Origin of the sequence: uncultured Jatrophihabitans sp. (assembly GCF_964244045.1) — a bacterium.
Taxonomy (GTDB): domain Bacteria; phylum Actinomycetota; class Actinomycetes; order Mycobacteriales; family Jatrophihabitantaceae; genus Jatrophihabitans.
This window is the reverse complement of record NZ_CAXTHK010000006.1, coordinates 111,711-164,880: the sequence shown is the minus strand read 5'-3', so window position 1 is coordinate 164,880 and position 53,170 is coordinate 111,711. Positions and strand designations below refer to the sequence as shown.

At 69.3% G+C, this 53,170-nt stretch carries 54 protein-coding genes, 1 pseudogene and 1 riboswitch (1 of these 56 running past the window's edge); of the genes and pseudogenes, 25 read left to right on the top strand and 30 right to left on the bottom strand.

Translation table 11 applies throughout. From position 1 onward, the window contains the following. Positions 1–287 precede the first annotated feature (287 nt). The 8 genes and pseudogenes from ACFFC4_RS07555 to ACFFC4_RS07520 all read right to left on the bottom strand — a co-directional run bounded on the left by ACFFC4_RS07555 (position 288) and on the right by ACFFC4_RS07520 (position 5,869). Positions 288–1,127, bottom strand: coding sequence for a hypothetical protein (locus tag ACFFC4_RS07555; protein WP_375499368.1), 840 nt, complete (start codon positions 1,125–1,127; stop codon positions 288–290). 674 nt (positions 1,128–1,801) lie between these two features. Then, positions 1,802–2,479, bottom strand: coding sequence for a hypothetical protein (locus ACFFC4_RS07550; protein ID WP_375499366.1), 678 nt, complete (start codon positions 2,477–2,479; stop codon positions 1,802–1,804). Then, a complete protein-coding gene (locus tag ACFFC4_RS07545) occupies positions 2,476–2,967 on the bottom strand; it encodes a SigE family RNA polymerase sigma factor (RefSeq protein ID WP_375499364.1) in 492 nt (163 codons plus the stop codon). The genes ACFFC4_RS07550 and ACFFC4_RS07545 overlap by 4 nt, the downstream gene beginning before the upstream one ends. Positions 2,968–3,590: 623 nt before the next feature. Further along, positions 3,591–3,860: a helix-turn-helix domain-containing protein gene (locus ACFFC4_RS07540; RefSeq protein ID WP_375499362.1), complete on the bottom strand. Its 270-nt coding sequence runs from the start codon at positions 3,858–3,860 to the stop codon at positions 3,591–3,593. Continuing rightward, complete coding sequence (locus tag ACFFC4_RS07535; protein WP_375499360.1) at positions 3,860–4,348, bottom strand: DUF2975 domain-containing protein; 489 nt, start codon at positions 4,346–4,348, stop codon at positions 3,860–3,862. The genes ACFFC4_RS07540 and ACFFC4_RS07535 overlap by 1 nt, the downstream gene beginning before the upstream one ends. Before the next feature lie 269 nt (positions 4,349–4,617). Further along, positions 4,618–4,893 carry a hypothetical protein gene (locus tag ACFFC4_RS07530; RefSeq protein ID WP_375499358.1) on the bottom strand — a complete coding sequence of 92 codons (276 nt, stop codon included), beginning with the start codon at positions 4,891–4,893 and terminating at the stop codon, positions 4,618–4,620. After that, positions 4,886–4,984 (bottom strand): annotated as a pseudogene (locus ACFFC4_RS07525) (hypothetical protein); the annotation flags it as partial. The gene ACFFC4_RS07530 and the pseudogene ACFFC4_RS07525, both read right to left, overlap by 8 nt. Before the next feature lie 273 nt (positions 4,985–5,257). Further along, complete coding sequence (locus ACFFC4_RS07520) at positions 5,258–5,869, bottom strand: tyrosine-type recombinase/integrase (protein WP_375499356.1); 612 nt, start codon at positions 5,867–5,869, stop codon at positions 5,258–5,260. 23 nt (positions 5,870–5,892) lie between these two features. Here ACFFC4_RS07520 and ACFFC4_RS07515 point away from each other — a divergent pair, with 23 nt between their 5' ends. Next, positions 5,893–6,063, top strand: a complete 171-nt coding sequence (locus tag ACFFC4_RS07515) for a hypothetical protein (RefSeq protein WP_375499354.1) — start codon at positions 5,893–5,895, stop codon at positions 6,061–6,063. A gap of 268 nt (positions 6,064–6,331) precedes the next feature. Here ACFFC4_RS07515 and ACFFC4_RS07510 read toward each other — a convergent pair whose 3' ends face one another. Both ACFFC4_RS07510 and ACFFC4_RS07505 read right to left on the bottom strand, forming a co-directional pair. Beyond that, positions 6,332–6,733: a hypothetical protein gene (locus tag ACFFC4_RS07510; protein WP_375499352.1), complete on the bottom strand. Its 402-nt coding sequence runs from the start codon at positions 6,731–6,733 to the stop codon at positions 6,332–6,334. A 24-nt stretch (positions 6,734–6,757) separates the two neighbouring features. Then, positions 6,758–7,525, bottom strand: coding sequence for a dihydrofolate reductase family protein (locus ACFFC4_RS07505; protein WP_375499350.1), 768 nt, complete (start codon positions 7,523–7,525; stop codon positions 6,758–6,760). Between the two features lie 64 nt (positions 7,526–7,589). On the opposite strand from ACFFC4_RS07505, the gene ACFFC4_RS07500 reads away from it, so the two are divergent. The 3 genes from ACFFC4_RS07500 (at position 7,590) to ACFFC4_RS07490 (ending at position 10,395) form a co-directional block, all read left to right on the top strand. Further along, complete coding sequence (locus ACFFC4_RS07500; protein WP_375499348.1) at positions 7,590–8,300, top strand: hypothetical protein; 711 nt, start codon at positions 7,590–7,592, stop codon at positions 8,298–8,300. A gap of 34 nt (positions 8,301–8,334) precedes the next feature. Beyond that, on the top strand, positions 8,335–8,538 hold the full coding sequence (locus ACFFC4_RS07495; protein ID WP_375499346.1) for a hypothetical protein: 204 nt from the start codon (positions 8,335–8,337) through the stop codon (positions 8,536–8,538). A 162-nt stretch (positions 8,539–8,700) separates the two neighbouring features. Continuing rightward, positions 8,701–10,395, top strand: coding sequence for a serine/threonine-protein kinase (locus ACFFC4_RS07490; protein ID WP_375499344.1), 1,695 nt, complete (start codon positions 8,701–8,703; stop codon positions 10,393–10,395). Between the two features lie 36 nt (positions 10,396–10,431). Here ACFFC4_RS07490 and treZ read toward each other — a convergent pair whose 3' ends face one another. Continuing rightward, positions 10,432–12,144, bottom strand: coding sequence for a malto-oligosyltrehalose trehalohydrolase (gene treZ / locus ACFFC4_RS07485; RefSeq protein ID WP_375499342.1), 1,713 nt, complete (start codon positions 12,142–12,144; stop codon positions 10,432–10,434). Between the two features lie 202 nt (positions 12,145–12,346). Between treZ and ACFFC4_RS07480 the strand changes: the two genes are divergently transcribed. From ACFFC4_RS07480 to ACFFC4_RS07470, 3 genes are read left to right on the top strand one after another with little or no spacing between them, the layout of a single operon-like run. Further along, positions 12,347–12,733 (top strand): SRPBCC family protein, encoded by a 387-nt coding sequence (locus ACFFC4_RS07480; RefSeq protein WP_375499340.1) that lies wholly within the window; start codon positions 12,347–12,349, stop codon positions 12,731–12,733. A gap of 9 nt (positions 12,734–12,742) precedes the next feature. Further along, complete coding sequence (locus ACFFC4_RS07475; RefSeq protein ID WP_375499338.1) at positions 12,743–13,585, top strand: PPK2 family polyphosphate kinase; 843 nt, start codon at positions 12,743–12,745, stop codon at positions 13,583–13,585. Positions 13,586–13,608: 23 nt separating this feature from the next. Then, positions 13,609–14,133 (top strand): hypothetical protein, encoded by a 525-nt coding sequence (locus ACFFC4_RS07470; RefSeq protein ID WP_375499336.1) that lies wholly within the window; start codon positions 13,609–13,611, stop codon positions 14,131–14,133. Here ACFFC4_RS07470 and ACFFC4_RS07465 read toward each other — a convergent pair. Genes ACFFC4_RS07465 through glgX form a run of 3 tightly spaced genes read right to left on the bottom strand, consistent with a single transcriptional unit; the run spans position 14,097 to position 18,734 of the window. Next, positions 14,097–14,375: a hypothetical protein gene (locus tag ACFFC4_RS07465; RefSeq protein ID WP_375499334.1), complete on the bottom strand. Its 279-nt coding sequence runs from the start codon at positions 14,373–14,375 to the stop codon at positions 14,097–14,099. The genes ACFFC4_RS07470 and ACFFC4_RS07465 overlap by 37 nt on opposite strands. A 1-nt stretch (position 14,376) precedes the next feature. Next, positions 14,377–16,632 (bottom strand): malto-oligosyltrehalose synthase, encoded by a 2,256-nt coding sequence (treY, locus tag ACFFC4_RS07460; protein ID WP_375499332.1) that lies wholly within the window; start codon positions 16,630–16,632, stop codon positions 14,377–14,379. Further along, a complete protein-coding gene (glgX, locus tag ACFFC4_RS07455) occupies positions 16,632–18,734 on the bottom strand; it encodes a glycogen debranching protein GlgX (RefSeq protein ID WP_375499330.1) in 2,103 nt (700 codons plus the stop codon). Before glgX ends, treY begins: the two co-directional genes overlap by 1 nt. 198 nt (positions 18,735–18,932) lie before the next feature. Here glgX and ACFFC4_RS07450 point away from each other — a divergent pair, with 198 nt between their 5' ends. Continuing rightward, positions 18,933–21,416 (top strand): LuxR C-terminal-related transcriptional regulator, encoded by a 2,484-nt coding sequence (locus tag ACFFC4_RS07450; RefSeq protein WP_375499328.1) that lies wholly within the window; start codon positions 18,933–18,935, stop codon positions 21,414–21,416. On the opposite strand, the gene ACFFC4_RS07445 is transcribed toward ACFFC4_RS07450, so the two are convergent. The 3 genes from ACFFC4_RS07445 to ACFFC4_RS07435 form a co-directional block, all read right to left on the bottom strand. Then, positions 21,403–22,053, bottom strand: a complete 651-nt coding sequence (locus tag ACFFC4_RS07445) for a helix-turn-helix transcriptional regulator (RefSeq protein WP_375499326.1) — start codon at positions 22,051–22,053, stop codon at positions 21,403–21,405. The two genes, ACFFC4_RS07450 and ACFFC4_RS07445, sit on opposite strands and share 14 nt — an antisense overlap. Positions 22,054–22,059: 6 nt before the next feature. Further along, positions 22,060–22,557: a hypothetical protein gene (locus ACFFC4_RS07440; RefSeq protein WP_375499324.1), complete on the bottom strand. Its 498-nt coding sequence runs from the start codon at positions 22,555–22,557 to the stop codon at positions 22,060–22,062. Between the two features lie 129 nt (positions 22,558–22,686). After that, positions 22,687–23,397, bottom strand: a complete 711-nt coding sequence (locus tag ACFFC4_RS07435) for a hypothetical protein (protein WP_375499322.1) — start codon at positions 23,395–23,397, stop codon at positions 22,687–22,689. A gap of 95 nt (positions 23,398–23,492) precedes the next feature. Between ACFFC4_RS07435 and uvrB the strand changes: the two genes are divergently transcribed. From uvrB to ACFFC4_RS07420, 3 genes are all read left to right on the top strand, one after another. Then, a complete protein-coding gene (gene uvrB, locus ACFFC4_RS07430) occupies positions 23,493–25,667 on the top strand; it encodes an excinuclease ABC subunit UvrB (protein WP_375499320.1) in 2,175 nt (724 codons plus the stop codon). Positions 25,668–25,785: 118 nt separating this feature from the next. Beyond that, positions 25,786–28,185: a putative bifunctional diguanylate cyclase/phosphodiesterase gene (locus ACFFC4_RS07425; RefSeq protein WP_375499318.1), complete on the top strand. Its 2,400-nt coding sequence runs from the start codon at positions 25,786–25,788 to the stop codon at positions 28,183–28,185. Positions 28,186–28,224: 39 nt separating this feature from the next. Continuing rightward, positions 28,225–29,058 carry an SDR family oxidoreductase gene (locus tag ACFFC4_RS07420; RefSeq protein WP_375499316.1) on the top strand — a complete coding sequence of 278 codons (834 nt, stop codon included), beginning with the start codon at positions 28,225–28,227 and terminating at the stop codon, positions 29,056–29,058. Position 29,059: 1 nt separating this feature from the next. Here ACFFC4_RS07420 and ACFFC4_RS07415 read toward each other — a convergent pair whose 3' ends face one another. Further along, a complete protein-coding gene (locus tag ACFFC4_RS07415; RefSeq protein WP_375499314.1) occupies positions 29,060–29,833 on the bottom strand; it encodes an IclR family transcriptional regulator in 774 nt (257 codons plus the stop codon). Positions 29,834–29,941: 108 nt separating this feature from the next. Here ACFFC4_RS07415 and hutU point away from each other — a divergent pair, with 108 nt between their 5' ends. From hutU to ACFFC4_RS07385, 6 genes are all read left to right on the top strand, one after another. After that, positions 29,942–31,600 (top strand): urocanate hydratase, encoded by a 1,659-nt coding sequence (gene hutU / locus ACFFC4_RS07410; protein WP_375499312.1) that lies wholly within the window; start codon positions 29,942–29,944, stop codon positions 31,598–31,600. 11 nt (positions 31,601–31,611) lie between these two features. Beyond that, positions 31,612–32,784, top strand: a complete 1,173-nt coding sequence (locus ACFFC4_RS07405; RefSeq protein ID WP_375499384.1) for an allantoate amidohydrolase — start codon at positions 31,612–31,614, stop codon at positions 32,782–32,784. A 25-nt stretch (positions 32,785–32,809) separates the two neighbouring features. Beyond that, complete coding sequence (locus ACFFC4_RS07400; RefSeq protein WP_375499310.1) at positions 32,810–34,126, top strand: formimidoylglutamate deiminase; 1,317 nt, start codon at positions 32,810–32,812, stop codon at positions 34,124–34,126. Then, positions 34,111–35,280 (top strand): imidazolonepropionase, encoded by a 1,170-nt coding sequence (gene hutI / locus ACFFC4_RS07395; protein WP_375499308.1) that lies wholly within the window; start codon positions 34,111–34,113, stop codon positions 35,278–35,280. The genes ACFFC4_RS07400 and hutI overlap by 16 nt, the downstream gene beginning before the upstream one ends. A gap of 19 nt (positions 35,281–35,299) precedes the next feature. After that, positions 35,300–35,944, top strand: coding sequence for a lysophospholipid acyltransferase family protein (locus tag ACFFC4_RS07390; protein ID WP_375499306.1), 645 nt, complete (start codon positions 35,300–35,302; stop codon positions 35,942–35,944). A gap of 533 nt (positions 35,945–36,477) precedes the next feature. Then, entirely contained in the window at positions 36,478–37,212 is a 735-nt protein-coding gene (locus tag ACFFC4_RS07385) for a DUF2993 domain-containing protein (protein WP_375499304.1), read from the top strand. A 29-nt stretch (positions 37,213–37,241) separates the two neighbouring features. Here the strand turns inward: ACFFC4_RS07385 and ACFFC4_RS07380 are convergent, their stop codons facing one another. Further along, on the bottom strand, positions 37,242–38,024 hold the full coding sequence (locus tag ACFFC4_RS07380) for an enoyl-CoA hydratase/isomerase family protein (RefSeq protein ID WP_375499302.1): 783 nt from the start codon (positions 38,022–38,024) through the stop codon (positions 37,242–37,244). Between the two features lie 165 nt (positions 38,025–38,189). Here ACFFC4_RS07380 and ACFFC4_RS07375 point away from each other — a divergent pair, with 165 nt between their 5' ends. The 3 genes from ACFFC4_RS07375 to ACFFC4_RS07365 are packed head-to-tail and all read left to right on the top strand — an operon-like array spanning position 38,190 to position 40,614. After that, entirely contained in the window at positions 38,190–39,881 is a 1,692-nt protein-coding gene (locus ACFFC4_RS07375) for a PP2C family protein-serine/threonine phosphatase (protein ID WP_375499300.1), read from the top strand. Further along, positions 39,878–40,222 (top strand): STAS domain-containing protein, encoded by a 345-nt coding sequence (locus ACFFC4_RS07370; RefSeq protein ID WP_375499298.1) that lies wholly within the window; start codon positions 39,878–39,880, stop codon positions 40,220–40,222. The genes ACFFC4_RS07375 and ACFFC4_RS07370 overlap by 4 nt, the downstream gene beginning before the upstream one ends. Next, positions 40,219–40,614, top strand: a complete 396-nt coding sequence (locus tag ACFFC4_RS07365; protein WP_375499296.1) for an ATP-binding protein — start codon at positions 40,219–40,221, stop codon at positions 40,612–40,614. Before ACFFC4_RS07370 ends, ACFFC4_RS07365 begins: the two co-directional genes overlap by 4 nt. On the opposite strand, the gene ACFFC4_RS07360 is transcribed toward ACFFC4_RS07365, so the two are convergent. Genes ACFFC4_RS07360 through thiO form a run of 6 tightly spaced genes read right to left on the bottom strand, consistent with a single transcriptional unit; the run spans position 40,580 to position 45,912 of the window. Next, positions 40,580–41,530 carry a carbohydrate kinase family protein gene (locus ACFFC4_RS07360; RefSeq protein WP_375499294.1) on the bottom strand — a complete coding sequence of 317 codons (951 nt, stop codon included), beginning with the start codon at positions 41,528–41,530 and terminating at the stop codon, positions 40,580–40,582. The two genes, ACFFC4_RS07365 and ACFFC4_RS07360, sit on opposite strands and share 35 nt — an antisense overlap. After that, positions 41,527–42,426, bottom strand: a complete 900-nt coding sequence (locus tag ACFFC4_RS07355; RefSeq protein ID WP_375499292.1) for a pseudouridine-5'-phosphate glycosidase — start codon at positions 42,424–42,426, stop codon at positions 41,527–41,529. Before ACFFC4_RS07355 ends, ACFFC4_RS07360 begins: the two co-directional genes overlap by 4 nt. Then, the gene (locus ACFFC4_RS07350; RefSeq protein WP_375499290.1) at positions 42,401–43,750 is read right to left on the bottom strand and encodes a purine-cytosine permease family protein; all 1,350 of its coding nucleotides are present in this window, start codon (positions 43,748–43,750) and stop codon (positions 42,401–42,403) included. The genes ACFFC4_RS07355 and ACFFC4_RS07350 overlap by 26 nt, the downstream gene beginning before the upstream one ends. Beyond that, positions 43,747–44,544: a thiazole synthase gene (locus ACFFC4_RS07345; RefSeq protein WP_375499288.1), complete on the bottom strand. Its 798-nt coding sequence runs from the start codon at positions 44,542–44,544 to the stop codon at positions 43,747–43,749. The genes ACFFC4_RS07350 and ACFFC4_RS07345 overlap by 4 nt, the downstream gene beginning before the upstream one ends. Positions 44,545–44,551: 7 nt before the next feature. Continuing rightward, a complete protein-coding gene (gene thiS / locus ACFFC4_RS07340; RefSeq protein ID WP_375499286.1) occupies positions 44,552–44,752 on the bottom strand; it encodes a sulfur carrier protein ThiS in 201 nt (66 codons plus the stop codon). Continuing rightward, complete coding sequence (gene thiO, locus ACFFC4_RS07335) at positions 44,749–45,912, bottom strand: glycine oxidase ThiO (protein ID WP_375499284.1); 1,164 nt, start codon at positions 45,910–45,912, stop codon at positions 44,749–44,751. The genes thiS and thiO overlap by 4 nt, the downstream gene beginning before the upstream one ends. A 6-nt stretch (positions 45,913–45,918) precedes the next feature. Beyond that, a riboswitch (TPP riboswitch) is annotated at positions 45,919–46,025 on the bottom strand. Between the two features lie 17 nt (positions 46,026–46,042). On the opposite strand from thiO, the gene thiE reads away from it, so the two are divergent. Further along, complete coding sequence (thiE, locus tag ACFFC4_RS07330; protein WP_375499282.1) at positions 46,043–46,684, top strand: thiamine phosphate synthase; 642 nt, start codon at positions 46,043–46,045, stop codon at positions 46,682–46,684. A gap of 66 nt (positions 46,685–46,750) precedes the next feature. Here the strand turns inward: thiE and thiD are convergent, their stop codons facing one another. After that, positions 46,751–47,584: a bifunctional hydroxymethylpyrimidine kinase/phosphomethylpyrimidine kinase gene (gene thiD / locus ACFFC4_RS07325; RefSeq protein WP_375499280.1), complete on the bottom strand. Its 834-nt coding sequence runs from the start codon at positions 47,582–47,584 to the stop codon at positions 46,751–46,753. Between the two features lie 54 nt (positions 47,585–47,638). Here thiD and tenA point away from each other — a divergent pair, with 54 nt between their 5' ends. Then, positions 47,639–48,307: a thiaminase II gene (gene tenA, locus ACFFC4_RS07320; RefSeq protein WP_375499278.1), complete on the top strand. Its 669-nt coding sequence runs from the start codon at positions 47,639–47,641 to the stop codon at positions 48,305–48,307. A 27-nt stretch (positions 48,308–48,334) separates the two neighbouring features. Next, positions 48,335–48,724, top strand: a complete 390-nt coding sequence (locus tag ACFFC4_RS07315; protein WP_375499276.1) for a VOC family protein — start codon at positions 48,335–48,337, stop codon at positions 48,722–48,724. 4 nt (positions 48,725–48,728) lie between these two features. On the opposite strand, the gene ACFFC4_RS07310 is transcribed toward ACFFC4_RS07315, so the two are convergent. Together ACFFC4_RS07310 and ACFFC4_RS07305 are read right to left on the bottom strand one after the other, a co-directional pair. Further along, the gene (locus tag ACFFC4_RS07310) at positions 48,729–49,181 is read right to left on the bottom strand and encodes an SRPBCC family protein (RefSeq protein WP_375499274.1); all 453 of its coding nucleotides are present in this window, start codon (positions 49,179–49,181) and stop codon (positions 48,729–48,731) included. After that, positions 49,178–49,483, bottom strand: a complete 306-nt coding sequence (locus tag ACFFC4_RS07305; protein ID WP_375499272.1) for an antibiotic biosynthesis monooxygenase family protein — start codon at positions 49,481–49,483, stop codon at positions 49,178–49,180. Before ACFFC4_RS07305 ends, ACFFC4_RS07310 begins: the two co-directional genes overlap by 4 nt. A gap of 92 nt (positions 49,484–49,575) precedes the next feature. Here ACFFC4_RS07305 and ACFFC4_RS07300 point away from each other — a divergent pair, with 92 nt between their 5' ends. Further along, positions 49,576–50,604 (top strand): L,D-transpeptidase family protein, encoded by a 1,029-nt coding sequence (locus tag ACFFC4_RS07300; RefSeq protein WP_375499270.1) that lies wholly within the window; start codon positions 49,576–49,578, stop codon positions 50,602–50,604. A gap of 6 nt (positions 50,605–50,610) precedes the next feature. Here ACFFC4_RS07300 and ACFFC4_RS07295 read toward each other — a convergent pair whose 3' ends face one another. Continuing rightward, positions 50,611–52,251: an ABC-F family ATP-binding cassette domain-containing protein gene (locus tag ACFFC4_RS07295; RefSeq protein WP_375499268.1), complete on the bottom strand. Its 1,641-nt coding sequence runs from the start codon at positions 52,249–52,251 to the stop codon at positions 50,611–50,613. 21 nt (positions 52,252–52,272) lie between these two features. Further along, the gene (locus tag ACFFC4_RS07290) at positions 52,273–52,923 is read right to left on the bottom strand and encodes a GPP34 family phosphoprotein (protein WP_375499266.1); all 651 of its coding nucleotides are present in this window, start codon (positions 52,921–52,923) and stop codon (positions 52,273–52,275) included. Positions 52,924–52,949: 26 nt separating this feature from the next. Between ACFFC4_RS07290 and ACFFC4_RS07285 the strand changes: the two genes are divergently transcribed. After that, on the top strand, positions 52,950–53,170 hold the beginning of the coding sequence (locus ACFFC4_RS07285) for a L,D-transpeptidase (RefSeq protein WP_375499264.1). The gene runs 574 nt beyond the window's last position; 221 of the gene's 795 nt are visible here — the first part of the coding sequence; it begins with the start codon at positions 52,950–52,952; its stop codon lies beyond the right edge, outside the window.

The window sequence follows — 53,170 nt, the reverse complement described above, 5'->3', positions numbered from 1 at the left end:
TTCCCGAGACGATCATCGCCTCAGAACAGGTGTCCGGGAAAGCGGGTCAGGCTCCAATGGACCAATCCAGCACACGAATCGGTGTGGATGGCCGATGGGCGTGCACTTCTCGAGATGGTCCGAAGCGAACTCGGACCGGACTACGACGTCCAATACTTCGACTTAGCGAGTCGGCGTCGTTCTCAGTGATCGATCCGATCGCACTGCAGTTCCGTTGCGCGATCCTGCAGCGTCAACAGTCTGTAATCAACCATTTGAGGACCGTTCAGCCGCGAGCCAGGTCGAAGTCAGCCCACATCGACGCCGGGTAGGTGAAGTTTGAGGAAGGCCAAGTCGTCTGCTGTGAGAGGTACGTCTTGAACGCCCAGTCGCTCCAACAGGGGCAGTTCGGCGGTAAACGCGAAGGCCGCGGCGGTCAGGGTCTCCTCTTCCAGGTAGAGGCTGCGCAGTTGTGTGAGCGCGGCCAGCTGCTGGACTCCGACGTCCGTGAACCGGTTGCCGAATGTTTGGAGCCAGGTCAGCTCGCGAAGCGCTGCGATGTCGGCGAGCACCTCATCGCCCAGCCCTGACCATGTCAGATAGAGCTTGCGTAGGCCAGGCGCAAGGTGACGTAGCGCGCTGAAGGAGGACGCGTCCACGTGGCCAAGGGAAATGGAACCAATGATGTTGGGTGCCAGGTAATTGAGGAATCCCAAGTCGACCGCGGGATCTCCCGGCTCCGTGATGATCTGCCAGCCGTCGCCGGCGGGTTCTGTCCGCGAGACCGCGCTGACCTTCAGCTGTACCTCGCCGTCGTCGGGAACCCGCACGACCCCAGTCGCGAGGACGGGCCCGGTCTGGGTGTCCCAGGAACCGTTCCAGTCCAGTACTCCAACGATTCGGTCGGTCGGGAACGACAAATCCACGTAACCGACGTCAACATCGTGCTGCTCTCGTCGCTGACTTCGTCTGAGCTGATGGACCTCAGCCGGAGACAAGACGGTGCCGTCAGCCAGCGTGATCGTGAGGCTGCTCTGGTAAGCACCGCGTCCGACGAGCTCGTTCATCGGCACGTAATTGCCGTGGTCGCCGCCCGCGTCTTCGCCATCCGGCCCTTCACCCTGTTCCGCCTCGCCCAGTGCGTTCACGTCCTTAGCATGACAGCGCATCCAACCGAGAACAGTTCAACCTCTCCCCCTCTGAGCACCGGCTCCACACCACGCCCCGCAAGCAGGCCCGCTCGCGGCAAGCTCCGTGGGAAGCGCGTCGTCAGCTCGCGGCGAGGATCCTCGGTCTAAACAGCGACGAGGATCCTCGGACTAAGCAGTCCCGCAAAAGGATGGCGAGTTCAATCGGGATGCGTTGGGGCTGGCGGCATCATCATCGAAGGCACCGAACGCCGGGCCGGTGCGCCTTCGAGTGCGACACGTTCGCGGTCCTCCGGCAGCGCCGCCCATCAGTCTCGCTGATCTGACCAAAGACATCGGCACGCGGTCACCGGCGTTTGCTGTAGCGCGGGTTGCACCACCGGAAGCCGGCCGTTATCACCCGGCGTCTAGTGAGGCCCCTGATTGTGGGGCGCCGGGGGCGGGGGCGTCAGCGACTGTCCGGCGTGTTCGACGGATCGGGGCGGCTGGCGGCATAAGTATGTCGGGACGACCCCTAACGCCTTGGCGAAGAGCGAATGTCCACTCCACGAGACGTTGCGGCGGGCAGCGACTCGACGGACGGGTCAGAGCCTCGAGCTGTACAACTCGCGCCGCGGCCATAAGAGCTCGGTCTTCGGCGTCAGGAGCAGATCCCGGTTCGGGTCGGTGACCGGTCAGCGGTTGGCGGCGCGCCAGTCGCCTGCCGCGCTCTGGCTGTAGTACAGCGTGAAGCCGCCGCAGCCGACCCACGCGACCGGGTACGCGAGTGGGTCTGCGCCGCCCGATCGGGCCATGCCGGAAACCAGCAGGCGAGTGCCGGCGCTGTACTCGGAGGGAGAGCCATCGCCCTCCAGTGAGCTCTTCCCAGACTCGGGCATGTCTACCGTGAACGTATTGGCGTCCCCGCCCTTGAACCACTCGTTGACCTGGAAGGTCACCCCGACGTAGTCCCATGGCTCCGGATCGCCGGGTCGCTGGCTCACGGGAGAACCGATCGCGACGACAGTCCCGTCCAGCGCGAAGTCCAGCCGCCTCGCGACCACAGTCGGGGAGTACTCGAAGCGGCACGACCCCTGCTGGTCCGCGGGGTCTGCAAGCGGCTGCCCAGCCAACCCGGCCGGGACGGTGCCCATCGCGACCGGGCCAGTATGCGTTGGTGTTGGGCCACCGATGCTGAGGGCAGCAGCGAGGAGGACGGCAGCACCCAGCACCGCGGCTCCACTCTCGGCGGCGACGATGCGGCGGCGCCGCGCGCGCACCTTGCGCATGGCGCCGTCGAGCAGGAAGTCCGGTGCGGGCGCCTGCCGCGCCTGGTCGTCGAACAGGTCCCCGAGTTGCTGTTCGGTGGTCATCGCGCGTCCTCCAGATCTGCGGTTCCGTCGGACCGGAGAGCGGCCAGCGCGCGGGCTGCTGTGGCGCGTACGGTGCTCGGGGTGGTCCCCATCGCATCTGCGATGGCGTGGTCGTCGAGGTCCGCCCAGAACCGCAGCACCAGCACTGTCCGCGAGCGGAGCGGCAACTCGGCCACCCGCGCCCGGAGCGTCTCCCGCAGCGCGACGCCGGCCGCCGGGTCGGTGACCGGCGGGAGGTGATGGTCCTGCACTTCCACGGGACGCTCGCTGGTCCAGCGGCGTCGCCGGCCAGACACGAACGCGTTCACCAGCACGCGACGCGCGTACGCCTGTGGCGACCGGGCCGCCGAGACCCGGCGCCAGTGCCGGTACATGTCGGCCAGCGCAGTCTGGGTCAGGTCCTCGGCAGCGTGGTGATCACCGGTCAGGACGAACGCCAGCCGCAGCAGGGCTGCGCCCTGCTGCTCGACGAACGCCTCAAACGTCACTCGCGTCTCCTTCGGTCCTGCCTATATAGAGACGCATCGAACCAGCCGATGCGCTGCATCCATCCGCAGAACCTGCCGGGCAATTCTCGTGCGGCAGTCAGCCCAACGCCCGCGAGGGCGGGATCCCGGGCGTCGGGCGGTACAGAGCGAGACGCTGGTCGCCTCCGGCCGCTGGTCCCGACGTGCTTCATATGTGGGCGACCTTCATGAACATTCCGGCGGGGCGGCGCGTCCGAGCCGGCTTTCTTGACCCAGAGAACCGGAGCCGCGGCTGACCGCGGTTCCGACCCTCTTGGTCAAGTCCCGCGGGTCGAGCGATTTGCGGCCACGTCGAACGACCTCATCTGCGCGCCTCAAGTTCTGTCGCATTGCGTCGGATGGAGGGTAGGCCATCGAGGAGCCCACGTGCCCGTCAAATCCGCCGCGAGCGGTGACGCGGACCAAGGCGTCGTTCCGCAAGCGGACCCGCTCGCGGACGGTTCCAAGGTCGACGGCGGGCACGCCGCCAACGGTCGAGCAAGCGATCCAACTGCCCTCAAGCGGATCGTTCAGTGAGACGGCGACGAGGAAAATACAGGGTTTGAAACGCCGCTGCGGGGCGACGGCCTGCAACACGTTCTCGGCTAATTTGTGGCGACTGTGTCGACACACAGCGTATCGACGCTCGACGCGCCGTCACTTTCCGGTCGTGCGGGATGCCAGCTCAGCAAGTCCCCGGGTTGGCAATCGAGCACTGAACACAGTGCTTCCAAGGTCGTGAACCGTACGGCCTTGGCCCGGCCGTTCTTCAACACAGCCAGGTTCGCCGCCGTGATGCCGACCCGGTCGGCAAGAACACCGGCGGTCATTTTCCGGCGAGCCATCATGGCGTCGATGTCGACAACGATCGGCATTAGATCACCGCGTCGAGCTCGGCCTGCAAACGCGCAGTGCTGGCCTCGTTGTCCGCCGCCTGAACAAGGGCCCTGCCGGCAACGATGGCCAGTAAGCCGATGCCGGCAGCGATTACAGCTCCACCTACGAACATGATGACGAAGGTCGATTCAACGCGCCCCGGCCAGGTTGCGATAACGATGACAAGCCACACCGCGACAGCGCACGCCGCGGCCGCCGCCGTCGCGATGACGCGCATCCAACGTTGAGCAGCCGGCCCCGCGCTGCGCCTGTGCTGCGACAGGGCCACCACTCGCCACAGGGCAATGCAGATGGCCTCGACGGCAACTGCTCCGAACAGCAACCCGAGCCCCCACTGCGAGCGGCGGGAGCCGAAAGCCGCATCGAGGTGTTCACGGGTGAACCACAGCAGCGTCGCAGCCTGCGCCACGACGCAGATCGCGAGCACCGCAGCAAGAGCGCAGTACATCGGGATCGCCAGCTTCATACCTATCGGGCTTCTCGCTCGCATCATATGAGCAACCTATCGTTTATCGATAGCTACGGCACCGTGACACTCCGAATGACCTGTCCATCAAAGAGACCTCCTGCGCCGACGCGGGTCAAGCACCTGCATGTCGCGCCCACGCGGTCGTGCTCGTTCCGCAAGGGGACCCGCCTGCGGGACTACATGGCGCGCTGCAACGGGCCGCCGAAACCGGGCTTCGCGGGGTTGTCCCGCTAGCCCCGCCCGGTGATCATTCCCGCTCGGGCCCGTCATGCGGCACGCCGTCCCACCGTGTTGCTCGGTTCCAGCGAACCTGTGGAACTGGCACCCGCGCCCCAGCCGCTGCTCGCCGGCGACGTGGCTCCGGTGACCGCCGACGTCCAACAGGTGCCGTCACCGAAGTCAAGAGCGGCGGCCGGCGATGTCGTTCTCAAATACTTTGCACGAGCGTTCTCAAACACCCGTTCGGAACGCCTCTTATTCTCATTTTGGCTGCCGTCCAGCATGAAGGCCAGCGGCTTGACAAGTTCAGTGAAGAAATCCATCCCATTTCGGCTCGTAGGACGCCCCGGGCGGGATGGTTGGCACCGACTTGGCCAGCATGGGCGCGACGGGCGGCATCACGGGCAGCTTCATCGGCTCATTGTCCCCGTGTCGTCGACGAAGGCGTTGTCGCCGGCTTGAAGCCGCCGCCGGGCTTCGCGCGCCGCACGCGCAGGTGCTTGAGACTCTCCTCGAGTGCGGCGACCTCGCCCAGCCAGGCCTTCTGCTTCGCCTCGTCGAGTCGCTGCTCGGCGCTTGCCGGTCACCTCCTCGATCCGGCCGAGCTGGGCCGGGTCGACGCACAGGAACCGGCAGCGGGTGCAGGCGTGCTCGTGGACGCATGGGGTTCCGTAGGGCCGGTGACACTCACCGAGCGCCACGCGGCGTAGCAGGAGAGTGCTCTTGGAACTCTGCCCACTCGTCCGGCTCGGCGACGCGGTCCTCGCCGGTGGGCTGCAGCTCGCGGCGGCGCTCGATGAACGCCTGATGCGCGGTGACGATGTGCTGGGGGAACACCGCCGTGTATCCGCGGGTGGTGTCCAGGTTCACGTGCCCGAGCAGTGCAGCCGCGATGTGCAGCGGCAGCCCGTTGTTGACGGCGTCGGTAGCGAACAGCCGGCGGAAGTCGTGGGGCGTGAACCGGATGGGCTGACCGGCGTCAGTCAGCCCGGCAACGGACGCCAGATGGCCCAGCACGCAGGCCACATAGTTGGTCGACAGCACTTCCTGCCGCGTCCCGACCGGTCGGGCGAACAGGTGTGGGAACGGCTCGCCGTGCAGCTTCTCGTGCGGGTCGTAACCGATCGACAGCGGCACTCGTTCCGCGCCGGCTTTTGCGCGACGCAGCACGGCAAGCAGCACCTGCACCAGCTCGGGCGCCATCGGGATCAGCCGCTCGCAGTCGGTCTTGCTCGGCACAATGTGCAGCAGCGGCACGACTGTGCCGGTGGTGGGCGCGGTGTAATGACGCAGCGACACCTGCGGGCTCGAGCAACTCCTCGATGCGCACGCCGGTGTGGCGCAGCGCCTCGATGATCGCCCAGGTCCAGAACCCGTCCTGTTCGACGCTCATAGCGTCGATGCGGGTGCCGCGGTTGCGGATCCAGGTCGGTCGCGGCTGGGAGTCGTCGATACGCACCCAGACCCGGCAACGTTCCAGCCGCGCGTACTGAACCGGCGGCGAGTCCCGGACGAACACCGACTGGTCGAACTCGAACGACTCGCCATGCTCGCAGGCCCCGGCCAGCTCGAGGAATCGGGCGCTGCGGATCTTCTGATCAACGGCCGCCGTCAGCAGGCCCGGCAGCAGCGGAGTGAGCATCCGCGTCCGCTGCTGAATCCTGCTCTTACCTTGCCGACCAGGTCCTCCAGCCGCGGCTGGGTGTAGATCTGGGTCGTGGTGATATGCGTGCCGCAGGATCGTCTGAACGTCGACCAGCGTTAACGCCGGATCAGCGAGCAGCCGCGCCGCCGCCGTGTGCCGAAAGTCGCGCAGCGACCAGTTCGACCCCAGGCCGTGTTCGCGCGGTTCAGCACGGCCCGCATCGCGTGGTAGTTCAGCGGCGCCGGGTTCGACCTGCGGGTCCACCACACCGGTCCGCCCGGACTCATTCGCGGCTGCTCAGCGAGGTAGAGCGCGAGCCAGACGAACGCGTCGACCGACGCCGACACTTTCTCTCGCGCTCTGCTGCCCTTGCTATTCACCGTGATCGTGTTCTGTCCGGCATCGAGGTCGCCGTGGCGCAGGCCGAGCAGCTCGGACGCGCGAACGCCGGACGAGAGGCACGTCGATCTGCTCTCGACGGGCGCATACACCACGACATACTCTTCGGTACGGTTCAATGGCTTCGAACCGTAGCGTGCGCACTACCTGCCGGTGCCCGACTGAGTGCGATCATCCGACACGGTGCGGTAGCGGCAGAACAGCGAGCCGTTCTCCTCCAGCAGCCCGAGCAGCGTCAAGGGCAGCGGGGACGGCCATTCCTTGCCCGCACTGATCCGCCCGGGACCCGGCCCGCCGAGCATCGGCGTGATCGACAGGCACAGCTCGTCGACGACCCCCTCTCGAGCGAGGTCGGCGAAGACGCTCGGGCCCCCCTCGGACAGGATGCGGGTAAAGCCGCGTTCCTCGAGCGCCTGTCGCACCAGCACAGCGTCGACCGTCTCGTCGCCACAGTCGACGACGTCGGCAACGGACTTCAGCAGCCGACGCTGCTCGGGATCGGCCGCCGCACAGGTCAGTATCACCGTCCGTGCCCCAGGGAGAGCCTCGGTGAACAGCTCGGCGTCCGGGTCGAGCTGCAGGGACCGGCTCTGCACGGCGACGGGCAGGACGTCCCGCAGCCCGTACGAGCGCCGGATCGCCTTGCGCTGCGCGCTCGGCGTGACCGGCCCGTACCCCTCGGCGATCGCCGTACCCGAGCCCACGTGCACGACGTCGGCGAGGTTGCGCAGCGCAGCGAAGACGGCATTGTCGCCGGCCGTCTGCAGGCCACGGGACAGCCCGCCCGCGTGGACTGCGCCATCGGCGGCGGATACGAAGTTCACTCGCAGGCCGCCACGGTCGAGCCACCCGGCGGCGTAGTACGCGTGGATGTCGACGTTGTCGACCGGCCCGGGCAGCAGTGCGCGCATCAGTACATCCAAGCATCGAGGAAATGTGGGTACGTCTCTCGCACGACGTCCACCGGAGGTTTCCATGGCCAAGCGGCGCTTCCTGCCGCACATCCCGCTGCCGTCGCGGGTCGAGCACACGCTCGACTCCGCGCTGGACAAGGCGCTCGCGGTACAGCGTCCAGCGGTGCTCACCTACCTCAACCGGGCGCGCGAGAACAACCCGCGGATGACGCCGGCGGAACTCGAGAAGCAACTCGAGCGGCACTATCGCCGAGCGGTGATGGGGATCGGCGGTGCATCCGGCGCTGCAGCAGCCCTGCCGGGCGCGGGCACGGCTGCCTCGCTGGCCTCCGGTGCGGCCGAGATCACCGCGTTCATCTCCGCCTCGGCCATGTACGTGCTGGCCCTGGCCGAGCTGCACGAAGTGCCCGTCAGCGACCCGCACATCCGTCGTGCCCTCGTGCTGTCGGTGCTCGTCGGCGAGGGCGGCGCCGCCATCGTCGCGGGGACGACCAGCGGCGAGGTCCACTGGGCCAAGGTGCTCGGCAAATCGACGTCGAAGGAGAAGATCGCCGGCATCAACGGCCGGCTCGGGCGGATGCTGCTCACCCGCTTCGGCACCCGGCAGGGGGCGCTCCTGTTCGGCCGGGCGCTGCCCCTCGGGGTCGGTGCCGGTGTGGGCGCGTTCGGCAACGCCGCCCTCGCCAGGGGCATCACCAAGAACGCTGGCAAGGCGTTCGGGCCGCCGCCCAACCGGTTCCCAGCGCGGGTGGTCGACGTCGAACCCGTATAGGTTTCCCGCAGATGCCGCATTCGGGAGGTAACGCGTGTTCGTGGTCGTGCTGACGGACGAAGGACAGCAGTTGATCGGGCCGCGGGCCGTCGGGCCCTTCGACAACTGGGACGACGCGCAGCAGTTCGCGCTCACCTTGGTCGAGCAGTGGAAGGTCGAGGACGGCCAGGCGCCGGCGGCGACCGTCACCCGCATCGAGGCTCCGCTGCCGGGTGTGGTGGTCGGCGAGATCCAGTAGCCGACGTGCTTCGGCAGCGCTACGGCGGCGCTGCGGCGTCCGCCGGTTAGCGAAACAAAACCGCCTCGGGCGGCACTTGTTGTGCACGGGGCCTGCCGTGGCAGGCCATTCCCTGGTTATGGTGAGCCGCCCTTCCGCGGTTGATCACGAGCAGGTGTCGTCATGCAGAACCCCCTTCTGGGCGGTCGCTACCGTCGCGAACGACTCATCGGTAGCGGGGCCATGGGCGAGGTCTGGCTCGCACACGATGTGCTGCTCGACCGGCCCGTAGCCGTCAAGACGATCAGCTCCGGTGCCGCCCTGACCAGCTTGACCACGCCGGTTCGCGACGAGCAGTTGCAGCGCATCATGCGCGAGGCCCGGCTCGCCGCCCGAATGAACCATCCGAATGCCGTGTGCGTCTACGACCTCGTCATGGTTGACGGGCAGCCCAACGTCGTCATGGAGTACGTGCCCGGCCGGACGTTCGCGGACGAGATCCGGGCGTCTGGCGCGCTCAACCCGACACGGGTGGCCGAGGTCGGCGCGGCGGTGGCAACCGCTCTCGCCGAGGCCCACGAACTAGGCATCACGCATCGCGATGTCAAGCCCGCCAACATCCTCATCACCCCGCGCGGCACGGCCAAGCTTGCCGATTTCGGCGTGGCAAAGATCAACGGCGACGCCAATGTAACCACCACCGGCATCATGCTCGGGACCCCGGCGTTCGTCGCTCCCGAGGTCGCACGCGGGTCCGCGGCGGACGCCGCTAGCGACGTCTGGTCGCTCGGCGCCACGCTCTACGCCGGACTGCGTGGCCGCTCGCCGTTCCAGGAGACCGGCGGCGAGGACGTGATCGTCGTGCTGGGCCGGCTCATCAGCCAGCCGGTGCCGCCCCTGGGGTCCGGGCCTGTCCCCGACGTCGTCATGCAGATGCTCCACATGGACCCGCGACGCCGGCCCAACGCGGCAGCGGTTGCCGGGCTGCTGCGCGATGCCGGCCGGACGTCGTCGGACGTCGAGCGCACCTACGTCCCACCGCTGCGGGACGCCACCCACGCTGTGCTCGGTCCGACTGGGGATGCGTCCGGACGCTGGTCGGAACCGACCCAGCTACGCGAGTTGCTGAGCACGCCGAGTGGCGGGGCGGCGACTGGTTCGCGCCGGGGCGGTCGCCCTGTTGCGCTGGTGTCGGCTGCGGCCGTGCTGGTGGCCGCTGTGGTCGTCGCTGTGGTCCTGCTGGCCGGCGGCCACGCGCAACACCCTGCTGCCGGCTCGAGTCGGTCATCGACGCAGAGCACTACTTCGCCGGTCGTGGTCACCGTGACTGCGACCAACTCGGCCGCGGCCGCCCCGGACCAACCGACGACGGCGACCGACCCGGTCTCGACAGACTCGATGCCTACGGACGCGCCGACCCCGACCCGCACCGACACGTACACCGCTCCTGACGGAATCAGCGTGACCGGACCGGCCGGCTGGACTGAGGATGACTTCTTCCATGTAGCGAGCACTCGGGAGTACGTGGACGGCGACGATCACTACACCGCTCCCTACCTGCACATCGGAGTCGGAAACAGCACACCGAATCCGGACTTCGCGACCGAGGTCGAGAGTTCGCGCCGCTTCCTGCGCACCACAAAGAAGTACGCCGACGTCGTCGTCTCGCCGGCGGTCTACGACGGCTACCGCGGCACGACCGCCGCGGACATCGAGTTCACCGAGACCAACGAGCAAGGGATCCGTCGACACGCCAAGGAACGGATTTGGGAGGAGGACGGCGTGGTCTACATCATCCAGCTCAACACTCCGCTCGAGCAGTGGAGCAAGTACGAGTCGACGTTCGACGCCATGACGTCCAGTTGTTCGATCGACTGACCATCGCGCTCTGAACTGTGCCCCGATGGCGCGGGGTCAGTGCACCCGCACGATCGCCGACGCGTCAGCGCCGAGCACGATCGCGTCGGCATCGACCGTCGCGGGACCGGTCGAGAGCACGACGTCACCGCTGATTGCGAACCGGTGTTCGCCCGACCCGAGGTTGACCAGCACCCGGAATGCGCCGCGGTGCACGACAAGCCACTTCTCGTCCTCGTCGAACACGACCGACACCCGGGACAGGTCGTCGTCGCGCAGGTCCGACTCGGTCATTCGCAGGGCGATCAGCTGCCGGTAGAGGGTAAGCATGTCGAGGTGCCTGCCGGACGCCGGCTCGGACCAGTCGAGGATCGCGGTGCGGTAGGCGTCCGGGTCCTGCGGGTCGATCATCTGCGAGACGTCCCAGCCGTGCGTCGAGAACTCTTCGACGCGACCCTTCCCGGTGGCCTCGGCGAGCTCGGGCTCCGGGTGCGAGGTGAAGAACGGCCAGCGGGTGGAGGCGGCCCACTCCTCGCCCATCCAGAGCATCGGGGTGAACGGCGAGGTCAGTAGCAGCACCGCGCCAATCTGCAGCCGGCCGACGGAGGTGATCTCCGGCATCCGGTCGCCAACGGCGCGGTTGCCGACCTGATCGTGGTTTTGCAGGCAGATCACGAACTGCGAGCCGCGCTGCTTCGCTGGGTCGATCGGCGCGCCGTGGTTGCGCTCGCGGAACGTCGAGTACGTCCCATCGTGGAAGAACGCCTTGGTGAACGTCTTCGCCAGCACGGCGATCGGTCCGAAGTCGCAGTAATAACCCTGCGTCTCGCCGGTGAGCATCGCGTGCAGCGCATGGTGAACGTCGTCATCCCACTGCGCGTCCATTCCACGGCCGCCCTTGGCCACAGGCGTGATCATCACCGGGTCGTTGAGGTCGGACTCCGCGATAAGCGTCAGCGGGCGCCCGACCTGCTGCTCGAGCTCGGCCACCTCCTGCGAGAGCTGAGCGAGGATGTGCACCGGTGAGTCGTCGACGAGGGCGTGCACGGCGTCCAGGCGCAGCGCGTCGACGTGGAAGTCGCGCAACCACATCAGCGCGTTGTCGATGATGAAGCGACGCACGGCCGGTTCCTCGACGTTGACGAGGTCACCCCACGTGTTGCGGCCAGGCTTCAGGTACGGCCCGAAGCGGGGCAGGTAGTTGCCCGACGGGCCGAGGTGGTTGTAGACGGCGTCGAGCACGACGGCCAGGCCCACATAGTGCGCGGCGTCGACGAAACGCTTGAAGGCGTCGGGCCCGCCCAGCGGCTCGTGCACCGCGTACCAGTCGACGCCGTCATATCCCCAGTTCCAGATGCCGTTGACGGCGTTGACGGGCAGTACCTCGACGTGCGTGATACCCAGTTCGACGAGGTGGCCCAAGCGCTCGATCGCGCTGTCGAAGGTGGCGCCGGGGGTGAACGTCGCGACGTGCAGTTCGTAGATCACCGCGGCGGTGAGGTCGCGACCGGTCCACGCGCTGTCGTTCCAGGCGTAGGCAGCCTGGTCGTAGACCCGGCTGCGCCCGTGAACGCCGTCGGGCTGCCATCTCGACGCCGGGTCGGGCACCGGCTCGGTCGAGTCGTCGAGCAGGAACGCGTAGTCGACGCCGGGGGACAGCTCCGGCCCGGACCACCAGCCGTCGCCCGCGGGCTCGAGCGAGGTGTCGCTACCGCCAGCTCGTACGCGGATGGTGCTGACGTCGGGTGCCCACACTCGCAACTCGCTCATGTCGGGCAACGTCCCCGGGGTCGGTGGGTGGCAAACCGTACATGGGGTAGGACATAGCCCATGACCGTCCTCCGCTTCGCTCCGGCCGCCGAAGGCCATGCCCCCTTGTCCTGCGCTCACTGCGTTCGCGCATGACCGTCCTCCGCTTCGCTCCGGCCGCCGAAGGCCATGCCCCCTTGTCCTGCGCTCACTGCGTTCGCGCATGACCGTCGTGACGCTGCGCGCCTCCGGATCCGCCGACCCCGAGACCGCGTGGGGTCGCTACCTCGAGCCACAGGGCTGGCCGGGGTGGGCGCCGCAGATCAGCCGCGTCGAGGCGTCGGCAACCCGAATCGCGCCCGGCGTCACCGGCCGGGTCTACGGCCCGCTGTGGGTCTCCGTCGACTTCGTCATCGAACGGGTAGACGAGAGCGCGAAAACGTGGACATGGCGCGTGCGCCGGGGACCGGTCTCGTCGCGACTGCACCATGCCGTGGCGCCCACGGACGGCGGCAGCCGGGCCTCGCTCGGTATCGAAGGGCCGCTGCCGCTGATCCTCGGTTACGCGCCGCTCGCCCGCTTTGCACTCAGTCGGCTCGTCCGCCCGTAGCCTGCGTGCATGAGCGATGACGAGACGTCCGTGCGGCAGGCCCTGGCCGTCGCTCACGGCCCGGTGAACCTGGCCGGCTATCCGACCGACACCCGCCCGTTGGCGCCGACGAAGCGCAATCGCGACCTGCGCAACGCCGATGCGGCCATGGCGCTGCTGCAGGAGCAGTTATGGGCCGAGGCGACCGCCGGGGGGAAGCGCAGCATGCTGCTCGTGCTGCAGGGCATGGACACCGCAGGCAAGGGCGGCATCACCGAGCATGTGGTCGGCACGTTCGGTCCGATCGGGGTGCAGTACACCGCATTCAAGGCGCCCACCGATGAAGAGCGGGAACATGACTTCCTGTGGCGCATTCGCAAGCGGCTGCCCGCGCCCGGCGTGATCGGCGTCTTCGATCGCTCGCACTACGAGGACGTCCTCATCGCGCGGGTGCACGAGCTGGTCCCGCAGCAGGAGTGGGAGCAGCGCTACGACCTCATCAACGACTTCGAGAAGACGCTCGTCAAGGCCGGCACCACCGTGCTCAAATGCTTCATCAACATCAGCTACGACACCCAACGAGAGCGGCTGCTGCGCCGGCTCGACCGGCCCGACAAGCACTGGAAGTTCAACGAGGGCGACATCGAGGAGCGCGCGCGCTGGGCCGACTACCAGGTGGCCTACGAGGCCGTGCTCGAGCGCACCAACACCGAGCACGCGCCGTGGTACGTCGTGCCGGGCGATCACAAGAAGTACCGCAACTGGGCCGTGGGCGAGATCCTGCACGAGACGTTGACGGAACTCGACCCGCACTACCCGCAGCCCAACCTCGACGTGCCGGAGCTGCGTCGTCGGCTCGCTCCGCCGCACTGAACTCGTCGGCGTACTTTTGACGGGTGCGCAGCAGGCGACGGACGTGGCTGACGGCCCCACCGGCCACCACCGTCCCCGCCCTGCTGCACCCGCGTTGGCTGGCGACCCACGTCGTGCTGCTAGGCGCGGCGGTGGGCATGGTGTTCCTCGGCCGGTGGCAGCTGCACGTGTCCGAGGGCAACAAGTGGGCGTTCCAGAACGTCAGCTACGTCGTGCAGTGGTGGCTGTTCGCCGGGTTCGCGGTGTTCTTCTGGGCCAAGCTCATCCGCGACGCTCGTCGCCCCCCGGCCGACGCTCCCTCCCCGAGCGGGGAGGTCGTCCTGCGCAACGGCTCGCAGGCCGTCGCCCGCAGCGGGCCGGCCAACCTGGTGCGCAGCGAGACCAGTGGCGACGAGCCGGTCGTCTACCGCGGATACGTATTGCCGGACAGTTCCAAGGCTCCGCACCGCAGCTACGGCGATGACCACCACAACAGCTACAACGACTACCTGTGGCAGCTCTCGCTGGCCGATCAGGCCGATGACGGCGGACCGGACGACGCTCGCTGAGGATCGGCGCCGCGGGGCAGCTCGCGCCAGCCGCCACCGGCAAGGTCGAGTGGCGCGTCGGCCAGATAGCTCAACGGGGCCAACCGACCATGCCGGTGCGGCAGGCCGCGCAGCTTCTCGACGGCCAGCGACGGGTCGTCGGCCAGCAGTTGTCGCAGCGCGTCGAGGTCACGGACGGCGAGGTCACGGACGGCGAGGTCGCGGACGTCGAGTACGCGGGCCAGATCGTGCGGACTTGCCACGTCACCGAACGATGAGCGCGACCGGCAATCCGTCCAACAGTTCGGCAAGCGCTACCTGCGACGGCACCGGTTGGCCCGTGAGCACGTTCGTGCCTGCGAAGCCGAGCTCCAGCATCGTGTCGCCCCAGCCGCCAGCAGCATCAAGCGTCAGAGCCAGCCGGGTGGCCACCGTAACGGCCCCGCCGCGGTCGTAGGCGAGCACGTGCTCAGCACCCGATCCGACGGTTTGTAAGGCGGTGTACGTCGAGAACAACTCCGGCTGCTCGCGCCGCAGGCGCAGCGTGCGCGAGGTGACCCACAGCTTGGCGGCGCCGGTTTCGTCGACCGGCGGCGCCACGTCCAGCTGCTCGAGCAGGCGGCGGCGCTCGTCGTAATCGACGGCGCGACGGTTGTCGGGGTCGACGAGTGAGTCCTCCCAGAGCTCGGTGCCCTGGTAGACGTCGGGGATGCCGGGCATCGTCAGCTGGATCAGCTTCTGGCTCAGCGAATTCGTCCAGCCGAACGGCGTGATGCGTTCGACGAGCGCGGCCAGCGGCTCGTGCACGTCGGAACGGTCGTACGCGGCGTCGACGACGTCGTGCACCGAGCCCTCGAAGGCCTCGTCCGGGCTCGTCCACGTCGTAGAAGTCGCCGCCTCGCGCATCGCCTTCTCGACGTAGGCGTGCATGCGGTCGCGTTCGATGAACCCCACGCCGGCGAACGTCTGCCACAGCAGGTAGGCGAACGGCGCGTCGGACAGCGGCGCCGCCTTCAACAACCCGGTAACGAGCTCGGTCCAGTCGTCGGGGATCTCGCTGAGCACGGCCAGCCGGGCGCGGACGTCCTCCCCGCGCTTGGTGTCGTGCGTCGACAGCGTGGTCATGCCGTTGGGCACGGTGGCTTGACGCAGCTCCTGCGCGGCGTGGAAGTCGGCCGGCGTGAGCCCGAAGTGCCCCGGGTCGTTGCCGACCTCGTTGAGCGCGATGAAGCGGGTGTAGCGGTAGAACGCGGTGTCTTCGACGCCCTTGGCCATCACTGCGCCGGAGGTCTGCTGGAAGCGCGAGCACAGTTCGTCGAACGGGTCGGACAACCGAGGCTCGAGAGCGTCGAAGGTGGTCGACAGATCCGGACGCGCGGCCCGCGCTGTGGTGAGCGCGGCCGACAGGTCGTGCGCACCGGCCGGCAGGTACGAGCGGTAGACCGGGAACGCGACGAGCAGCTCGACGAGCGCCGCGGGCGCATCGGTGACGTCGGGTACGAGCCGGGCCAGGCGCGACACCTCGGCCTGCAGGATCGTCGAGACCGCGTTGCGCTTGCCCTGCGCGACGTGCTCGGCACAGGTCAGCTGGTCGCCGGTGAGCTCGCGGTACAGCGCGTCGAGGGGCGCCTCGGCCGCGGTGTCGAGCAGGACGCCGGTCACCTCGGTGAGCGCGTCGTAGCCGGTGGTGCCGTCGACCGGCCAGTCGCCGGGCAGCTGCTCGCCGTGCTCGAGGATCTTCTCAATGAGCAGCCAGGCGTCGGGCCCCGCGAGCTCGCGCAGCCATTGCATGTAGCCGACCGGGTCGGCCAGGCCGTCGGGATGATCGACCCGCAGCCCATCGATGTGATCTTCAGTGATCCACCGCTTGATCTGCGCGTGCGTGGCGTCGAACACGGCACGGTCCTCGACCCGCAGGCCGGCCAACGTGGTGACGGCGAAGAAGCGGCGGTAGTTCTGGTCGGTGTCGGCCCGGCGCCAGTTGACGAGCTCGTAGTGCTGGCGGTTGTGCACCTGCTCCGGGGTGCCGTCGCCGGTGTCGGGCGCGATGGGAAAGCGGTGCTCGAAGTAACGCAGTTCGCCGTCCTGGATGTCGAGCTGCGCAGGCTCGAAGTCGTCGCCGAGCACGGGCAGCAGGATGCGCCCGCGCGCCCACTCGATGTCGAACCACGAGCCGTGTTCGCCGTCGCGGCCGTGCTGCAGGACGTCCCACCACGCGGCGTTCTCGGCCGCATCGTCGACACCGGTGTGGTTCGGCACGATGTCGACCACGGTCTTGAGGTGCCGGGCGCGAGCGGCGGCCACCAACCGCGTCCATCCGTCGATGCCGCCGCGCTGCGGGTCGACCGTGTCGAAGCCGATGACGTCGTAACCGTGATCCGAGCCGCGCGCCGACGGCAGGATCGGCGACAGGTAGGCGGCGTCCGCGCCGAGGTCGGCGAGGTAGTCGCAGACGTCGGCGGCGGCGTGCAGGTCGAAGGTCGGCGTGATCTGCAGACGGTAGGTGGACGCCGGGCGCATCAGTCCACCCGGCGCAGGACCACGACGGCGCGCGGGCCCACCGTGATGGTGTTGCCGGGCCCGACGATGACGTTCGGATCGACAGTGGCCGTCATGGTATCGACGACGACCTCCCACTGGTTCGCGTACTCGCCCGCAGGCAGGGTGAAGTCGATGGGCTCGTAGTGGGCGGAGAAGCACAGCAGGAACGAGTCGTCGACGATGCGCTCGCCGCGTACATCGGTACCGGCGATGCCCTGGCCGTTCAGGTAGACGGCGATGCTGCGGCCGAACCCGGACTCCCAGTCGTCCTCGGTCATCTCCGAACCGTCGGGGGTGAACCAGCTGATGTCGGGCAGGTGCACGCCACGACGGGTCGGGCGGCCGTCGAAGAACCGCCGGCGGCGGAACACCGGGTGCTGCCGGCGCAGCGCGGCCACCTGGCGGGTGAACCTGACCAGGTCGTCGTCGACTGTGGACCAGTCGATCCAGGTCAGCTCGTTGTCCTGGCAGTAGCCGTTGTTGTTGCCACCCTGGCTGCGGCCCAGCTCGTCGCCGTGACAGAGCATCGGCACGCCCTGGCTCAGGAACATGGTGGTGATGAAGTTGCGCAACTGGCGCTCACGCAGCTCGAGGATCTCCGGATCGTCCGACGGCCCCTCGACGCCGCAGTTCCAGGACCGGTTGTGGCTCTCGCCGTCGTTGTTGTCGTCCTGGTTGCCCTCGTTGTGCTTCTCGTTGTAGCTGACCAGGTCGCGCAGCGTGAAGCCGTCATGGGCGGTGACGAAGTTGACGCTGGCAACCGGGCGCCGGCCACTGGTCTCGTAGAGGTCGGCCGAACCGGTGATGCGGGCCGCGAACTCGCCGACCGTGCCGGGCTCGCCGCGCCAGAAGTCGCGGACCGTGTCGCGGTACTTGCCATTCCACTCCGTCCACTGCGGGGGGAAGTTGCCCACCTGGTAGCCGCCGGGGCCGACGTCCCACGGCTCAGCGATGAGCTTCACCTGGCTGACGATCGGGTCCTGCTGCACGAGCTCGAAGAACGACGACAACCGGTCGACGTCGTAGAACTCGCGGGCCAGCGTGGCGGCGAGGTCGAACCGAAAACCGTCGACGTGCATCTCGATCACCCAATAGCGCAGCGAGTCCATGATCAGCTGCAGGGAGTGCGGGTGTCGCACGTTTAGCGTGTTCCCGGTGCCGGTGTAGTCCATGTAGTACTGCTTGTCGTCCTCGACGAGCCGGTAGTACGCCTGGTTGTCGATGCCTCTGAACGACAGCGTCGGGCCCAGGTGGTTGCCCTCGGCAGTGTGGTTGTAGACGACGTCGAGGATGACCTCGATGCCCGCCTCGTGCAGGGCCCGCACCATTGCCTTGAACTCCTGCACCTGACCGCCGGGCGAGGTGCTCGAGGAGTACTTATGGTCCGGGGCGAAAAACCCGATGGTGTTGTAACCCCAGTAGTTGTTCAAGCCCTTGTCGACCAGCGTCGAGTCGTTGACGAAGTGGTGCACCGGCATCAGCTCGACGGCGGTGACGCCCAGTTGGGTGAGATGGTCGATGATCGCCGGATGCGCCATGCCGGCGTAGGTGCCACGCAGCTCCTCCGGTACGTCCGGGTGGGTCATGGTCATGCCCTTGACGTGCGTCTCGTAGAAGACCGTGTCTGCGTACGCCCGACGTGGGGGCCGATCGACGCCCCAGTCGAAGAACGGGTTGATGACGACGCACTTGGGCAGGTTGGCGGCCGAGTCGTCGTCGTTGTAGCTGTCGGGCTCACCGAAGTGGTAGCCGAACAACGACTCGTCCCATTCGATGGTGCCGTCGATGGCCTTGGCATAGGGGTCGAGCAGCAGCTTGCTCGGATTGCACCGCAGACCCTCATCGGGCTTGGTGGCCCCGTGCACCCGGTAGCCGTAGCGCTGGCCCGGTTCGACGTTGGGCAGGAAGACATGCCAGACGAAGGCGTCGACCTCGGGCAGTTCGATCCGGGTCTCCGTCCCGTCGGCATCGAACAGGCACAGCTCGACCTTCTCCGCGACCTCACTGAAAATCGCGAAATTCGTCCCCACCCCGTCGTAGGTCGAGCCCAGGGGGTACGGACTTCCGGGCCAGATCTGCACGTGCGGCTCCTCGTGTTCGCCGTCGCGGGGGCCGATAGGTGTCGGTCGCTCTCGGCTGTGGTTCCCAGCGGGTGTTCCAGCCTGTCAGACGACGACCGGGCCTCGTTGTCCTACCCAAGAAACCGCTGGGCCGCGTGTGCGGCGGGGCACAGCGCCGCGTTGCTGGTCCGCGTCGATCAACGTCGGCAGACTGTGCCCATGCACAGCAGGCGCACGGGCTCCACCCTGATCGGTCGGGCCGCCGAACTGGCCAGGGTGCGGGCCGCGGTGTCAGCTCGGCGCGGCGTCGTCGTCGTCGGTGAGGCGGGAGTCGGCAAGACGACGCTGCTCACCGAAGCGCTTGCCGGTTCGGCCGTGCGCGTGGGGCGCTGTTTCCGGTCGTTGTCGGCCGCGGGCGCCGCGCCGCTGCAGCAGGCGATGGCCGGACCACTGCCGGTCGGCGACCCGGCCTGGACCGCCCAGTGGGTCATCGGTCAGCTCGGTCGCGCTGCGCTGCAGCTGGACGACCTGCAGTGGGCAGACGCAACGACACTGGCCACCGTTGCTCTGCTGGTCGACCGCATACCGATGGTGGTCGGCGTGCGCACGGGTGATCCCGGGACGGCCGGGGCGCTGACCGCACTGGTGGGCTTCGAGCGCGTCGACCTGGCCCCGCTGGGCACGCACGACGCGGCGCTGCTCGCATCCCGCGTCCATCCCCGATTGCGTCCGGCCGAGGCGGCTGAACTGGCCCGGCGGTGCGGCGGCAACCCGCTTCTCATCGAGGAGCTCGGCGGCAGTACCGAACCTTCGCTGCGCCGATCGCTCGTGCGCAGGCTGCGCAGGATGGGCACCGATCCCTGGACCGGATTCGCGCTCGCTGCGAGAGCAGGCGAACCGGTGCCGTCGACGTGGGTTCCAGCGCTCGAGGCATTGACGACGGTGGGGTTGCTGGCCGTCGTCGACGGTCTCGTCTCCCCGCGGCACCCGCTGCTCGCCGAGACGGTCGCCGCTCACCTGACGGACGACCCGCAGGAGCGTCGGCGGGTCGATCTGCTCTTGGCGGGACTGGCCCAGGCGGACGGCTGGACGGCGCTCGCCGCGGTGGCGTATTCGGCCGCCGGAGACCGGGCCGCGGGCTTGCGCCTTGCTCGGGACGCCGTGGAACAGACTGACCGGCCGGGCGTACGCGCAGCCCTGCTCGGGTTGGCCGCCGAATGTGCCGACGGCGTGGAGGCCGACGAGCTTGCGGCCGCCGCGGTCGCCGAGCTCGTCGTCGTGGGTGAGTACGACGCGGCCGCGTCGCTCATCGCCCGGTTGCCCGGGCAGCGCACGGCGGCGTGGTTCTCACTGATCGGCCGAGTGCGTTGGCAGACCGGGGATGACGACGGCGCCCTCGCCGCGTTTCGCGAGGCCCGTGAGGTGGTCGAACCGGGAACCCGCGACGACGTCCGGCTGCAGTGCGAGCTCGCCCGCGCTCTGGCCCTGAGCAACCAGGACCCGCAGGCCGCTGTCGACCTCGCCCGGGCTGCGCACGCCGCCTCGGTCACCACCGGTCGTGAGCGCGCCCGGGCGCTGGCCGTGCTCGGCACGGTCGAGCACTTCGCCGGTCATCCGGACGACGTTGCGCACCTGAGCGAGGCGGTGCGCATCGCGGCCGGGGATCCGGATGCAGACCTGCAGGTGCAATTCACCTCGGCGAACAATCTGGTGGCGGCGCTCGAAGCCCGCGGTGACCTCGTCACCGCTATCGCGCAGGCCGAGCGCGGTGCGGAACGGGCTGATGCACTCCGGATGCGCGGGTGGGCGCAGCAGATGCGGGCCATGGCCCTGAACGCGCGCCTGCATCTCGGGGACTACGGACCGATTGTCGCGACCGCACCGGCGCTGCTCGACGAGGCTCTGGACCGCCGTACCCGCGACCAGCTCGAGGTCACTCTCGGAATTGCGTTGATCGACCTCGGACGCACCGAACAGGTCGAACGGCGGTTGGTCCATGCGTTGGCCGGCAGCGTCGACGACCACCTCGGGCGCGGGAACCTGACGTGGGTCGCCGCCGAGGCGCGACTGTGGGGTGGTGACCCGGAACGGGCGGCGGAACTGGCCCAGGAGGCAATCACCCGATTGACCGGTGCGTTGATGCTGTTCCCGATTCTCACCCTGGCCCACGCCCAGGCACGGCTGGGTCGGCCCGTTGCCGTTCCCGACTACGAGCCGAGCGAGCTGGCCGTCGTTGCGGCCGTGCCATCGGAGCTCGCCGGGCTTGTTGCCCGGTCGGTCGACGATCACGCCGGTGCCCGGGCCGCGTTCGCCGAGGCCGCCCGGCTCTGGCGCGGTCACCACCGCCGCGGCGAGCAACGCTGCAGGTGGCTGGCGGCCGAGGAGACGTCGGACGCCGAAGCGACCCGAACCGAGTTGGCGGCACTCGAGGCCGAACTGGCAGCGGACGGATGGACGCCACTACTCGCTGCGGTACGGCGGTCCTTGCGGGCGCGCGGCGTCCGGCGTTCGGCACCGCGCGGACGGTCCGGCGGGCTGACCCTTCGGGAACGGGAGGTACTCGAACTCGTGGCCGAGGGGTTGTCGACCGAGGCCGTGGCCGTTCGGCTCGGGGTGTCGCCTTCCACCGTGGCCGCCCAGGTGGCCTCGGCCAGGGCCCGGCTCGGGGCGGCAACGCGCTGGCAAGCAGTCAGCGACAGCTGATGGCCGGGGGCACCCGGCCCGCCGACGTCAGTGCGCGAACGAGCTGGGCCCGGGAATCGACCCCGAGGGCCTGCCGTGCGACGGTCAGCCGGCGGTTGGCGGTGCGAGGCGAAAGGTGCAGCAACCGGGCCGCGGACTCGAGCGTTGCCCCGCGGGCGATCTCGTGAGCGAGCCGCCAGCTGTCCTCGTCCAGCCGGACGGCGGTGGCTGCGTCCACGTGAAGCACGGGGCCGAGCCCGGCCAGGTCGTCGATGAGATCGTCGACGACGGCATCGAGCTCGGGATCGGCGTCGGCGCCGGGACCGACATGGGCCAGCACAGCGCCGCCTCGAACGGCGGCCACGACCACGGCCTGCGCGTCGCCGCGACCGTGGATCGGATAGCGGGTGCAGCTGGCGGCGCCTGCACCTCGGCCGATGTCGACCACGGTCCAACCGGCGCCCGTCAACTCGGCAACTGCAGCGGCATAGCCCGCTTCGTCGGCGGCCACGATGAGGGGACGGCGGCCGGCAACGTTGCCCCGCTCAGGCAGCGGGATCTCCGTGGTAGGCCACAGCGGGATTATGCGCGCGCCCGCCGCAGCGTGCTCGCGGCCGACCGTCCGCCGGGTCCGGCGCCGCGACCCGGCACCGGACACCGTGGACTACTTGAGGGTGCCGTGCGCGTGCACGGTGAAGATCTCGCCTATCGGCTGAGCGTTGAGGTTGCAGGCGCCGGACTTCGTGCGCGGTGTGAAGCCCGCGCCGGTGGCCGTGTAGGTGCCTGAGCCCGTGATGCCCGCGTACTGGCCGTGACCGTGGGTGAGGTGGAACTTTCCGCTCTCTACGAACGACACGTAACAGGTCTTGTGGTTGATGTGCGGGACGAACTTGCTCAGGGACTCCGGGTGCACGATTCGGAACGAGCCGTGGGCGAAAGCCAGGATGTCGTAGTTGTCGTGGTTCGGGTCGTCCTTTCCTACCGCGTTGAGGACACCGTGCATGAGCGCGGTCGGGTGCGTTGTGCCGCCACCGATCACGAAGTAGATCTTGCCGTGGTGCGGCACAGCGGCGTCGGCCGATGCGACCCCTGCGAAGGCGGCGATGGCCGCTCCGGCGGCCACGGTCGCGACGGCACGGCGGGCGGTGGAGATAGTGGTCATGTGCTGCGTCCTGTCTCGTGTGCGGCCCGTTCGTCGCGCCGCGGTGCACACAGCCTCGGCCCAGCAGGGTCAGTGCTTCATCCTCCGAATGCGCCAACTCGTCTCAGGCGCGACCTGACGAGTCTTGGTTCAGGTGCGTCGGCGGGCCTCGAACCACGGCAGGTACACGGCGACCACGCTGACGACCCACGCGCCGACGAGCAACCACAGCATGGCGCCGACGTCGACCGTGGTGGCGGTGCCGCCGGTTGCCGCGATGGAGTCGGCGTTGGACACTGTGCTCTCGATGCTCAGCGCCACCGAGGCCAGCACCCCGAGCAGCAGTGCCGAGCCGGCGATCCCGACCCCGGCGGCAAGCCGATCATCACCGGTGAACGCCGCGTCGATTGCGTCGGTTGCGTCGATTGCGTCGATTGCCTGCGTGAATTGGGCTGCCTCGGTGGTTTCGGCGACCGGGTGCAGGTCTCGTAGCCGGGTGGCCGCGGCGATGACCAGCACGAGTGCGGCGACGGTCAGTGCGACGCCGTACCGCGGTCCGTGCTGGGCACCCGAAGCCAGGTCGTAGCGTCCCCACCCGTCGAAGGAGGCGCTGATGCCCTGCGCCCGCAGGGTGTAAACGGCCCGGAACGGAGCAACGACGCACAGCACAGCCGCCACCACCGACAACCCCGCCGCGATCAACGCCGCCTCGCGGCTGCGATCGGGGGGCGGCAGGAACTGCTCGTCGAGATCGGCATCGTCGAAGTCGCTCTCCTCGAAATCGACTCCCCGGAATTCGACCCCCTCGGCTTCGACGCTGTCGAGCTGTTCCTCGGGCAGGTCCGTCGTGTCGTCAGCCATGGCGCCAGTCTGCCTGCGGGCCGGTCGTACTCGACCCACCGGCCCAGCGGCGTCGTCGCGCACCCGATGTCGTAGCCCTCTCGTACCGTGGAGCCATGCGCGTTCGCTCTGACATCAGGCCCACCAGTGGCACGTTCGAGGTCGTGTCCGACTTCGAACCCGCCGGCGACCAACCGGCGGCCATCGAAGACCTCGAGAAACGCATCCGCGGGGGCGAGAAGAACGTCGTCCTGCTGGGCGCCACCGGCACCGGCAAGTCGGCCACCACCGCCTGGCTCATCGAGCGGCTCCAACGGCCTGCGCTGGTCATGGCGCCGAACAAGACCCTCGCCGCCCAGTTGGCCAACGAGCTGCGCGAGATGCTGCCGCACAACGCGGTCGAGTACTTCGTCAGCTACTACGACTACTACCAACCCGAGGCCTACGTCCCGCAGACCGACACCTACATCGAGAAGGACTCCTCGGTGAATGACGAGGTCGAGCGGCTGCGGCACTCGGCCACGATGTCGCTGCTGACCCGTCGTGACGTCGTGGTGGTCGCCAGCGTGTCCTGCATCTACGGCCTGGGCACCCCGCAGGAGTACGTCGATCGCACGGTGCGGCTGCGCCTGGGCCAGCAGATCGAGCGCGAGGCCATCCTGCGGCACCTGGTCGACGTCCAGTACTCCCGCAACGACCTGTCCTTCACTCGGGGCACGTTCCGGGTCCGGGGCGACACGGTCGAGATCTTCCCGGTGTACGAGGAACTCGCGATCCGCGCCGAGATGTTCGGCGACGAGATCGAGCGGCTGTACTACCTGCACCCGCTCACCGGCGAGGTCGTGCGCGAGGTGGAGGAGGTCTTCGTCTTCCCCGCCACGCACTACGCGGCCGGGCCCGAGCGTATGGAGAAGGCCATCCGCGGCATCGAGCTCGAACTCGCCGACCGGCTGGCCGAGCTCGAGGGGCAGAACAAGCTGCTCGAGGCCCAACGACTGCGGATGCGCACCTCCTACGACATCGAGATGATGCGTCAGGTCGGGTTCTGCTCGGGCATCGAGAACTACTCGATGCACATCGACGGCCGCAAGCGGGGCAGCGCGCCCAACTGCCTGCTCGACTACTTCCCCGAGGACTTCCTGCTCGTGGTCGACGAATCGCATGTCACCGTGCCGCAGACCGGCGGCATGTACGAGGGCGACATGTCCCGCAAGCGGATGCTCGTCGACCACGGGTTCCGGCTGCCGTCGGCTATGGACAACCGGCCGTTGAAGTTCGAGGAGTTCGTCGAACGGATTGGGCAGACGGTCTACCTGTCCGCCACTCCCGGCGATTACGAGATGAACCTCGTGCAGGGCGAGTTCGTGGAGCAGGTCATCCGGCCGACCGGGCTCGTCGACCCCGAGATCATCGTCAAGCCGACCAAGGGGCAGATCGACGACCTCGTCCACGAGATCCGGTTGCGGACCGAGAAGAACGAGCGGGTCCTTGTCACCACGCTCACGAAGAAGATGGCCGAGGACCTCACCGACTACCTGCTCGAAATGGGCATCCGGGTCCGCTACCTGCACTCCGAGGTCGACACCCTGCGTCGCATCGAGCTGCTGCGCGAGCTGCGGCTGGGCGAGTACGACGTGCTGGTCGGCATCAACCTGCTGCGTGAGGGCCTCGACCTGCCCGAGGTCTCGCTGGTGGCCATCCTCGATGCCGACAAGGAAGGTTTTCTGCGTTCGGGTCGATCGCTGATCCAGACCATCGGCCGCGCGGCGCGCAACGTGTCCGGCCAGGTCCACATGTACGCCGACACGATCACGCCGTCGATGGCGTTGGCCATCGAGGAGACCTCGCGGCGGCGCGAGAAGCAGGTTGCCTACAACCTCGAGCACGGCATCGATCCCACTCCATTGCGTAAGCGCATCGGTGACATCACCGACATGCTCAACCGCGAGGCCGCGGACACCGAGGAACTCCTCGGCGGCGGCGTGCCGGTCGGTGGCTCGGGGCGTTCCCAGTCGCGGGGCAAGTCGCCGTCGCCGGGTCGCGGCGGGCGGGGTGCTTCCGGCAGAGGCGTGTCGACGGGCGTGGTCGGTGTCGGCGCGCACGCTCAGGGGGGCTTGGACGTCGCCCAGTTGCCGCGCGCCGATCTGGCCGACCTCATCCAGCAGCTCAACGATCAAATGCTCGGCGCCGCCCGCGAGTTGCAGTTCGAGGTCGCGGCTCGGCTGCGCGACGAGATCGGCGAGCTGAAGAAGGAACTGCGCGGGATGGACGCGGCCGGCGTAGGTCGCTGACGACCCAGCCCGCGGGGTGGTGGAGAACCGATGGGACACTTCCCTTACACTTTCCTCACACCAGTGAGATCGATGTAAGGTAAGCGGCGGGGGTAGTTCCGCTGTCCCAGGAGGCACCATGGCCACCCGCGCTCCGTTGTCACCGCGCATGCGCGGTGCTGGTGCCCCTCGACCCCAGTTACCAGCCCAACCGCAGGCGCGGTTGGCCGACACCGCCCAAGCTTCTGGTCCGGGCCTGCCTGCCGTGCTCTGGCGGCGCTACCTCGCATTCGGTCTTGCGGCAATGCTGGGCTTCGAACTCATGCCTAAGGGCATCGGAAGTGACATCGTCTACGTGCTCGTCGGCGCATCCTGCGTCGGCGCCATCGTCGCGGGTGTTGTCCTGCACCGACCGGCGCGGCGTGCACCCTGGCTGTTCATGGCGGCCGGGCAGGCCCTGTGGGTCATCGGCGATGCCGTCGACAGCTGGTTTAAGGACGTCGAGCACCTGGACGTCTACCCGTCACCCGCGGACGCCTTCTACCTGGCGGCCTACCCCCTGCTGGCAGTCGGACTGCTGCTGCTGATTCGCGGTGGCCGGCCCAAGCGGGACTTGGCCGGTCTGCTGGACAGTTTCACGCTCACCGCAGGACTGGGGGTGTTGTCCTGGGTGCTGTTGGCCCGGCCGACGCTGAATGCAGCGCATTACTCGGCCGTCGCCGCTGCGGTGGAGGTCGCCTATCCCGCGGCGGACATTCTGCTCGTCGGGGTGCTCATCCGCCTGGTCATGACCTCCGGCGGCCGCACGACGGCGTTCCGGTTGCTGCTGGGTGCCGTCGCCCTGCTCATCGCCGGGGACACGATGTATGCGGCCCTAGGCATCTGGACGACATCCGGGACAAGCAGCTACGAAGCGATCTGGCTCGCGTCCTACGTCGCCTGGGGAACTGCAGCGGCGCACCCGACCATGGCCCGGCTGTCGAAGCCGCCGACCGTTGACGCCGATTCGCGCTTCACCCGCGCCCGGCTGCTCGCCCTTGGCGCCGCAGTGCTTGTCGCCCCTGCGACCTTGGCTCTTGAGCAGGTCGCAGGCGCGTCGCTGGACGTCTGGCCGGTCATCGTCGGATCAGTCATCGTGTTCCTGCTCGTGATCATGCGGATGAAGGTCGTGATCAGCCAGATCGTTGCGGGCAACCGCGATCGGGATGTGCTGCAGAGCAGGCTCGCCTATCAGGCCGCGCACGATGCGTTGACGAACCTGCCGAATCGGACGCAGGCCATGGAAGCCATCAAGGCGGCGTTGAACCGGGCACAACGCACCGGATCCCTGTGCGGCCTGTTGTTCATCGACCTCGACGGTTTCAAGGCCGTCAACGACAGCTACGGCCACGCGACGGGTGACGAGGTGTTACGCGTGACGGCCAGCCGGCTCCAGGCCGCGGCTCGCTCGGGCGACGTCGTGTCCCGCCTCGGTGGCGACGAGTTCGTGGTGGTGCTCGAGACTCTCAGCGCCGAGACCGAAGCCCTGCAGATCGCGAAGCGCCTGATCGAGAGGCTCAGTGCACCGATGGTCGTCGGCGCAGTTCGTCGCGTGCGGATCGGCGCCAGCGTCGGTATGGCCATCAGCCAGGACGGTTCTACCGATGCAGACCGGCTGCTGCACGAGGCCGACACCGCCGTTTATCTGGCCAAGGCGGCCGGTCGTGGCCGGGTCGAGGTCTTCGACGAATCGCTGCGTCGAGAGTTCGCCGAGCAGCACCTTGTCCAAGAGGCGATCCGGCTCGCGATCGAGCGCGACGAACTGCGCGTGCACTATCAGCCGGTTATCGGGGTCGGCTCGGGGATCGTGATCGGATTCGAAGCTCTCGTGCGTTGGGAACGGCCGGGACACGGTCTGATGCCACCCGACAACTTCATTCCCACGGCCGAGCATTCGGCTCTGATCTGCGACATCGATTGCTGGGTCCTACAGCACGCCACCGCGCAGATGGCGTTGTGGCACCAGCAGCACCGCCGGCAGCGGCCCATGCAGGTCGCGGTGAACATCTCACGCCGGCACATTTCGGCGCCCCGGGTCGTCCAGGACGTGCAGTCGGCGCTTGCGATGTCCGGCCTGCCGCCCGAGTCGCTGATCCTGGAGATCACCGAAACGATGCTGGACGACGACCTGCTGGCAACCGAGCACTGCGAGCAGCTGCGGGCGATCGGCGTCCGGGTGAGCATGGACGACTGGGGAACGGGATACAACTCGCTCGCCCGACTGCAGCGCCTGCCGGTCGACATCATCAAGATCGACAGGTCGTTCCTCGATACCACCCAGAAGTCGAACCGGGTGCTGTTGGAACTCATGATCCACGCAGCGCACGCCTTCGGACTGCCGGTGGTCGTCGAGGGCGTCGAGCACCAGCAGCAACTCGAACTATTGCGCACGTTCGGTTGCGAGGCCGCGCAGGGCTACCTGCTGTCCCGACCGATGACCGTCGAGGATGCCGGGGCCTTCCTCGACACACGCAGTGGTGCCGTCACCGTCACTACCTGACAAGATGCGCAGACCACGCGTCACCTTCGGGAGGTCGGCATGGCTCAGGCTGGAACGGTCCGCGGCAAGGTCGTTGCCATCACCGGCGGAGCCCGCGGCATCGGCTACGCCACTGCGCAGCGGCTGATCGCCGACGGCGCCCACGTTGCGATCGGCGACGTCGACGACGAGCGACTCAAGCAGGCCGTCGGCGAGCTCCGGATCACCGCGTACGCCCACCTCGACGTCACCGACCCGAACTCCTTTGAACGCTTCCTCGATGACGTCGAGGACGTCCTGGGCCCGGTCGACGTTTTGGTCAACAACGCCGGCATCATGCCGCTCGGCGCCACGGCCGACGAGGCCGACGCAGTCAGCCGCCGCATCGTCGAGATCAATGTGCTCGGGGTCATCACCGGCACCAAGCAGGCGCTGTTGCGGATGCTCCCGCGCCGCTCCGGGCACATCATCAACGTCTCGTCGCTGGCGGGGGAGAGCTACGTGCCCGGTGGAGCGACCTACTGCGCCACCAAGCACGCAGTGAAGGCCTACACCGAGACCGCCCGCCGCGAGTACCGCGATTCCGGAGTGGCCATCTCGCAGGTCATGCCGTTCTTCACGAACACCGAGCTGGTGGCCGGCACGTCCGGAACGAAGGGCATGCGCAACGCCGAGCCGGGAGAGGTCGCCGACGCCATCGCCGGGCTCGTCGTCCGCCCGCGTGCCCGCGTACGCGTCACCAAGCTGGCCGGTGCGGTCACCATGTCACAGGCTTTCCTGCCGTCGCGGGTGTCGGAGTTCCTCGGCCGGGCGCTCGGCGCCGAGACCGCGTTCACCGCGGGCGTCGACCCGCTCGCTCGGCAGGCCTACGAGGAGCGCGCCCGCGCCGTCTGACTCACGGGCGGTCGGGCACGACCCCGCCGATCCGACGGGTGAGGGTGTCGGCCGTGCGCAGCGTCACCACGGCCATCCGCGCGCGCGCCGGCGCCGGTGTGCTCACCGACGGGAAGGTGACGGCCACGCTTGCCACCGGGTGCCCGGAGTGGTCGAAGACCGCCGAGGCAACGGAGGCCCAGCCGGCGCTGACCTCACCGTCCTCAATGGCGTAGCCGCGTCGCCGGACATCGGTCAGCAGCGCTCGCAGCGCCGTGGGTGAGCGTGGGCCCACGGGGGTGCGCAGCACGAAGGTGGCGGCGTCCGGGAACAGCGCGCGGATCTGGGCCGCCGGCAACGCCGCGAGCAGCGCTCGACCACTGGCCGTCAGCTGCGCAGGCAGTCGCACGCCGACGTCGGTCACCAGCGGCGGCTGTCCGGGTGCGCGTTCCTCGATGACGTAGACGACCTCCCGCCCGTGCTGCACGGCCAGGTGCGCGGTGTGTCCGGTGCGGTCGACGAGCTCCGCCAGCGGCACCCGGGCCAGGCGTTGCAGCGGCGCTTGTCGCGTGTAGCCGGTGCCGAGTTCATAGGCGGCGATGCCCAGCGCGTAGCGCCGGTCTTCGGGCAGATGGGTGACGAAGCCGGAGTCGACGAGCGTCGAGAGCAGGTGGTAGACGGTCGAGCGGGGGAGCCCCAGTGACCGGACGATGACAGCCGCGGGCACCGGGCCGGCCTGTGCGCTGAGCAGCTGCAGGATCGCGAGCGTCTGCGCAGCAGCGGGGACGATGGCCACGCCCGTCACCCTATGTCTGCGATCTCAGACTGCAAAGCGGCGAGTGAGCCGCCACGGGGCCCCGGGCCGGTGTGCAATGGGGAGACCTCAACGCGAAGGAGAGCAATCATGGACGGAGCCCGCCCGGTTCGTGCCCCCCGCGGCACGACCCGCACCGCGAAGAGCTGGCAGACCGAAGCGCCTCTGCGGATGTTGATGAACAATCTCGACCCCGAGGTGGCCGAGCGTCCCGACGACCTTGTTGTGTACGGCGGCACCGGGCGCGCGGCCCGCAGCTGGGCGGCCTACGACGCGCTGGTGCGCACACTGACCACGCTCGAGCAGGACGAGACGATGCTCGTGCAGTCGGGCAAGCCGGTCGGCGTCATGCGCACCCACGAGTGGGCGCCGCGGGTGCTCATTGCCAACTCCAACCTTGTCCCCGACTGGGCAAACTGGGACGAGTTCCGCCGTCTCGAGCACCTCGGTCTGACCATGTACGGGCAGATGACGGCCGGCTCGTGGATCTACATCGGCACGCAGGGCATCCTGCAGGGCACCTACGAGACGTTCGCCGCCGTCGCCGAGAAGAAGTTCGGGGGCACGCTCGCGGGCACCATCACCCTCACCGCCGGCCTCGGGGGAATGGGCGGCGCGCAACCGCTCGCCGTCACCATGAACGGAGGCGTGGCGATCTGCATCGAATGCGACCCGTCGCGCATCCAACGACGCATCGAGCACGGTTATCTCGATGTACAGGCGACGGACCTCGCCGACGCGCTGCGTCTCGCGGAGGAGGCCAAGGCCGCCCGCAAGCCCCTGTCCATCGGGCTGCTCGGCAATGCGGCTAGCCTGGTGCCGCAGTTCGTCGCGAACGACGCACCGATCGACATCGTGACCGACCAGACCTCTGCACACGACCCGCTGAGCTACCTGCCGGTCGGCGTCGACTTCGCCGACTGGCACGACCACGCGGCCCGCAAGCCCGAGGAGTTCACCGGGCGCGCGCAGGCCTCGATGGCGCGGCACGTCGAGGCCATGGTGGCGTTCCTGGACAAGGGAGCCGAGGTCTTCGACTACGGCAACTCCATCCGCGGCGAGGCGCGTACCGCCGGCCTGACCCGCGCCTTCGACTTCCCGGGCTTCGTCCCGGCCTACATCCGCCCGCTGTTCTGCGAGGGCAAGGGCCCGTTCCGCTGGGCGGCGCTGTCCGGCGACCCCGAAGACATTGCCCGCACGGACCGCGCCGTCCTGGACCTGTTCCCCGAGAACGAATCCCTCGCCCGCTGGATCAAGCTCGCACAGGACAAGGTGCACTTCCAGGGACTGCCCGCGCGCATCTGCTGGCTCGGCTACGGCGAACGCGAGAAGGCCGGCGTCCGGTTCAACGAGCTCGTGGCTGACGGTCAGGTCAGCGCGCCACTGGTGATCGGCCGCGACCACCTGGACTGCGGATCGGTGGCGTCGCCCTACCGCGAGACCGAAGGCATGGCCGACGGTTCGGACGCGATCGCCGACTGGCCGCTGCTCAACGCGATGGTCAACGTGGCGAGCGGGGCTTCGTGGGTGTCGATCCACCACGGCGGCGGCGTCGGCATCGGCCGCTCGATCCACGCCGGTCAGGTCTGCGTCGCAGACGGCACCGACCTCGCGGGCCAGAAGATCGACCGCGTGCTGTCCAACGACCCGGGCATGGGTGTCATCCGGCACGTCGACGCCGGTTACGACCGCGCCGACGAGGTAGCGGCTGAGCGGGGCGTGCGCATCCCGATGGCCGAGGGCGTGTGACCTTCGACCGCATGTGGGCAGCGCTCGAGCCGATCGGGCGCGACGCGCGGTCGGGCGGGTACCGCCGGTTCGCTTGGACGGACGAGGATGCCATCCTGCGGGAGTGGTTCGCCGGCGAGGCCGGTGCGCGCGGACTGGACGTCCTCGAGGACCGCGCCGGCAACCAGTGGGCCTGGCTCGGTGACCCCGACGCGCACGGCCCGGGAGTGGTAGTGGGCTCGCACCTGGACTCGGTGCCCGACGGCGGTGCGTACGACGGACCGCTCGGTGTGGTCAGCTCCTTCGCGGCGTTGGATGCCCTGCGCGACAAGGGATTCCGTCCTTCGCGGCCGCTGGCAGTAGTCAACTTCGGCGACGAGGAGGGCGCTCGGTTCGGGATCGCCTGTGCCGGGTCGCGCCTCATCACCGGTGCCTTGGACGCCGAGCGTGCGCGTGGGCTGAGCGACGTCGACGGCACATCGCTGGGGGAGGCGTTCGCACGCTCGGGCCGCCGCCTCGAGCATCTCGGCCCCGACCGCGAGACGCTGGCCCGCATCGGCACGTTCGTCGAACTGCACGTCGAGCAGGGCCGCGGGCTCGTTGACCTGGGCCGCTCCGTGGCCGTCGGCACCGCCATCCGCCCGCACGGGCGCTGGCGCATCGACCTGGTAGGCACGGCGAACCATGCGGGCACCACGTTGATGGCCGACCGCGACGACGCGATGCAGGCGTTCGCGCACCTCGTCAAGTCGGCGCGCATCGCTGCCGTCGAACACGACGGGGTGGCCACCGTCGGCAAGGTGCAGGTGACGCCGAACGGGGTCAACGCGATCCCGTCGCACGTCACGGCCTGGCTGGACGCGCGGGCGGCAACCGAAGACCAAGTACAGGCCATCGTGGCGGACGTGGGGGACAAGGTCGAGTCCCTGCGCGGCACCGTCACGGAAGAGTCCTGGACCGGCGCGACACCGTTCGACGGCACGCTGGCCACCGACCTCGCCGGTCTGCTCGACGACGTCCCGCTGCTCGACAGCGGCGCCGGCCATGACGCCGGCATCCTGGCAGCGGCCGGTATCCCTGCCGCCATGCTGTTCGTCCGCAACCCGACAGGCGTCTCGCACTCGCCGGCCGAGTTCGCCGAACGCGACGACTGCCACGCCGGCGTCGACGCGCTTGTGCGCGTGATCGAACGGCTCGCGGGATGAGCGACGCTTGCGGAGCGAACGTGTCATGACCGCGTATTTTGCGAGCACGGCGCTGTTACCCGATGGCGCCGCGCGAGACGTCCGCATCGACATCATCGACGGGCGATTCGCCGCAATCGACACCGGCGGGCCGAGCACCGGGGCGCTGCTGCTGCCCGGCGTCGTGCTGCCCGGGTTCGCCAATGGGCACAGCCACGCGTTCCACCGCGCGCTGCGCGGGCGTACCCACGCCGACGGCGGCACCTTCTGGACGTGGCGTGAGCGCATGTACGCCCTGGCCGCACACCTCGACCCCGACACCTACCTGCGGTTGGCGCGGGCGACGTACGCCGAGATGGCGCTGGCCGGTATCACCGCAGTGGGGGAATTCCACTACCTGCACCATGCGCCGGACGGCCGGCCGTACGCCGAGCCGAATGTGATGGGCGAGGCGTTGCGCGCTGCGGCTCGCGAGGCCGGCATCAGGCTCACCCTGCTCGACGCGTGTTACCTGGCAGGCGGGCTCGACGCCACTGGCCACCGACCACTAGATCCAGTGCAGCGCCGGTTCGCCGACACCGACGTCGATCACTGGGCGTTACGGAGCTCGACAATCGAGGATGACGCGAACACCCGCAACGGCGTGGCGGTGCACTCTGTCCGAGCCGTGCCCGAGGAGGCGCTCGGGCGGGTGGCCGAGGCTGCGGAAGGCCGCCCGCTGCATGTCCACCTGTCCGAGCAACTGGGAGAAAATACGGCCACCCAGGAGTTCTACCGACGCACCCCCACTCACCTGCTCGCCGACGCCGGCGTGCTCACTGAGCGAACGACCGCCGTGCACGGCACCCACCTGACGGTGAGTGATATCGCTACTATAAGTGATCACCACGTGACTGTCTGCTTCTGTCCAACCACGGAGCGTGACCTCGCTGACGGCATCGGTCCGGCCCGCGAGCTCGCCGACGCCGGCGTCGCACTCGCCCTTGGCTCGGACCAGCACGCGGTGATCGACCCGTTCGAGGAGGCCCGCGGGCTCGAGGCACACGAGCGGCTGCGCAGCCACGAACGCGGCAGGTTCACCCCGGCTCAACTGCTGACCGCCCTCACCCGGCACGACGCGCTCGGCTGGCCGGACGCCGGGCGCATCGAGGTCGGCCAACGCGCCGACCTCGTCGCCGTGCGAACCGACACCGTGCGTACCGCCGGCGCGGCGCCCGACCAGCTCGTGCATGCGGCCACCGCGGGCGACGTCGACACCGTGCTCGTCGACGGCCGTACCGTCGTCAGCGGCGGCGCCCACGTCCTGGGTGACGTCGGGCGGCTGCTCACCGACGCGATCGAGGACGCATGGCAACGACCCTGATCGACGGCATCGCCGAGCTGGTCACCAACGACCCCGACCAGGGCGACGGCTCACCGCTCGGCCTGATCCACGACGCCGCGGTCGTCGCCGACGGCAGCACCATCCACTGGGTCGGCCGGGCGGTGAACGCCCCTGCGGCCGATCGGCGCATCGGCGCCACCGGTCGGTCCGTCATTCCGGGTTTTGTCGATTCGCACACCCACCTCGTGTTCGTTGGCGATCGCTCGGCCGAGTTCGCGGCCCGGATGGCCGGCGAGCGTTACGACGGGGGCGGGATCGCCTCGACGGTCGCGACCACTCGCGCGGCGTCTGACGACGAGCTGCGCACCGCGCTGGCCGAGCGGGTGTTCGAGCTGCACAGCCAGGGCACGACCACGATCGAGATCAAGAGTGGTTACGGCCTCACCGTCGACGACGAGCGCCGCATACTGCAGCTGGCCCGGGCCGTCACCGAGGAGACGACCTTCTTGGGTGGCCACGTCGTCCCGCCGGGCGCCGAACGCGACGAGTACGTGCGGCTCGTCTCCGGCGAGATGCTCGCTGCCTGCGCCCCCTACGCACGCTGGATCGATGTGTTCTGCGAACCGGCGAGCGCCCACGCCTTCGACGCCCACGAGTCGCGCACGATCCTCACCGCCGGGGCAGCGGCCGGGCTCGGCCTGCGGGTGCACGCCAACCAACTGGCGGCCGGGCCGGGCGTCCAGTTGGCCGTCGAGCTGGGCGCGGTCAGCGTCGACCACTGCACGTATCTGACCGGAGCCGACGTCGATGCACTCGCAACGTCCGACACGGTGGCTACGCTGCTGCCGGGCGTCGAGTTCTCGACCCGCTCGCCCTACCCGGATGCCCGGCGCCTGGTCGACGCCGGCGTCACCGTCGCCCTGGCCACCGACTGCAACCCGGGTACCAGCTTCACCTCGTCGATGCCGTTCGCCGTCGCGCTCGCCGTGCGCGAGATGGGTCTGACGCCGGCCGAGGCGTTGTGGTCGGCCACCGCGGGTGCCGCGCTCAGCCTGCGCCGCACCGACATCGGCCGCATCGCGGTCGGGGCCCGGCCGCACCTGACCATGCTGGCGGCGCCCAGCCACGTCCATCTCGCATACCGCCCCGGGGTCCCGCTGGCCCGGCCGATCCAGCTCGGCGAACGCACGTAGCGGATGCCAAGATGACGCGGTGAAATCGCATCGGGTGCCACTGGCCTATCGCATCGTCATGATCGTCGCGACGCCGTTCGTGCGGTGGTGGGGACGCCTGCAGGTCAGCGGCGCGGAGCTGCTCGACCATCCGGGCCCTGTGGTGCTGTTCAGTAACCACGACAGTCAGTGGGACCCGCTCGTGGCCGGCGTCGCCGCGCCGAACCGGCAGATTCGCGCGCTGGCCAAAGCCTCGCTGTGGGGCAACCCGATCGTGTCGTGGGTGCTCGACCACATGGGTCAGATCCCCATCGAGCGCGGCCGCGGCGATGCCGCCGCGCTCAGCCGGGCCATCGAGGAGCTCGAGGCGGGGGCGTGCATCGGCGTGTTCCCCGAGGGCACCATCTCGCGCGGCCGCCAGATGCGAGCCCTGAGCGGCGCCGGCCGGCTGGCGTTGGCCGTCCCCACGTCGCGGGTGATCGGGTTGCGTATCGTCGGCGCCGTCGACATCGTGCGTTTCCCGAAGCGGCCCCGCATCCGGGTGGAGTTCTTCGAGCCGGCCGCAGGCCAGCCGCACGAGGGCGAGAGCGCCACCGCCCTGACCAAGCGGGTGATGGCCGAGGTCCGGTCCAGCGCCCCGTTCGCCCTGGCCGGCCGCAAGCCGACGTTGCCCGAAGCGTCCTAACCGGCCGGCCCGACGTGCAGGTCGACCGTCAACCGATCGAACGGCGTCAGTGTGACGAGCGCCGTTCGCGTGGCGCGGCCAAGCGTCCACGTACCAGCCCCAAACCGTTGATAACCAGCGTCGGCGAAACCGTGCCGCCGCGGTAGACGAGCGGGTGCCGCACGGAGGCCAGCATCGCGCTGTGGCGGGCAGCAGCCGGACACCGCTCGCCGGCTCGACCGAACCGCGCCGAAAACCCGGCCTGCCGTCCAGGTCGCAGCGCGTCAGTTCGTCGCTGATCAACCCGATCGCCCGGGCGGCGCCGATGCCGGACCCACTGCTCGGTGCGGTGCCGTGCGGTGCGGTGCTGGGCAGCGCGGCAAGGCTCGCTGCCAGCGCCGCAGGAGCCAGCGCAGGTCGCGGGTGTCTACGAGGTGGACGGTGCCGCGCGGGTGGCCAGACCCTGCCGGGCAAGCCGCTCGGCCAGCAGCGCGGAGGTGGACCCGCGCTGTGTCTGCCGCGTGCCACCGACAACGGTTGGGTACGTCCCGGTGATGACGTCGACAGCGGAGCAGACGATCGCCCACCCGCGGCGACGCAGCCGCTGGCTGCGTCGGGTCCTCATCCTCGTCGTCGTACTGCTCGTGCTGTTGGTGGTCCTCGATCGCGGCGGGGATTACTTGGCCGAGCGGCTCGCGGCCGAGAACCTGCAGTCGTCACAGCACCTCGAGAACCGCCCCGACGTGTCGATCGACGGCGTGCCGTTCCTGACCCAGTTCGTGCGGCGCAACTACGACCACCTCATCGTTGACGCCGACGATCTGCCGGTGGCCGACGGCGCCCTCAACATCCAGCACCTGCACGTCGACATGAACAAGCTGACCCTGTCGCGCGACTTCGCCACCTTCCACGTCCAGAGCCTGACCGCCAAGGCAACGATCGACTACGCCGATCTGGGCAAGCGGCTCGGTGTCGACGTCCGCTACGTCGGGAACAGCCGGATCAGGGCGTCGAAGACCTTCGACCTACCGGTGATCGGCACCATCTCGCCGACCATCAGCGTGCGCCCCGCGCTGGTCAACGGCGCGCTGACGTTCGGCAAATCGTCGATCAACGGTGCGGGCGACAACCTGGGTGCCGTCGCAACCGCCCTGAACGAGATCTTCAACGTCTCGCTCCCGCTGGACGGGTTGCCCTTCGACATCAAGGTGCGCTCCCTGACCGTCGACCCGACCGGACTGCACGCCAGCTTCGTGGGCGCTGACCTCACCTCCCGCAACAACGATTGACGTCCCCCGTTTCGCTCCGCGCACGTCGCTCAGTCGAAAGCCGGGGCCCGCTTGGCCGCGAAGGCGCGGGTGCCCTCCTGACCGTCCGGCGAGGCGGCGCGGTCAGCGATCAACCGGCCCTCCAGCTCCATCTGCGTCTCCAGAGAGTTGTCGAAACTGGCCGTCAGCAGCTGCTTGATCGCGGCGTGGGAACCGCGCGAGCCGGCCGCGAGCAGCGTGGCTAGCGTCAACGCCTCGTCCAAGACCGTCCCGTCCGCGACGACCCGCGTCACGAGACCCCAGTCGAAGGCCTCGTTCGCGGTCAGCACCCGGTTCGTGAACATCAGCTCCTGCGCCCGGCGCAGCCCGACCACCCGAGGTAGGAAATACGACGAGCTGCCGTCCGGGCTCAGACCGATCTTGCTGTACGCCATCGTGAACTTCGCCGACTCGGCAGCCACCACGAGGTCACCCCCGGTGACCAGGCTGAAACCGGCTCCGGCGGCCGTTCCGTTCACCGCCACGATCAGCGGCGCCGGCATGCGGTTCAGCGTCGAGATCCCGCGGTGCAGGTCGTCGGCCAAACTCTTCAGCCCCACCGCCATGTTCGGGAACTCCAACATGGCCTTGACGTCGCCACCGGCGCAGAAGAACCGGCCGGCGCCGGTGAGCACGACTGCCCTCACCTGTTCGTCGCGATCAAGCGCTGCGGCGACGTCCGCAAGCTCGCGGGCCATCGTCGGATTCAGGCTGTTGGCGTCATCGGGACGATCAAGCGTCAGCACGGCAACGCGCTCTCGATACTCGATGGACAGCGTCGTGTGTTCGGCCATACCGGTCAGTATGCGGGGTGCATCGGGCCATGAAATTTCCGGCGTAGCGCCAGCAACCGGACAGACCCCGCGAGCCGGATCTAGACACCGTCTTTATCTCCGTGCACCCTAGGTAAAGGCCTAACCAGTCAGAGTGACACTGAGTAGTGCAAGGAGGGTGCTTCCGTGGTGGATGTCGGGCTCCGGCGTGGCCGGGTCTCGGCCGACGTCACGCAGCTCGTGCGGCCCGACCGACGCCGCGCCACGCCACGGTGGTTCGTTTTGCGCCCCACCGTGCTGAGTGTCGTCGTCTGCGCCGTGATCATGGCGCTGACAACTGCATCGTCGATCACCGTCGCCGTCGTCAACGACGCCAATGAGAACCGCCTCGAGCGGCTGCAGGCCCGCCAGACCGCGACCCTCGTGCAGTCCTTCATCCAGAACCTGGCGACGCCGCTGGCCTCGGCTGCCGAGATCGCGTCGGTGACGGGCGGCGACTCACCGAGCTTCCGGCGCTACGTCTCCAGCTTCATGGCCAAGCAGACGCGCTTCGTCTCCCTGTCGCTGTGGTCGGTGTCGGCGACGAACACGAGGGTGCTGACCGTCATCGACCGTGCCCCGCAGCTGGGCACGACCGGCCCTGCGGCAACCGCCTTCGTGCGCAAGGCCGCCACCGCCGGCGCGGTGTCCGTCAACGGCATCCTCACCGGGACCTCCACTGTGTTCGGCTACGGCTACGGCTCCTCGCGCGGCGCCACCCGTTACGTCGTGTACGTCGAGAGCCAGCTGCGCCAGCGTAGGCACACGAAGGTCAACAAGGATTCGCCGTTCGCGGACCTGCGCTACGCCCTCTACCTCGGCCGCCGTGCTGTGCCGGACAAGCTGCTGATCACGAGTGAGTTGACCCCCACCCTGCACGGGCACAAGACGGTCGCCACAGTGCCGTTCGGAACGGCCACGCTCACGCTGGTGATCGGTTCGCGCGGCTCGCTCGGCGGGCGGTACGCCGACCAGCGCTGGTGGGTCGTGCTGGTGCTGGGCGCGGCCGTCGCGCTCGGGGCCGGGGTGTTGACCGATCGACTGGTGAAGCGTCGACGCAAGGCCGAGGCGCTGACGAACGAGATCGACGCCCTGCTGCGCGATCAGCGCAGCATCGCCGAGTCACTGCAGCGCGCGCTCGTCCCGGACGGGCTGCCCACTCTGGCCGGGCTCGACCTGGGTGCGCGTTACCTGCCCGGCGTCAACGGCGTCGAGATCGGGGGCGACTGGTACGACATCGTCCCCGTCGACGACACCCACGTGTTCTTCGCCGTCGGCGACGTGTCGGGTCGCGGAATCGAGGCCGGCTCGGTGATGGCAGCGCTGCACTTCGCCATCCGTGCGTACGCGAGCGAGGGCCATGACCCGGTCACGGTGCTGCACCTGCTCGGCAGCCTGCTGACCATGCCCCGTGACCGGCATTTCGCCACCGTGGTGTGTGGGCTGATCGATGTCGAGACGGGGACGGTGACCGTTGCCAACGCCGGGCACCTGCCGATGCTCATCGTCGACGGGCCCGACAGCCGATTCGTCCAGACCCGTATCGGCCCACCGATCGGTGTGCAGCGGGGCGCGCGTTACGAGTCGACGACGGTCGAACTGCCGCCTGGGGCGACGCTGTTGGCCTACACCGACGGCCTCGTCGAACAGCGCGGAGAGACGTTGGACGATGGTTTGGCGCGCTTGCGAGCCGCGGCATCCCACACCTCGGCGCCGATCGACGCCATGCTGAACACGATCCTGGCGGAGCTCCAGCCGGCCGGGTCGGACGACGACACGGCGGTCCTGGCAATACGCCTCACACACCGCACGGCAGCAGCACGGGAGAGCCGACTGTGACTGATGAACATCCGGCGCCGCTCGAGGTGACCGAGCGGCACGACGACCAGGGCAGTTATGAGTTGCAACTGGCCGGTGAGGTCGACCTGTCGTCACTGCCTGTGATCAAGACACATCTCGATCGGATCCTCTCCGCCGCGCCGGTTCGGGTGAGCTTCGAGCTCAGCGAGGTCGGCTTCATGGACAGCTCCGGGATCGGAATGCTGCTCGAGGTCGCCGACGCGGTGCCCGACATCGCACTGGTCAATCCGTCCCCGGCCGTGTCCCGCCTTGTCGAGCTCTGCGGTCTGAGGTCGATCCTGCCGATGACGATGGTGCCGACCCTGCCGGTGACCCTGTGAAGTGCGAGTGCCGGCTGCCGGCCGAGCCGAGGTCGGTGGCGGCCGCGCGCTCGTTCGTGACCGAGGCAATGATCGGACACGCACCGGACACGGTGTTCCGCGCCGAGCTGCTCGTCTCCGAACTCGCCACCAATTGCATCGTGCACGCCGCCACGGCGTTCACCGTCACGCTCACGACTGCGGGCCGCGCGCTGCGGGTTGACGTCAGCGACGACGGCGACGGCCAGCCGGTGCTCGGGTCGCCGGCCGCCGACGAACCGCACGGCCGCGGTCTGCGTCTCGTCGACGCGCTGTCGACGAAGTGGGGTATTGCATCCTCGCCGCGCCGGGCGGGCAAGACGTTGTGGTTCTCACTGCTCACGTCACCCCCGGGCGCGCGCAGCTCGACCTGATGGAGTTGCTGCACTCTGTTCCGCGCGGTTTTCGGGGCGAATGTTCGGGGCGGGCGCCGACCGTCCCGACGGCGTGCGCGCCGAGCTGCGTACCGGCAACCAACGCCTCACCCACCTGGACGCCGGCGAGCCAAGCGGCCAGGAAGCCCGCGGCGAACGCGTCCCCGGCGCCGGTGGTGTCGACGACATCCGCGGGCACAGCTGGCACCGAGCGCACACCCGAGCCGTCCGACCACACGGCCCCGGCCGCGCCGCGCTTGACGACGGCAGTGCCGGTGCGCAGCGCGAGCGACTGCGCGGCCGCCGCCGCGTCGTCGAGTTCGGTGAGCACCAGCGCCTCGTCACTGTTGGCCAGGACCAAGACGTCCCGGCCGAGCCGGGCGAGGAAGTCCGGGTCGGTCTGCAGCGGTGCCGCCGACGCGGCGTCGACGACGATCGGCCAGCCGCGTTCCCGGGCGATCCGCATGGCCTCGAGCGCGAAGGGCCGGGAACCCGCGCCGAGCAACGCGTAGCCGGACACGTACAGCGCGTCGGCGTGCTCGGGCAGGTCGGGCGCGATCTCGCCCAGCCCGGCGTTGGCGCCGTTGTCGGGCACCATTGTCCGCTCGCCGTCCGGCGCCACGAGCACGATGCAGGTGCCGGTAGGGCGCTGCGGGTCGACGGACACCCGGGCCTCGACGCCGGCGTCGATCAGGTCGGCTACCGCCTGCCGCCCCAGGGCATCATCGCCCGCGCGGCCCACGAACGTGGCCTGTGCGCCGGCCGCCACCAGCCAGCAGGCGACATTGGCCGCCGCACCGCCGCCGGTGAGCCGCACCGGCGCGGGGGTGTCCGATCCCGGTGCCAGTGGTCCGGGCAGCCGGGCCAGCACGTCGACCATGAGGTCGCCGAGGCAGACGACGTGCGGCACGGTCACCCCGCGTAGGCCGCGGCGACCTCGGCCGCCAGCCGCGCGTTGTTCAGCACGAGCGCCACGTTCGCGGCCAGGGACGCCCCGTCCGTCTCGCGGTGGAAGAACTCGAGCAGGAACGGGGTGACGTCTTTGCCGTGCACTCCGGCGGCGTCGGCTGCGGCGAGCCCGGCGTGCAGCGTGGTGTTGTGCAGCTCGTGGTCGAGCTCGTCGGCGACGTCGATCGGGTTCGCCAGGACGAGCCCGTAGGCGGCGCTGCCGAGCTCGTCCTGGGCGCGCAGGACGTCGGCGACCTGCTGCGGCGACTGCGCCGTCCAGTACAGGCCGTGGCCGCTGTCGCGCAGGTAGAAACCGGGGAAGCGTTCGGTGCGGTAGCCGAGCACGCCGACGTTCAGCGTCTCGAGCCGCTCCAGGGTGGCACCGACGTCGAGGATGGATTTCACGCCGGCGCAGACGACGAGCACGGGCGTGCGCGACAGCGTGGTGAGGTCGGCCGATTCGTCCCAGGTGTCTCGGGCGCCGCGGTGCACACCGCCGAGTCCGCCGGTGGCGAACACCCGGATCCCCGCCCGGGCGGCCAGGTGCGCGGTTGACGCGACGGTGGTGGCGCCCACGCCGCCGCGGGCCGCGGCCACGGCAATGTCGCGCACCGACACCTTGTCGACGGACGGGTCGGACGCCACCCGGTCGAGCGCAGCGTCGTCGAGGCCGATGCGCGCCTGGCCGTCGACGACGGCGATGGTGGCCGGGGTCGCGCCGCCGGTGCGCACGGCGCCCTCGATCTCTCGGGCGATCCGCAGATTGTCCGGACGTGGCAGTCCGTGGCTGATGATCGTGCTCTCGAGCGCTACGACTGGTCGACCGGCCGCGAGCGCGTCAGCGACCTCGGGATGTACCAGCACGCTGCGTCGTCCTCTCGATCAGTCCGACCGGAAGGGTAACGAGGGCGGCCACGGCGAAGGAGATGAGGGATGCGCTCATCCAGTCACTGGGAGTGAAGTGCAGCCAGTCCTGGACGTGGCCCCACGCCCGTGACCACGGCCCGAGGTACCCCGGGTTGACGAGCTGGTAGGCGACGAAACCGACCAGCCACGGCAGCACCATGGCCAGGCGTAGCGGTGCGTGCTCGGACAGATCCCAGTTCTGCCGGGAGACCACGAACCAGTCGACGGCGAAGACGCCGAGCAGCGGAACGAACAGTGAGCCGATGAGCAGCAGGAAGTCCTGGTAGTTGCCGATGTCGAGCACGAGCGCGAGCACGGTGCACAGGCTGCCCAGCGCGACCGCGATCACCCGACGGTCCCAACGAGGGCGCAGGTTCTGCACCGACACCGCGGCCGAGAAGGTGTCGACGAAGGACTGATCGATCTCGCGGATGGCGAGCACCGCGAACGCCACCGTACCTATCGGTATGGCCATAAAGGCGCTGAAGATCTGTCCGTCGTCGCCCTTGGCCACCGTGACCAGCGCGATCAGACCGATGGCGTAGCAAGCGATCTGGCTGATCGAGTACCCCACGAACGTGCCGATGACCGTGTCGCGCGTCGACTTCGAATGGCGGGTGTAGTCGGCCGCGACGGGCACCCACGAGACGGCGACGCCGATGACCGAATCGACGGCGATCCAGAACCCGGTCCACGGCCCGTCGCCCAGAGCCGGCAGAGGATTGCGCAGGAGCTGAACCGCCAGGTACGCGAGCGCGATGATCACCGCGATGGTCACGTAGCGGCGCAGCAGTCGGATCCAGCCGAGCGGGCGCAGTGCGAGGGCTGTGGTCACAACGCCGGCCAGGACGACGTACACCCACCTCGGCACGCTGTCGGTGATCTGGTGCAGGGCGGTGCTGATGGTGACGATCTCGAACGTCGTCCAGCCGAGTAGCTGCACCACGTTGAGCACGGTGGGCAGCCACGACAGCCGTGCTCCGAACAACCCGCGCAGCAGCACCATCGCCGGAGACCCGGTGGCCGTGCCGGGTATGGCAGCCACCGCAACCGCCGCGGTGCCGAACACGGTGCCGACGACGAGCGCCAGCAGCGCTGCGCCGAGCGAGATGGCCGTGTCGCCCACCGGGTAGAGCACGTAGATCGCGCCGGTGAACCCCAGCAGGCTGACGCCCAGGTTGCCCCACATGCCGAGCTGATCGATCAGCCGCAACGAGCGAACGGCCGGCTGATCCAGCGTCAGCGGTGCCTCGTCGCTCGGCTTGTCTTCGACCGCGGTCATAACACGGCCATCCCTTGGGTGGGCGACGACGCCTGCGCGTGACGTCGCTTGGGGATGCGCCCAGCCCGGCTCGCGAGGCGGCCGGCCTGTACGGCGAACCGCATCGCCTCGGCCATGGCGCGCGGATCCTGCGCCCGGGTGACGGCCGAGGCGAGCAGTACCGCATCGCAGCCGAGCTCCATGGCGAGCGCGGCGTCAGACGCCGTGCCGATGCCGGCGTCCAGGATCACCGGCACGCTGGCCTCGCTGACGATCAGCTCGATGTTGTGCGGATTGCCGATGCCGAGACCCGTCCCGATCGGTGAGCCCAGGGGCATGACCGCGACGCACCCGGCCTGCTGCAGTCGACGGGCCAGGATCGGGTCGTCGTTGGTGTACGGGAAGACCCGGAACCCTAGCGCCACAAGGGTTTGTGCGGCGTCGAGCAGCTCGATCGGGTCGGGCAGCAGGGTGCGCTCGTCGGCCACAACTTCGAGCTTCACCCAGTCCGTCTCGAGCGCCTCGCGGGCCAGCTGCGCGGTGCGTACGGCCTCGCGGGCGGTGCGGCAACCGGCGGTGTTGGGCAGCACCCGCACGCCGCGGCGGTCGATGACGTCGATGATCGTGCCGCTGGTAGCCGCGTCGACCCGGCGCATCGCCACCGTGCACAGCGCCGTGCCCGACGCGTGCAGCGTCTCGTCCACGACCTGCAGACTTGGCGCGCCGCCTGTGCCCAGGATCAGCCGCGAGCCCAGCTCGACGCCCGCGACGACGAAACTGTCCTGATCGCCGCTATGCGCTTGTTCGCTCCGCAAGCGTCGCTCATCCACCCTGCACCGCCGTGATGATCTCGACGTCGGCGCCGTCGGCAAGCGTTGTGTCGTCCCATTCCGAGCGCGGCACCACCGAGCCGTCGAGGACCACCGCGCTGCCGCGAGCCGATCCCGTCTCGGCCAGGATCAGCGCGGAGAGCGTAGTGCCGTCCTCGGCATCGAAGGGCTTGCCGTTGAGCAGGATCGTCATGTCCCGCCTCCGTTCGTGATCAGGTGCCGCTCGATACTTCCGTTTACATCGGCGAAGCGATTCGGTGCGAACGGGGCCAGCACCTCGGGCAGCGCACCGTAGGTGATCAAGGCGGCGACGCCGTCGGCCGTCACCGGGGTCAGCAGGATGCCGTTGCGGTAGTGCCCGGTCGCGAGCACAAGGCCGTCGAGCACGCCTGCGCCGACCAGTGGCGCGTTGTCGGGGGAGCCGGGACGTAGGCCCGTGCACACCTCGTCCAGAACGGCCTCGCCGAGCTCAGGCACCAGCGACTGCGCGTCGCGCAGCAACTCGTACACGGCACCGGCTCGCGGCGACCGGTCGAAGCCGGCTTCCTCGGTCGACGCGCCGACCACGAGGCGTCCATCGGCGCGGGGCACGATGTAGATCGGCGTGCCCTTCACGGCCCCGCGCACGACGTGTTCCAGCAGCGGCGGGCCGGGCAGGCGTAGTCGCAGCGTCTGACCCTTCACCGGCCGGATCGGCGGTGCGGTGCCGTACGGCAGGCCGTCGATCGATGCCGACCAGCAGCCGGCGGCGAGCACGACCGTCCCGGCCGAGCAGACCGTGCCGTCGGACAGTCGCGCGCCGGTGACCCGCGCACCGTCGGTGACGATCGACGCGTTGGACAGCACCGTCTGCACGCCTCGACGCCGCCCGGCCTCGAGCAGCGCCGCATGCAACAGGCGGGGATCGACCTGGTGATCGCCCGGTGCGAACAGCGCGCCCGGCAGCCCCGGCGCCACCGCCGGTTCGAGGGTCCGCAACTCACGGCCGGTGATCAACTCGGCGCGCGCGCCGAGCCGCTGCGCGAAGGCGTGCAGGTCGCGCAGGGCGGCGAGATCCGCGCCATCCCAGGCAACCGCCACCGTTCCCGTCTCGCGGTAACCGGTCGGCAGCCCGGACTCCTCGCTGACCTCGGCCGCGAACGACGCATACCGCGCCAAGGAGTCGAGGTTCAGCGTCAGCAGCGGCGTCTCGGTGTAGTGCAGTTCGGTGATCGGGGCAAGCATCCCCGCCGCGGTGTGCCACGCGCCGCGACCCGGTTCGGGATCGACGAGCGTGACGGTCAGGCCGCGTTGCGCGCACCGCCATGCGCTCGCGGCACCGATGGCGCCTGCGCCCACGATCAGAACGTCCACTGGTACGTGCTCAGACATATGCTCCCTCGCGCCGGCATTACCCGGATCAGGTTCGACGGTCGGCCTGCTGGCCCTCTCAGCCCGCCCCGCGGCGAGCTCCCGTTGCGACGCCAACCCTACGCTGGGCGGCGTGTCAACGCTCGAGCACGCCCGCCTGTACCTCTGCACCGACTCGCGGTCACGCACTGGTGACCTCGCCGACTTCCTCGATGTCGTCCTGGCCAACGGGGTCGACGTGGTGCAGCTGCGCGAGAAGGGTCTTGAGGCGCGCGCGGAGATGCGCTTGCTCGAGACGTTCGCGGCGGCCGCCGAACGTCACGACGCGCTGTGGGCGGTCAACGACCGCGCCGATGTCGCTCGCGCGGTCGGCGCGCCGATCCTGCATCTCGGCCAGGACGACCTGCCCGTGCCCGTCGCCCGCGACATTGTGGGGGAGGGCGTCCTGCTCGGCCGCTCGACGCACTCACCGGGCCAGGCTGACGCCGCCCGCACCGAGAACGACGTCGCCTACTACTGCTGCGGCCCGACCTGGACGACGCCGACGAAACCGGGTCGCCCGGCTGCAGGAGTCGAACTGCTTGGGCACGCCGCCGCTCACCAGGACGAGCGGCCGTGGTTCGCGATCGGCGGGATCGAGTCGCTCGAGCGCCTCGACGAGGTCATCGCCCGCGGCGCGCGACGAGCCGTCGTGGTCCGAGCCATCACCGACGCCGAGGACCCCGGCGCCGCCGCGTCCGCTTTCGCCGCCCGCCTGCGCGCGATCAGTCCATGAGCGGCTTGTCGGCTGAGATGGTCGTGATTCGTAGGGAGATCACGACCATCTCGGCGGACAAGCCGATCAGTCCGGCCAGTCCTTGATCCGCCAGAAATGGCCGACGGGCCCGAGGCCGGCGCCGAGCGGGAATGACCCGGCGACCGCGCCGGTGACGAACGCCTTGCCCTCGCGCACCGCGTCCACCAGCGACAAGCCGCGCGCCAGAGCCGCAGTGATCGACGAAGCCAGCGAGTCACCCGACCCGTGGGTGTGCGCGGTGGTGTGCCGCGCCGCGGTGAACTCCGTCCATGTCGTGCCGTCGTAGAGCAGGTCGATCGCGTCGCCGTCGGGCAGGTGGCCACCCTTGACCAGCACCGCCTGTGGCCCAAGCGCGAGCAGGGCGTGGGCGGCGTCTTTCATGTCATCGCGGGTGCGGACGTCGACGCCGGTGAGCAGCTTGACCTCACCGAGGTTCGGCGTGATCAGGCTGGCCAGCGGCACGATCACATCGCGCAACACCTCGAACGCATCGGGACGCAACAGCGGATCACCGTGCTGCGAAGCAGCCACCGGATCGACGACGAACGGGGTGATGTGCAGGCGGGTGACGACCTCGGCCACCGCCGTCATGATCGCGGCCGACGCCAGCATGCCGGTCTTCGCGGCGTCGACGCCGATGTCAGTCGTCACCGACTCGATCTGGTCGGCCACAGCCTGCGGCGGGAGTTCGTAGAACCCCGAGACGCCGAGGGAGTTCTGCACGGTGACCGCGGTGATCGCCGACATGCCGTGCACCCGGCAGGCCAGGAACGTCTTCAGATCGGCCTGCGCTCCGGCGCCCCCACCGGAATCCGAACCAGCAATCGTGAGCGCCGTAACTGGCTGGCCCGGATGCACCGTGTCAGTATTCACTCTCATCCCATCGACGACCGCGCAGCCGCGTGACGCGAGTGAGCAATACAGAGGAGCGGCGTGGCCGACACGTGGAAGGACTGGTTGTGGGACGGCGCCAGTGACATCTACGACGCGATCCTGACGCACCCGTTCCTCGACGGCCTGACGACCGGCACGCTCGAGTCCGAACGATTCACCTACTACATCGCTCAGGACGCCGCCTACCTGCGTGACTACGCCCGGGCGCTGTCGATCCTCGCCAGCAAGGCGGTCTCGCACGCCGACACGGCCATGCTCGCCAGCCACTCGGCCGACACCGCCGATGTCGAATTGTTGCTGCATTCCTCGCTGCTGCCGGCCCTCGACATCAGCGGCGAGCAGCTCGCCGGCGTCACGATCTCACCAACCACCCGGGCCTACACGTCCTACCTGCTGGCGGTCACCCACGGCGGCACATTCGCCGAGGGCTTGGCCACGGTGCTGCCCTGCTACTGGATCTACCAGCGCGTCGGTGCCGAATTGATCAAAGAGGGCTCGTCCGAGAAGCGGTACCAGCTCTGGATCGACACCTACGGCGGGGACGAATTCGCCGTCGCCGTCGAGGAGGCGCTCGAGCTCGCCGACCGCGTCGGCGTCGGGTTGGCCGGCGGCGAAGCGTGGCGCACCCGCGAGCATTTCCGCACCGTTGCCCGCTACGAGTGGATGTTCTGGGACGCTGCGTGGCGCCAGGAGTCATGGCCGGTCTGAGCCGGTCTGAGCCGGTCTGAGACCGCCGTGCTCGACCACGTCACCATCGCCGCGTCCGATCTCGACCGCAGCCTCACGTTCTACGAGGCCGCGCTCGGCGCGCTCGGGTTCGTCCGGCTCGACGAACTCGTCGACGAGGAGGAGGACGACGCGCAGATCGAGGCTGCCGGTTGGGGCGAACCCGGTGGGCGAGCACTGATCTGGGTGGTGACCTCGCCGACGCCGACGCAGGGCGTGCACGTCGGCCTACGCGCCGCGACGAGCGCTGCAGTCGAGGCCTTTCACGACGCTGCGCTGGCTGCGGGAGGCAGCGAACATTCGGGCCCCCGGCGCTGGCCGCTCTACCGACGCGGCGAGTTCAACGCCATCGTGCGTGATCCGGACGGCAACCTGGTCGAGGCCGTAGCGCCCGAGTAGGCGATCAGATCAGCGACTCGAGCGTGCGCTTGAGCTGGATGACGGTGTCGTCGGCGATCGGCTGGAAACCCTTACGTAGAAGGGGTTCCGCCAACCGGAAGACGCCCTTGAACCGGAAATGCGCGCGGTAGGTGATCACGGTGTGCTCGCCGTCCTCGCCCGGTTCGCTGCGGAACGTCAGGTCGTCCGTGGCCTCGACGGTCTTGTTCACGCCGGTAAAGGTCAGGTGCTCGTCCGGGTCGAGCCGGACGACGCGGTAGTCGAGTTCGGTACGCCGGCCGCGGTACTCCGACGTGTTGTGGAACGTTGCGCCCACGACCAACGGACCGTCACCGTCGGTGCGCACGGTGGTGACGGTGCCCGGGTCCCACTGCTCGGTGTGGGTGAAGTCCGACAGGTAGGCGAAGACGTGCGCCAGGGGGCGCTCGATGACGACCTCGCGTTCTACGGTGATCACCGGACGTCGCGGAAGTGCTCGACGACCGGCGGCTGCGCGAAGTGCGGCCCGATGGCGCCGCGCCACTGGGCGAACCGATCGGAGCCACGAAAATTCTGCTCGTGCGCCTCGACCGATTCCCACTCGACGAGCAGGGTGAAGCGCGACGGCGATTCGACGCCGCGCGTCATCCGGACGGAGCGACAACCCGGCGTCGAGGTGAGCACCTCACGCACGCCGCGATAGGCGGTCTCGAAGTCCTCTTCGGCACCGGGGTTGATCTCGATGAGGGCGACCTCGAGCACATCGTGGGAATCGGTCATGCACGTAGCGTGACAGGCGAACCTGAGCAGGATCGACGGGGTCTCCGCGCGGCGGATTGGTTCACACCAGCCACAACTGGCACACTCGCCCCATGTCCGTCGGCCGGGTCGTCGCTGCGCTCACGGCGTCCCTCGCCGTCGGTGGGTGTGCCGTCGTCGTGTTCGGCATGAGCCACGCGGACAGCACGCCGGACGCGGCAGCCCGCACGACGAGCAGTGCGGCGCCGACCTCGCGGCCCGCCTACGTACCTGTCAGTCCGCCGTCCTCGACCCAACGGCCGGTGGTGACCGCACGCCCTGCCGCGGCGTCGCCGACGCCGGCATCGACGGCCGCACGTGCTGCCGTCACTTCGGCCGTCCCGTCCGCCGTCGTGACGACCACGCACCCCGCGACCCACCCGGTCACGACGGCCCGTCCCTTGGTAGTAGACCCGCAGACGTCCCGGCCGACGACCCGTCCGGGCGCCCAGGTCACCCCGCGCCACGCGGCCCCGGTCGCGCGTGCCGCGCCCAAGGCGACCGGGCAGCGGCTACCGCTGCGGTACTCCACCGGCAGCGCGACGCGCGTCATCACGGTCACCGCTCGCTCGCACGGCAGCACCGTCGCCACCCTGCAGGCCTGGAGGAAGGTCGCCGGCGGCTGGCAGAAGTACGGCACGTCGATCACCGCGCACGTCGGCGCGCAGGGCATCGGCACGGCGAGTGAGATGACGTCGCGCACGCCCGCGGGCACGTTCACGCTGACGCAGGCCTTCGGCCGGATGAGCGACCCTGGCACCGCGCTGCCGTACGTCAAGACGACGCCGTCCGACTACTGGATCAGCGACGGTGGCCGGCTCTACAACACCCGCCAACGGTGCGGGTCTTGCGGCTACAACGACGGCGTCAACGAGCGGCTGTACTACGAGACGCCTTACTACAACTACGCAGTGGTCATCGACTACAACACCCGCAATGCTCCCGGAGGCGTACACGCCGGCAAGGGCAGCGCATTTTTCCTGCATGTCACGGACGGCAAGCCGACCGCCGGCTGCGTCGCCGTTCCGCAGAGCCGATTGGTGCCGTTGCTGAGGTGGCTGACGCCTGCCGCCCACCCGCGGATCCTCATCGGTGTCGTCTGAACGCTGTCAGAGCTCGCGGACGGTGCCGGCGTCGACGGACAGCCGCCGGTTGACGCGCACGGCGTCGAGCAAACGACGGTCGTGACTGACGAGCAGCATCGTGCCCGGATACGTCGCCAGCGCCTGCTCGAGCTGCTCGATGGCCGGCAGGTCGAGGTGGTTGGTGGGCTCGTCGAGCACGAGCAGGTTGACTCCGCGCGCTTGCAGCAGCGCGAGCGCTGCGCGGGTGCGTTCACCGGGGGAGAGGGTCTCTGCGGTGCGTGCGATGTGGTCGGCGCGCAGCCCGAACTTGGCCAGCAGCGTGCGGACCTCGGCGTCGGGCCAGTCGGGCAGCAGCCGGCCGAACGCCCGCGGCAACGTCTCGTCCGAGCCGAGCAGCAACCGGGCCTGATCGACGCCGCCGACCAGGACGCCCGGCCCCAGCGACGACCGCCCGGCCGACAGTTCGACCTGCCCGAGCAGGGCGTTCAGCAGTGTCGTCTTGCCGCTGCCGTTGGGCCCGGTGATCATCATCCGGTCACCCCAATCGACCTGCAGGTCGACGGGCCCGAGCACGAAGCTGCCGCGCTCGACCACCGCGTGATCGAGCACAGCGACCACCGCGCCCGCGCGTGGGGCGGCCGCAATCTCGAGCTGCAGCTGCCATTCCTTGCGCGGTTCCTCCACCACCTCCAGGCGCTCGATCGCCCGCTCCGTCTGGCGCGCCTTGGCGGCCTGTTTCTCGGTGTTCTCCTGCCGGAACTTGCGGGTCAGCTTGTCGGGGTCCGAGCCGGCTTTGCGACGCGCGTTGCGCACGCCGTGCTCCAGCCAGTTGCGCTGCATCTGCGCCCGGTCGCCGAGGTCGGAGAGCCGTCCCGAGTACTCCTCATAGGCCTCGCGGGCGCTCCGACGCGCGGTGGCGCGTTCGTCGAGATAGGCCTGATACCCCCCGTCGAAGTGCGCGATCCGACGCTGCGCGAGGTCCAGCTCGACGATGCCGGTGACCGTCCGGGCGAGGAACTCGCGGTCGTGGCTGACTACCACGACGCCGGCCCGCTGCGCGGTGACGAAGTCCTCCAGCAGGGCGAGCCCATCGAGGTCCAGGTCGTTCGTCGGCTCGTCGAGGGCGAAGACGTCGAAGCGGGCGAGTAGCAACGACGCCAACCCGGCGCGCGCCGCCTGTCCGCCGGACAGCGAGGTCATCAGCGCCCCGGGGCCGACGTCCAGGCCAATACGCACGAGCTCGGGCTCGATGCGCTCGTCGAGGTCGGCCGCGCCCAGCGCGAGCCACCGGTCGAGTGCGTCGGCATAGACGTCGTCGGCACCGGGTGCGCCGTCGGCGAGCGCAGCCGATGCGCTCTCCAACTCGGCGTTGGCATCGGCCACCCCGGTGCGACGCGCCAGGAAGTCGCCGACGGTCTCGCCGGCGCGGCGCTCGGTCTCCTGCGCCAGGTAGCCGACCGTCGCGGTGGCGGGCACCAGGGTGACGGTGCCGGTGTCCGGCTCGACCAACCCGCTGAGCATCCGCAGCAGCGTCGACTTACCGGCCCCGTTGACGCCGACGAGACCGATCACCGAACCCGCAGCGACGACGAGGTCGAGACCGTCGAACAGCACCCGGGCCCCGAACGCGGCACCGGCGTTCTTGACGACGATCGAGGCGGACACTCGATCACCCTAAAGAAGCGGTCAGCCGCCGCCACCACTCGCACCGAGCTGGGCCATGGCGGCGCGGGTGCGGATGCGGATGCTGGCGTGCTGGACGAGCGGTTCGTACGGTCCGCACTCGTCCCACCGCAGTTCCAGCGCGCCGTGCCCGCCGCCGAGGGCGAACAGCTGGTCGGCGAGGACGAGAGTGGCGAACTCGTGGTGCGAGCGGGCCGGCCTGGCATCCTGGGCGATCGCGTCCAGGTGCTCGCGCAACGCGGGGTAGCGGTCCTGCTGGGCACGGAACACCCGACCACCCGGCCGCAGCGGCGCCGCTTTCACCCGCCACTCACCGGCGTCGACGAGGCGTTGGGCGACGTCGCGAGCGCGCACGCGTCCGCGGTCGATCCAGGACGTCTCGCTGTCGAACCCGCCGTGTAGCAACTGGTCGCACACGACGTCCTCGTACTCGCCGTCGGGCGCACCCTCGTCGATGTAGGTGGTGTTGTCGCTGTCGTCGATGCGCCCGGTGAGCCGCAGATCGATCAGGACGCCGGCGCGGACCGCCAGATCCCAGGGTGGCCCGGCCGTCAGCTGACCGCGCCGGTCGATGCCCAGCCGCAGCAACCACAGCGCAACGCTGTCGATCGGCTCGGCGTCCGTGTACCAGTCCTGCCCGCCGCCCGAGGTCACCGGGACATCGTGCCACCCTGGAGGCCGTGCACCGGTCCCGTGTCGTCCTTGCGGCCCTGGCCCTCACGCTCGGCGCGTGTTCGAGCGGGGGCGGCGCGACGGTGGCAAGCCGCCGGCCGTCCAGACCGGTCGCGTCCCTTCCGTCGACCGCGGTCGCACCTACCCCGACGAGCCCGACGACGTCCCAGGCACCGAGCCCGCAGCCCCGCAGCGGACGTGCACTGCCGCTGGCCGTGGGCACCGGCAA

Excerpts from the sequence above, each read along its gene's own strand:
- thiS (WP_375499286.1), bottom strand. The coding sequence starts at position 44,752 with ATGACGATCCTGCTCAACGGCAAGCCCTTCGATGCCGAGGACGGCACT.
- ACFFC4_RS07385 (WP_375499304.1), top strand. The coding sequence starts at position 36,478 with ATGACGTCGACAGCGGAGCAGACGATCGCCCACCCGCGGCGACGCAGC.
- ACFFC4_RS07305 (WP_375499272.1), bottom strand. The coding sequence starts at position 49,483 with ATGACCGATTCCCACGATGTGCTCGAGGTCGCCCTCATCGAGATCAAC.
- hutI (WP_375499308.1), top strand. The coding sequence starts at position 34,111 with ATGGCAACGACCCTGATCGACGGCATCGCCGAGCTGGTCACCAACGAC.
- ACFFC4_RS07540 (WP_375499362.1), bottom strand. The coding sequence starts at position 3,860 with ATGCCGATCGTTGTCGACATCGACGCCATGATGGCTCGCCGGAAAATG.
- ACFFC4_RS07450 (WP_375499328.1), top strand. The coding sequence starts at position 18,933 with ATGCACAGCAGGCGCACGGGCTCCACCCTGATCGGTCGGGCCGCCGAA.
- ACFFC4_RS07530 (WP_375499358.1), bottom strand. The coding sequence starts at position 4,893 with ATGGATTTCTTCACTGAACTTGTCAAGCCGCTGGCCTTCATGCTGGAC.
- ACFFC4_RS07515 (WP_375499354.1), top strand. The coding sequence starts at position 5,893 with ATGCGCACGCCGGTGTGGCGCAGCGCCTCGATGATCGCCCAGGTCCAG.
- ACFFC4_RS07505 (WP_375499350.1), bottom strand. The coding sequence starts at position 7,525 with ATGCGCGCACTGCTGCCCGGGCCGGTCGACAACGTCGACATCCACGCG.
- ACFFC4_RS07420 (WP_375499316.1), top strand. The coding sequence starts at position 28,225 with ATGGCTCAGGCTGGAACGGTCCGCGGCAAGGTCGTTGCCATCACCGGC.
- ACFFC4_RS07435 (WP_375499322.1), bottom strand. The coding sequence starts at position 23,397 with ATGGCTGACGACACGACGGACCTGCCCGAGGAACAGCTCGACAGCGTC.
- ACFFC4_RS07480 (WP_375499340.1), top strand. The coding sequence starts at position 12,347 with ATGACCGTCGTGACGCTGCGCGCCTCCGGATCCGCCGACCCCGAGACC.
- ACFFC4_RS07475 (WP_375499338.1), top strand. The coding sequence starts at position 12,743 with ATGAGCGATGACGAGACGTCCGTGCGGCAGGCCCTGGCCGTCGCTCAC.
- ACFFC4_RS07490 (WP_375499344.1), top strand. The coding sequence starts at position 8,701 with ATGCAGAACCCCCTTCTGGGCGGTCGCTACCGTCGCGAACGACTCATC.
- ACFFC4_RS07550 (WP_375499366.1), bottom strand. The coding sequence starts at position 2,479 with ATGACCACCGAACAGCAACTCGGGGACCTGTTCGACGACCAGGCGCGG.
- treY (WP_375499332.1), bottom strand. The coding sequence starts at position 16,632 with ATGCGCCCGGCGTCCACCTACCGTCTGCAGATCACGCCGACCTTCGAC.
- ACFFC4_RS07425 (WP_375499318.1), top strand. The coding sequence starts at position 25,786 with ATGGCCACCCGCGCTCCGTTGTCACCGCGCATGCGCGGTGCTGGTGCC.
- uvrB (WP_375499320.1), top strand. The coding sequence starts at position 23,493 with ATGCGCGTTCGCTCTGACATCAGGCCCACCAGTGGCACGTTCGAGGTC.
- ACFFC4_RS07535 (WP_375499360.1), bottom strand. The coding sequence starts at position 4,348 with ATGAAGCTGGCGATCCCGATGTACTGCGCTCTTGCTGCGGTGCTCGCG.
- ACFFC4_RS07380 (WP_375499302.1), bottom strand. The coding sequence starts at position 38,024 with ATGGCCGAACACACGACGCTGTCCATCGAGTATCGAGAGCGCGTTGCC.
- thiD (WP_375499280.1), bottom strand. The coding sequence starts at position 47,584 with ATGAGAGTGAATACTGACACGGTGCATCCGGGCCAGCCAGTTACGGCG.
- ACFFC4_RS07350 (WP_375499290.1), bottom strand. The coding sequence starts at position 43,750 with ATGACCGCGGTCGAAGACAAGCCGAGCGACGAGGCACCGCTGACGCTG.
- ACFFC4_RS07300 (WP_375499270.1), top strand. The coding sequence starts at position 49,576 with ATGTCCGTCGGCCGGGTCGTCGCTGCGCTCACGGCGTCCCTCGCCGTC.
- ACFFC4_RS07400 (WP_375499310.1), top strand. The coding sequence starts at position 32,810 with ATGACCGCGTATTTTGCGAGCACGGCGCTGTTACCCGATGGCGCCGCG.
- treZ (WP_375499342.1), bottom strand. The coding sequence starts at position 12,144 with ATGAGCGAGTTGCGAGTGTGGGCACCCGACGTCAGCACCATCCGCGTA.
- ACFFC4_RS07440 (WP_375499324.1), bottom strand. The coding sequence starts at position 22,557 with ATGACCACTATCTCCACCGCCCGCCGTGCCGTCGCGACCGTGGCCGCC.
- ACFFC4_RS07500 (WP_375499348.1), top strand. The coding sequence starts at position 7,590 with ATGGCCAAGCGGCGCTTCCTGCCGCACATCCCGCTGCCGTCGCGGGTC.
- hutU (WP_375499312.1), top strand. The coding sequence starts at position 29,942 with ATGGACGGAGCCCGCCCGGTTCGTGCCCCCCGCGGCACGACCCGCACC.
- ACFFC4_RS07405 (WP_375499384.1), top strand. The coding sequence starts at position 31,612 with ATGTGGGCAGCGCTCGAGCCGATCGGGCGCGACGCGCGGTCGGGCGGG.